Annotated in this window: 52 protein-coding genes and 2 pseudogenes (2 of these 54 running past the window's edge); 34 read left to right on the plus strand and 20 right to left on the minus strand. The window is 51.6% G+C overall.

Annotated elements, in window-relative coordinates; translation table 11 throughout:
• Together glnD and map are read right to left on the minus strand one after the other, a co-directional pair.
• On the minus strand, nucleotides 1-2,209 hold the 5' portion of the coding sequence (glnD, locus tag NC856_RS11010) for a bifunctional uridylyltransferase/uridylyl-removing protein GlnD (protein WP_264090480.1). It extends 476 nt beyond the left edge of the window; 2,209 of the gene's 2,685 nt are visible here — the first part of the coding sequence; it begins with the start codon at nucleotides 2,207-2,209; its stop codon lies off the left edge, out of view.
• Between the two features lie 112 nt (nucleotides 2,210-2,321).
• Complete coding sequence (gene map / locus NC856_RS11015; protein ID WP_264090481.1) at nucleotides 2,322-3,116, minus strand: type I methionyl aminopeptidase; 795 nt, start codon at nucleotides 3,114-3,116, stop codon at nucleotides 2,322-2,324.
• A gap of 349 nt (nucleotides 3,117-3,465) precedes the next feature.
• Between map and rpsB the strand changes: the two genes are divergently transcribed.
• The 19 genes from rpsB (at nucleotide 3,466) to tilS (ending at nucleotide 24,937) form a co-directional block, all read left to right on the plus strand.
• The gene (rpsB, locus tag NC856_RS11020) at nucleotides 3,466-4,191 is read left to right on the plus strand and encodes a 30S ribosomal protein S2 (RefSeq protein ID WP_113865542.1); all 726 of its coding nucleotides are present in this window, start codon (nucleotides 3,466-3,468) and stop codon (nucleotides 4,189-4,191) included.
• Between the two features lie 113 nt (nucleotides 4,192-4,304).
• A complete protein-coding gene (gene tsf / locus NC856_RS11025; RefSeq protein WP_264090482.1) occupies nucleotides 4,305-5,162 on the plus strand; it encodes a translation elongation factor Ts in 858 nt (285 codons plus the stop codon).
• Nucleotides 5,163-5,311: 149 nt separating this feature from the next.
• A complete protein-coding gene (gene pyrH, locus NC856_RS11030) occupies nucleotides 5,312-6,043 on the plus strand; it encodes a UMP kinase (protein WP_113865540.1) in 732 nt (243 codons plus the stop codon).
• A gap of 122 nt (nucleotides 6,044-6,165) precedes the next feature.
• Nucleotides 6,166-6,723, plus strand: coding sequence for a ribosome recycling factor (gene frr / locus NC856_RS11035; protein WP_264090483.1), 558 nt, complete (start codon nucleotides 6,166-6,168; stop codon nucleotides 6,721-6,723).
• Nucleotides 6,724-6,921: 198 nt separating this feature from the next.
• The gene (gene ispC / locus NC856_RS11040; RefSeq protein ID WP_264090484.1) at nucleotides 6,922-8,124 is read left to right on the plus strand and encodes a 1-deoxy-D-xylulose-5-phosphate reductoisomerase; all 1,203 of its coding nucleotides are present in this window, start codon (nucleotides 6,922-6,924) and stop codon (nucleotides 8,122-8,124) included.
• A 193-nt stretch (nucleotides 8,125-8,317) separates the two neighbouring features.
• Nucleotides 8,318-9,079: a (2E,6E)-farnesyl-diphosphate-specific ditrans,polycis-undecaprenyl-diphosphate synthase gene (gene ispU / locus NC856_RS11045; protein ID WP_264090485.1), complete on the plus strand. Its 762-nt coding sequence runs from the start codon at nucleotides 8,318-8,320 to the stop codon at nucleotides 9,077-9,079.
• Nucleotides 9,080-9,088: 9 nt separating this feature from the next.
• Entirely contained in the window at nucleotides 9,089-9,946 is an 858-nt protein-coding gene (gene cdsA / locus NC856_RS11050; protein ID WP_264090486.1) for a phosphatidate cytidylyltransferase, read from the plus strand.
• A 16-nt stretch (nucleotides 9,947-9,962) separates the two neighbouring features.
• A complete protein-coding gene (rseP, locus tag NC856_RS11055; RefSeq protein ID WP_264090487.1) occupies nucleotides 9,963-11,318 on the plus strand; it encodes a sigma E protease regulator RseP in 1,356 nt (451 codons plus the stop codon).
• Nucleotides 11,319-11,353: 35 nt separating this feature from the next.
• Nucleotides 11,354-13,783 carry an outer membrane protein assembly factor BamA gene (bamA, locus tag NC856_RS11060; RefSeq protein WP_264090488.1) on the plus strand — a complete coding sequence of 810 codons (2,430 nt, stop codon included), beginning with the start codon at nucleotides 11,354-11,356 and terminating at the stop codon, nucleotides 13,781-13,783.
• A 128-nt stretch (nucleotides 13,784-13,911) separates the two neighbouring features.
• Complete coding sequence (skp, locus tag NC856_RS11065) at nucleotides 13,912-14,409, plus strand: molecular chaperone Skp (RefSeq protein ID WP_264090489.1); 498 nt, start codon at nucleotides 13,912-13,914, stop codon at nucleotides 14,407-14,409.
• Nucleotides 14,410-14,412: 3 nt separating this feature from the next.
• Nucleotides 14,413-15,435 (plus strand): UDP-3-O-(3-hydroxymyristoyl)glucosamine N-acyltransferase, encoded by a 1,023-nt coding sequence (gene lpxD, locus NC856_RS11070; protein WP_264090490.1) that lies wholly within the window; start codon nucleotides 14,413-14,415, stop codon nucleotides 15,433-15,435.
• 73 nt (nucleotides 15,436-15,508) lie between these two features.
• On the plus strand, nucleotides 15,509-15,997 hold the full coding sequence (gene fabZ / locus NC856_RS11075; RefSeq protein ID WP_264090491.1) for a 3-hydroxyacyl-ACP dehydratase FabZ: 489 nt from the start codon (nucleotides 15,509-15,511) through the stop codon (nucleotides 15,995-15,997).
• 4 nt (nucleotides 15,998-16,001) lie between these two features.
• Entirely contained in the window at nucleotides 16,002-16,790 is a 789-nt protein-coding gene (gene lpxA / locus NC856_RS11080) for an acyl-ACP--UDP-N-acetylglucosamine O-acyltransferase (protein ID WP_264090492.1), read from the plus strand.
• 3 nt (nucleotides 16,791-16,793) lie between these two features.
• A complete protein-coding gene (gene lpxB / locus NC856_RS11085; RefSeq protein WP_264090493.1) occupies nucleotides 16,794-17,942 on the plus strand; it encodes a lipid-A-disaccharide synthase in 1,149 nt (382 codons plus the stop codon).
• Entirely contained in the window at nucleotides 17,939-18,535 is a 597-nt protein-coding gene (gene rnhB, locus NC856_RS11090) for a ribonuclease HII (protein ID WP_264090494.1), read from the plus strand. The genes lpxB and rnhB overlap by 4 nt, the downstream gene beginning before the upstream one ends.
• Before the next feature lie 83 nt (nucleotides 18,536-18,618).
• On the plus strand, nucleotides 18,619-22,101 hold the full coding sequence (gene dnaE / locus NC856_RS11095; RefSeq protein ID WP_264090495.1) for a DNA polymerase III subunit alpha: 3,483 nt from the start codon (nucleotides 18,619-18,621) through the stop codon (nucleotides 22,099-22,101).
• A gap of 12 nt (nucleotides 22,102-22,113) precedes the next feature.
• On the plus strand, nucleotides 22,114-23,073 hold the full coding sequence (gene accA / locus NC856_RS11100; RefSeq protein ID WP_264090496.1) for an acetyl-CoA carboxylase carboxyl transferase subunit alpha: 960 nt from the start codon (nucleotides 22,114-22,116) through the stop codon (nucleotides 23,071-23,073).
• Nucleotides 23,074-23,230: 157 nt separating this feature from the next.
• Nucleotides 23,231-23,620: a VOC family protein gene (locus NC856_RS11105; RefSeq protein ID WP_264090497.1), complete on the plus strand. Its 390-nt coding sequence runs from the start codon at nucleotides 23,231-23,233 to the stop codon at nucleotides 23,618-23,620.
• 3 nt (nucleotides 23,621-23,623) lie between these two features.
• A complete protein-coding gene (gene tilS, locus NC856_RS11110) occupies nucleotides 23,624-24,937 on the plus strand; it encodes a tRNA lysidine(34) synthetase TilS (protein ID WP_264090498.1) in 1,314 nt (437 codons plus the stop codon).
• Nucleotides 24,938-25,023: 86 nt separating this feature from the next.
• Here tilS and rof read toward each other — a convergent pair whose 3' ends face one another.
• Complete coding sequence (gene rof / locus NC856_RS11115; protein ID WP_264090499.1) at nucleotides 25,024-25,284, minus strand: Rho-binding antiterminator; 261 nt, start codon at nucleotides 25,282-25,284, stop codon at nucleotides 25,024-25,026.
• The gene (locus tag NC856_RS11120) at nucleotides 25,271-25,471 is read right to left on the minus strand and encodes a YaeP family protein (RefSeq protein WP_109052818.1); all 201 of its coding nucleotides are present in this window, start codon (nucleotides 25,469-25,471) and stop codon (nucleotides 25,271-25,273) included. The genes rof and NC856_RS11120 overlap by 14 nt, the downstream gene beginning before the upstream one ends.
• Before the next feature lie 239 nt (nucleotides 25,472-25,710).
• Between NC856_RS11120 and NC856_RS11125 the strand changes: the two genes are divergently transcribed.
• A complete protein-coding gene (locus NC856_RS11125) occupies nucleotides 25,711-26,259 on the plus strand; it encodes a YaeQ family protein (RefSeq protein ID WP_264090500.1) in 549 nt (182 codons plus the stop codon).
• Nucleotides 26,260-26,315: 56 nt separating this feature from the next.
• Here the strand turns inward: NC856_RS11125 and mutS are convergent, their stop codons facing one another.
• Nucleotides 26,316-28,880, minus strand: coding sequence for a DNA mismatch repair protein MutS (gene mutS / locus NC856_RS11130; RefSeq protein ID WP_264090501.1), 2,565 nt, complete (start codon nucleotides 28,878-28,880; stop codon nucleotides 26,316-26,318).
• A 329-nt stretch (nucleotides 28,881-29,209) separates the two neighbouring features.
• On the opposite strand from mutS, the gene NC856_RS11135 reads away from it, so the two are divergent.
• From NC856_RS11135 to NC856_RS11145, 3 genes are all read left to right on the plus strand, one after another.
• Nucleotides 29,210-29,341: a hypothetical protein gene (locus tag NC856_RS11135; protein WP_264090502.1), complete on the plus strand. Its 132-nt coding sequence runs from the start codon at nucleotides 29,210-29,212 to the stop codon at nucleotides 29,339-29,341.
• Nucleotides 29,342-29,625: 284 nt separating this feature from the next.
• A complete protein-coding gene (locus NC856_RS11140; protein ID WP_264090503.1) occupies nucleotides 29,626-29,820 on the plus strand; it encodes a toxin-antitoxin system HicB family antitoxin in 195 nt (64 codons plus the stop codon).
• A 751-nt stretch (nucleotides 29,821-30,571) separates the two neighbouring features.
• A complete protein-coding gene (locus NC856_RS11145) occupies nucleotides 30,572-31,366 on the plus strand; it encodes a DUF4225 domain-containing protein (RefSeq protein WP_264090504.1) in 795 nt (264 codons plus the stop codon).
• Nucleotides 31,367-31,380: 14 nt separating this feature from the next.
• On the opposite strand, the gene NC856_RS11150 is transcribed toward NC856_RS11145, so the two are convergent.
• Both NC856_RS11150 and NC856_RS11155 read right to left on the minus strand, forming a co-directional pair.
• Nucleotides 31,381-31,725 (minus strand): hypothetical protein, encoded by a 345-nt coding sequence (locus NC856_RS11150; protein WP_264090505.1) that lies wholly within the window; start codon nucleotides 31,723-31,725, stop codon nucleotides 31,381-31,383.
• Between the two features lie 76 nt (nucleotides 31,726-31,801).
• Nucleotides 31,802-32,281 carry an Hcp family type VI secretion system effector gene (locus NC856_RS11155; protein ID WP_264090506.1) on the minus strand — a complete coding sequence of 160 codons (480 nt, stop codon included), beginning with the start codon at nucleotides 32,279-32,281 and terminating at the stop codon, nucleotides 31,802-31,804.
• Between the two features lie 447 nt (nucleotides 32,282-32,728).
• On the opposite strand from NC856_RS11155, the gene NC856_RS11160 reads away from it, so the two are divergent.
• The 3 genes and pseudogenes from NC856_RS11160 to NC856_RS11170 form a co-directional block, all read left to right on the plus strand.
• A complete protein-coding gene (locus NC856_RS11160) occupies nucleotides 32,729-32,884 on the plus strand; it encodes a hypothetical protein (protein WP_264090507.1) in 156 nt (51 codons plus the stop codon).
• Between the two features lie 144 nt (nucleotides 32,885-33,028).
• Nucleotides 33,029-33,802: a type IV toxin-antitoxin system AbiEi family antitoxin gene (locus NC856_RS11165; protein ID WP_264090508.1), complete on the plus strand. Its 774-nt coding sequence runs from the start codon at nucleotides 33,029-33,031 to the stop codon at nucleotides 33,800-33,802.
• A pseudogene (locus NC856_RS11170) lies at nucleotides 33,795-33,995 on the plus strand (nucleotidyl transferase AbiEii/AbiGii toxin family protein); the annotation flags it as partial. The gene NC856_RS11165 and the pseudogene NC856_RS11170, both read left to right, overlap by 8 nt.
• Here NC856_RS11170 and NC856_RS11175 read toward each other — a convergent pair.
• The 4 genes and pseudogenes from NC856_RS11175 to NC856_RS11190 all read right to left on the minus strand — a co-directional run.
• Nucleotides 33,985-34,539 (minus strand): annotated as a pseudogene (locus tag NC856_RS11175) (ABC transporter ATP-binding protein); the annotation flags it as partial. The pseudogenes NC856_RS11170 and NC856_RS11175 overlap by 11 nt on opposite strands.
• Nucleotides 34,536-35,612 carry a branched-chain amino acid ABC transporter permease gene (locus tag NC856_RS11180; RefSeq protein WP_404802327.1) on the minus strand — a complete coding sequence of 359 codons (1,077 nt, stop codon included), beginning with the start codon at nucleotides 35,610-35,612 and terminating at the stop codon, nucleotides 34,536-34,538. The pseudogene NC856_RS11175 and the gene NC856_RS11180, both read right to left, overlap by 4 nt.
• A gap of 15 nt (nucleotides 35,613-35,627) precedes the next feature.
• Nucleotides 35,628-36,497: an ABC transporter permease subunit gene (locus tag NC856_RS11185; protein WP_264090510.1), complete on the minus strand. Its 870-nt coding sequence runs from the start codon at nucleotides 36,495-36,497 to the stop codon at nucleotides 35,628-35,630.
• 90 nt (nucleotides 36,498-36,587) lie between these two features.
• Nucleotides 36,588-37,832: an urea ABC transporter substrate-binding protein gene (locus tag NC856_RS11190; protein WP_264090511.1), complete on the minus strand. Its 1,245-nt coding sequence runs from the start codon at nucleotides 37,830-37,832 to the stop codon at nucleotides 36,588-36,590.
• Nucleotides 37,833-38,476: 644 nt separating this feature from the next.
• On the opposite strand from NC856_RS11190, the gene NC856_RS11195 reads away from it, so the two are divergent.
• The 3 genes from NC856_RS11195 (at nucleotide 38,477) to mltB (ending at nucleotide 40,716) form a co-directional block, all read left to right on the plus strand.
• The gene (locus NC856_RS11195; RefSeq protein ID WP_264090512.1) at nucleotides 38,477-38,941 is read left to right on the plus strand and encodes an RcnB family protein; all 465 of its coding nucleotides are present in this window, start codon (nucleotides 38,477-38,479) and stop codon (nucleotides 38,939-38,941) included.
• A gap of 229 nt (nucleotides 38,942-39,170) precedes the next feature.
• Nucleotides 39,171-39,512, plus strand: coding sequence for a zinc ribbon domain-containing protein YjdM (locus NC856_RS11200; protein ID WP_113864827.1), 342 nt, complete (start codon nucleotides 39,171-39,173; stop codon nucleotides 39,510-39,512).
• 124 nt (nucleotides 39,513-39,636) lie between these two features.
• Nucleotides 39,637-40,716 carry a lytic murein transglycosylase B gene (gene mltB, locus NC856_RS11205; protein WP_264090513.1) on the plus strand — a complete coding sequence of 360 codons (1,080 nt, stop codon included), beginning with the start codon at nucleotides 39,637-39,639 and terminating at the stop codon, nucleotides 40,714-40,716.
• A 76-nt stretch (nucleotides 40,717-40,792) separates the two neighbouring features.
• On the opposite strand, the gene NC856_RS11210 is transcribed toward mltB, so the two are convergent.
• The 6 genes from NC856_RS11210 to pelI form a co-directional block, all read right to left on the minus strand.
• On the minus strand, nucleotides 40,793-41,500 hold the full coding sequence (locus NC856_RS11210) for a GGDEF domain-containing protein (RefSeq protein ID WP_264090514.1): 708 nt from the start codon (nucleotides 41,498-41,500) through the stop codon (nucleotides 40,793-40,795).
• A 7-nt stretch (nucleotides 41,501-41,507) separates the two neighbouring features.
• Nucleotides 41,508-41,939, minus strand: coding sequence for a DUF1987 domain-containing protein (locus NC856_RS11215; protein ID WP_264090515.1), 432 nt, complete (start codon nucleotides 41,937-41,939; stop codon nucleotides 41,508-41,510).
• Nucleotide 41,940: 1 nt separating this feature from the next.
• Nucleotides 41,941-42,492: a SiaB family protein kinase gene (locus tag NC856_RS11220; RefSeq protein WP_264090516.1), complete on the minus strand. Its 552-nt coding sequence runs from the start codon at nucleotides 42,490-42,492 to the stop codon at nucleotides 41,941-41,943.
• Nucleotides 42,479-43,744 (minus strand): SpoIIE family protein phosphatase, encoded by a 1,266-nt coding sequence (locus tag NC856_RS11225; RefSeq protein ID WP_264090517.1) that lies wholly within the window; start codon nucleotides 43,742-43,744, stop codon nucleotides 42,479-42,481. The genes NC856_RS11220 and NC856_RS11225 overlap by 14 nt, the downstream gene beginning before the upstream one ends.
• 88 nt (nucleotides 43,745-43,832) lie before the next feature.
• Entirely contained in the window at nucleotides 43,833-45,026 is a 1,194-nt protein-coding gene (locus NC856_RS11230; protein ID WP_264090518.1) for an alpha/beta hydrolase, read from the minus strand.
• 272 nt (nucleotides 45,027-45,298) lie between these two features.
• Complete coding sequence (gene pelI / locus NC856_RS11235; protein ID WP_264090519.1) at nucleotides 45,299-46,345, minus strand: pectate lyase PelI; 1,047 nt, start codon at nucleotides 46,343-46,345, stop codon at nucleotides 45,299-45,301.
• A 515-nt stretch (nucleotides 46,346-46,860) separates the two neighbouring features.
• On the opposite strand from pelI, the gene NC856_RS11240 reads away from it, so the two are divergent.
• The 4 genes from NC856_RS11240 to NC856_RS11255 all read left to right on the plus strand — a co-directional run bounded on the left by NC856_RS11240 (nucleotide 46,861) and on the right by NC856_RS11255 (nucleotide 51,279).
• Nucleotides 46,861-47,910 carry a type II asparaginase gene (locus NC856_RS11240; protein ID WP_264090520.1) on the plus strand — a complete coding sequence of 350 codons (1,050 nt, stop codon included), beginning with the start codon at nucleotides 46,861-46,863 and terminating at the stop codon, nucleotides 47,908-47,910.
• A gap of 239 nt (nucleotides 47,911-48,149) precedes the next feature.
• Nucleotides 48,150-48,671 (plus strand): shikimate kinase AroL, encoded by a 522-nt coding sequence (gene aroL, locus NC856_RS11245; protein WP_264090521.1) that lies wholly within the window; start codon nucleotides 48,150-48,152, stop codon nucleotides 48,669-48,671.
• A gap of 129 nt (nucleotides 48,672-48,800) precedes the next feature.
• Nucleotides 48,801-49,085: a pyrimidine/purine nucleoside phosphorylase gene (gene ppnP / locus NC856_RS11250; protein ID WP_264090522.1), complete on the plus strand. Its 285-nt coding sequence runs from the start codon at nucleotides 48,801-48,803 to the stop codon at nucleotides 49,083-49,085.
• A 403-nt stretch (nucleotides 49,086-49,488) separates the two neighbouring features.
• Nucleotides 49,489-51,279: a methyl-accepting chemotaxis protein gene (locus NC856_RS11255; protein WP_264090523.1), complete on the plus strand. Its 1,791-nt coding sequence runs from the start codon at nucleotides 49,489-49,491 to the stop codon at nucleotides 51,277-51,279.
• A gap of 69 nt (nucleotides 51,280-51,348) precedes the next feature.
• Here NC856_RS11255 and rdgC read toward each other — a convergent pair whose 3' ends face one another.
• The 3 genes from rdgC to sbcD form a co-directional block, all read right to left on the minus strand.
• Nucleotides 51,349-52,278, minus strand: coding sequence for a recombination-associated protein RdgC (gene rdgC, locus NC856_RS11260; protein WP_264090524.1), 930 nt, complete (start codon nucleotides 52,276-52,278; stop codon nucleotides 51,349-51,351).
• A gap of 125 nt (nucleotides 52,279-52,403) precedes the next feature.
• Nucleotides 52,404-56,087, minus strand: a complete 3,684-nt coding sequence (locus NC856_RS11265) for an AAA family ATPase (RefSeq protein ID WP_264090525.1) — start codon at nucleotides 56,085-56,087, stop codon at nucleotides 52,404-52,406.
• Nucleotides 56,084-57,310, minus strand: a complete 1,227-nt coding sequence (gene sbcD / locus NC856_RS11270; RefSeq protein WP_264090526.1) for an exonuclease subunit SbcD — start codon at nucleotides 57,308-57,310, stop codon at nucleotides 56,084-56,086. Before sbcD ends, NC856_RS11265 begins: the two co-directional genes overlap by 4 nt.
• Before the next feature lie 313 nt (nucleotides 57,311-57,623).
• Between sbcD and phoB the strand changes: the two genes are divergently transcribed.
• Nucleotides 57,624-57,671 carry the 5' portion of a phosphate response regulator transcription factor PhoB gene (phoB, locus tag NC856_RS11275; protein WP_264090527.1) on the plus strand. The gene runs 642 nt beyond the window's last position, so only the first 48 of its 690 coding nucleotides appear in the window; the start codon lies at nucleotides 57,624-57,626; its stop codon lies off the right edge, out of view.

A 57,671-nucleotide genomic window follows, 5' to 3' on the forward strand; every position in this document is an offset into this window, starting at 1 on the left:
GCACGCTCAAATTGCGGCGATCCAGTTCTCCGGCCACGGCTGCGAACAGGTAAGGTCTGTCCGGGCTCCAGATGAAGATCTCCGTACCGCCGCGACTTGCCTGGTGACTGATAAGCACCAGCGGTTTATTAACATCGTGCTCCAGCAGATGACGGGCATGCCACGCCAGTTGGTTGGGCGTATGACGCAGGAAGTAATCGGCGCGGCAGCGGCTCCAGATATGATGCAGCGCTTCTTCATCAATGTTGTCCATCCGCAGCAACGCCAACGCTTGCAGACGATGGTGACGCACGCGTTCACGCAGGTCCGGCGTATTTTGCATTCCCCGGCGCAACTGTTTTTCCGTGGCGAAATAGAGCTCACGCAACAGGCTTTGCTTCCAACTGTTCCACAGGGTTTCATTGGTCGCACAGATATCCGCGACGGTCAGGCTAACCAGATAACGCAGACGGGTTTCGCTTTGCACTTCGGTGGCGAATTGCTGAATGACGGTGGGGTCTTGGATGTCCCGACGCTGTGCGGTAACCGACATGAGCAGGTGGCAGCGCACCAGCCAGGAAACCAGTTGGGCTTCCCGTGAGTTCAAACCGTGCAACGCAGCGAATTCGAACACATCTTGTGCGCCAAGTTCTGAGTGATCGCCGCCGCGTCCTTTGGCGATATCGTGAAACAATGCGGCAAGCAGCAGCAATTCGGGCTGAGGCAAACGCGGGTAGAGTTCCACGCATAGCGGATGGTGCGGACGCGTTTCCTCATCGGCGAAGCTTTCCAGTTTCAGCAGCACCCGGATGGTGTGTTCGTCAACGGTGTAGGCATGGAATAAATCAAACTGCATCTGCCCGACGATATTTCCCCACAACGGCGTGTAGGCCGACAGAACGCTGTGACGATGCATGGGCAGCAGCGCACGGCTCACGGCATAGGGATGGCGCAGCATGTTCATAAACAGATGCCGGGCCTCAGGAATGGCGCAGAGTGGGCTGGCGAGGTGGCGACGGGCATGACGAAGCTGACGCACCGTGGTCGAGTAAATCCCTGTAATATCGCGGTTGCGCACCATCAGGTAAAACATGCGCATAATAGCTTCCGGCTTGTGGATGAACAGCGTCTCATCACGCAGATCGATCAGATTGCCGCGCAGTTGAAACTCTTCATCGATCATACGCGGCTTTTCATTGGCTTCCAGCGCGAGAATGGCTTCATCAAACAATTGCAGCAGCATCTGATTCAACTCGCTGACACGCAGCGTCATACGGAAGAAGTCTTTCATCATCCGTTCGACCGGGGCATTGCCTTCTCCCTGATACTGAAGTAATTGCGCGACGTTGAGTTGTCGGTCGAACAGCAACCGGTTATCGTAACGCGGCAGTAACAGATGCAGGGCGAATCGAATGCGCCACAGAAAGCTCTGACATTCTTTCAGTTCTTTATGTTCCGCTTCGGTCAAAAAGCCAAAGCCGACCATCTCATCAAGCGAGGTGGCGCCAAAATGACGGCGCGCTACCCACAGCAGGGTATGAATGTCGCGCAATCCCCCTGGGCTGCTTTTGATATCAGGCTCAAGATTGTAACTGGTGCCGTGGTAGCGCTGGTGACGCTCCTGTTGCTCGGCGATTTTGGCCGGAAAGAAGTCTGATGACGGCCAGAATGTATCGCTGAAAATGTGTTTTTGCAGATTAAGGAACAAGGCGACATCGCCGCATATCATGCGGGATTCGATCAGATTGGTTGCCACGGAAATGTCGGCACGACCTTCTTGCAGGCACTCTTCCAACGTTCTGACGCTGTGGCCGACTTCAAGCTTGATATCCCACATCAGGGTAATGAATTGACCAACGCGCTGTGATTCCTGCTCGCTGAGCTTATCCTGACTCAGAAACAGCACATCGATATCGGAAAGCGGATGCAATTCGCCGCGTCCGTAGCCACCAACGGCGATCAAGGCGGTATGGGCGATGGTTTCAAAGTCGTAGTAGAACCACAACCGTTGCAGCAGGCGATCGATGAAAAGCGTTCTGGCATCAATCAGCGTTTCCGCGCTGACGCCGGATTTGAATTCGCTGCCCAACCAGTTTTGAAATTGTTCCAGTTGCTGTTTCAGCGTCTGGCAGTTCAGCATATCGTCGCGGTAAGTCAACGGCGAGGCGGGCGGTTGTGCAACCACGCTGGGTTGCGCAGGCGTATCTGGCGAAGGATTTTTTGGGATCATATGCGCAACCCGTAACAAATCGCTGTGAGCGAGTTAAATGCCGAATTCAATGCCCTGAGGCGCGAAGCGTGGTGGGCTGGGATAGCCCGCCATAAAAGCCGACGGCTCGCTATCAACCTTGATGCACGATGATATTGGGGATGGTGTCATCCTTGTTCAATGTCATGATCTCGCAACCGTTTTCGGTGACCACAATCGTATGCTCGTATTGTGCCGACAAGCTGCGATCTTTGGTTTTGACCGTCCAACCATCTTTCATGGTGCGAATGCGATAATCGCCGGCGTTGACCATCGGTTCAATGGTGAACGCCATGCCAGGCTGTAGCACCACGCCGCCGTCATCCGCATCGTAGTGCAGGACCTGCGGTTCTTCGTGGAATCCTTCGCCGATGCCGTGTCCGCAATATTCACGGACGACGGAAAAGTTATTCGCTTCAACAAACTTCTGGATCTCTTTTCCCAGCGTGCGCAGACGAATGCCCGGTCTCACCATTTTCAATGCCAGATACAGACTTTCCAGGGTAATGCGGCACAGACGTTCGCCCAGAATAGTCGGTTTACCTGCAATGAACATCTTCGATGTGTCGCCATGAAAGCCATTTTTGATAACGGTAACGTCGATATTGACGATATCGCCGTCTTTCAGGATTTTTTCGTCGCTGGGAATACCGTGGCAAACCACTTCGTTAACGGAAATACAGACGGATTTCGGGAAACCGTGATAGCCCAGACACGCTGAAATGGCTTGCTGCTTATTAACGATATGATCGTGGCAGATTCTGTCCAGTTCCCCAGTACTCACGCCCGGAACAATATGAGGTTCGATAATTTCCAGCACTTCGGCGGCCAGACGTCCGGCCACGCGCATTTTCTCGATGTCTTCAGGAGTTTTGATTAATATTGCCATAAAATGATTGTCCGCAGAGCCCTGTGCCAGCCACAGGAAATTAAGGTCGGTGATAAGTAATAACTTATGTTATCAGCCCAGCCATTGGCTTGCCAAATTATCATTCCGGGCGGCGGCGTGGAACACAACAAAAGTTGGTGTCCCAGGGGGAATTATGGTATAAAGCGCGCCGATGATCCGGTTGGTTATTTCTGTATGATATTTGACCGCATCGACTAAACTCACTTTGTGTATATAACACACACATGTCGGCACGTTCGCCGGGGTGCTCCAACGGTTTCCGACCTGCGGAGTCGGCGCAATGGGACATGTGGAGGCATAACCCCATACTTAATTAATAGAGGTAATCATGGCAACTGTTTCCATGCGCGATATGCTCAAGGCTGGCGCACACTTTGGTCACCAGACCCGTTACTGGAACCCGAAAATGAAGCCGTTCATCTTCGGTGCTCGTAATAAAGTGCACATCATCAACCTTGAGAAAACCGTACCGATGTTCAACGATGCTCTGGCTGAACTGAGCAAAATTGCTTCTCGCAAGGGTAAAATTCTGTTCGTTGGTACGAAACGCGCAGCAAGCGAAGCGGTAAAAGACGCTGCCAACAGCTGTGATCAGTTTTTCGTGAATCATCGTTGGTTGGGCGGTATGCTGACTAACTGGAAAACGGTTCGTCAGTCAATCAAGCGTCTGAAAGATCTGGAGACTCAGTCCCAGGATGGTACTTTCGACAAGCTGACCAAGAAAGAAGCGCTGATGCGCACTCGTGAACTGGACAAGCTGGAAAACAGCCTGGGCGGTATCAAAGATATGGGCGGTCTGCCGGACGCGCTGTTCGTTGTTGATGCCGATCATGAACACATTGCAATCAAAGAAGCTAACAACCTGGGGATCCCGGTGTTCGCTATCGTTGATACCAACTCCGATCCAGATGGCGTTGACTTCATTATCCCTGGTAACGATGACGCAATCCGTGCAGTTAACCTGTACCTGAGCGCTGTATCGACTGCCATTCGCGAAGGCCGTTCTCAAGATTTGGCGGTGCAAGCGGAAGAAGGCTTAGTAGAAGCTGAATAATAAGGCTGGCTCATTGAGCCCTTATTAACCAGGTATTGACATATGTTGGTTAGAGGGGCCTGACAAGGCCCCTTTTTTACTTATCTCCCCGTGAGATAAACGAGGAAAAGATAATGGCTGAAATTACCGCTGCTCTGGTAAAAGAACTGCGTGAGCGTACTGGCGCAGGTATGATGGAATGTAAGAAAGCGCTGGTTGAAGCGAATGGCGACATTGAACTGGCTATCGACAACATGCGTAAATCCGGCCAGGCGAAAGCTGCCAAGAAAGCAGGCCGCGTTGCCGCTGAAGGCGTTATCCTGACTAAGATTTCTAATGACGGCAAATACGGCGTCATCGTTGAACTGAACTGCGAAACCGACTTCGTCGCCAAAGACGCCGGCTTCAAGGCATTCGGTGAAGAAGTCGCCGCTGCCGCTCTGAACGATCGCATTTCCGATGTTGAAGTGTTGAAAGCAAAATTTGAAGAACAGCGTACCGCGCTGGTGGCTAAAATTGGTGAAAACATCAATATTCGTCGCATCGCGGTTCAGGAAGGCGACGTGCTGGGTTCTTACCTGCACGGTGCGCGTATCGGCGTGATGGTCGCAGCGCAAGGCGCTGATGAAGAATTGATCAAGCACATCGCCATGCACATCGCCGCCAGCAAACCGGAATACGTTAAAGCTGAAGATGTTCCTGCCGATGTGGTTGCTCGTGAGCACCAGATCCAGTTGGATATCGCGATGCAGTCTGGCAAGCCGCGTGAAATTGCGGAGAAAATGGTTGAAGGTCGTATGCGTAAATTCACCGGTGAGATCTCTCTGACCGGTCAGCATTTCGTGATGGACCCAAGCAAAACCGTTGGCGCTCTGCTGAAAGAGCACAATGCCGACGTAATCAGCTTCATCCGCTTTGAAGTGGGTGAAGGCATTGAGAAAGCTGAAGTTGACTTTGCTGCTGAAGTTGCGGCAATGAGTAAGCCGTCTTAATCGAAAAATAAAGGGGCCGCCAGTTGGCGGTTCCTTTTTATCCAGCCAAAAAAAATTTCAGTACACTTAATCGTTCACCTTGTGGTGAAGGCGTGAAGTGTGACAGTAACGATTCCCAATACGACGACAGCCTGTAGGACAAGAACACCATGGCAACCAATGCAAAACCCGTATATCAACGCATCCTGCTTAAGCTGAGTGGCGAAGCTTTACAGGGAACCGAAGGTTTTGGTATCGATGCGAGCATTTTGGATCGCATGGCTCAGGAAGTAAAAGAACTGGTTGAGTTAGGCATTCAGGTCGGCGTGGTCATCGGCGGCGGCAACCTGTTTCGTGGCGCTGGTCTGGCGAAAGCGGGTATGAATCGTGTTGTAGGCGACCACATGGGAATGCTGGCGACAGTGATGAATGGCCTGGCGATGCGTGACGCGCTGCATCGCGCCTATGTGAACGCTCGCCTGATGTCGGCTATCCCGCTCAATGGCGTGTGTGACAATTATAGCTGGGCTGAGGCCATCAGTTTGTTGCGCAATAACCGTGTAGTGATCTTCTCCGCGGGTACGGGGAATCCTTTTTTTACGACGGATTCGGCTGCCTGTCTGCGCGGCATTGAAATTGAAGCCGATGTCGTATTGAAAGCGACGAAAGTTGATGGCGTCTATTCTGCCGATCCGGTGCAAGATCCTGCCGCGACGTTGTATGAAACATTAAGCTATCAGGAAGTATTGGAGCGTGAGTTAAAAGTCATGGACCTGGCCGCTTTCACGCTGGCGCGTGATCATAATTTGCCTATCCGGGTGTTCAACATGAACAAACCCGGCGCACTGCGCCGAGTCGTCATGGGTGAGAGAGAAGGGACGTTGATCAGTAATAACGGATAACCTTGAAAATAAGGTAATATCCTGTTTTGTTGACAGATATCGCCAGCCTGCGCTGGCGCTAATTATTCACCGGGTCACGCGGCGCGCGACCTGTCAGGCAACCAGTATTGAAGGGTTACAACGTGATTAATGAAATCAGAAAAGATGCTGAAACTCGCATGGAAAAATGTGTAGAGGTTTTCAAAAATCAGATCAGCAAAATTCGTACTGGCCGCGCATCACCCAGTATTCTTGACGGTATTCAGGTCGAGTACTATGGCAGCGCCACACCGCTGCGCCAGTTAGCCAATATCGTGGTGGAAGATTCCCGCACGCTGGCGATAACCGTCTTTGATCGCACCCTCGGTCCGGCTGTTGAGAAAGCGATTATGACGTCCGATTTGGGGTTGAACCCCTCTTCCGCCGGTACGGTCATCCGTGTTCCGTTGCCGCCGTTGACGGAAGAACGTCGTAAGGATCTGATTAAAGTGGTGCGCGGCGAAGCTGAACAAGGTCGTGTTTCCGTGCGCAACGTGCGTCGTGATGCCAACGATAAACTGAAAGCCCAACTGAAAGACAAAGCGATCAGCGAAGATGAAGAACGCCGCGCTCAGGATGAGATTCAGAAATTGACGGATGCTTTCATCAAGAAAGTGGATGTCGCGCTGGCAGAGAAAGAAGCGGAACTGATGGCGTTTTAATCCCATCGGCCTGAGAAGCGTCGCTGGAATAGCGGGAGTCTATTATTCCGCCTTTTCCGCGGCGCTTTTGTTTTTATCGGACGCGACGCCTTTGGGCGGTAAATCATCTTTTATTATTGATAATATGGACGCCTTATGGCAATCGTCTCAGATTGGTGTACCGTCCTGTAATCAAATCCAGTTATTCAGAGCACTTCAATGAAGCAACTGACAATTCTTGGTTCTACTGGTTCTATTGGCGTCAGTACACTGGCGGTCATTCAGGCGCACCCAGACAAATTCGCCGTTAAAGCGCTGTCGGCCGGGCGCAATGTCGAGCGTATGCTGGAACAATGTCTGGCATTCCGTCCAGCCTACGCGTCAATGGCGGATGAAGCGTCCGCCAAAAAATTACGCGTGAGTTTGGCGCGGCATGGATGCGGGACTGAAGTGTTATCCGGCGAGCAGGCCGCTTGTGAATTGGCCGCGCTGGATGATGTCGATCAGGTGATGGCGGCGATTGTCGGCGCAGCTGGACTGTTGCCGACACTGGCGGCGATTCGGGCGGGCAAGCAGGTTTTGCTGGCTAACAAGGAGTCTTTGGTTACCTGCGGACGCCTGTTTATTGAGGCTGTCGCACAGAGCAACGCAAGAATTTTGCCGATAGATAGTGAACATAATGCGATTTTTCAGAGTTTACCTGAGCAAATTCAGCGGCAATTAGGCTACGCTTCATTAGCGCAGTACGGTGTTGAGCGCATTGTTCTGACTGGTTCCGGCGGGCCATTTCGCGAGACGGCGATATCGGCGTTGGCGGAGATGACGCCCGATCAGGCTTGTGCGCACCCGAACTGGTCAATGGGAAGCAAGATTTCCGTCGATTCCGCCACCATGATGAACAAGGGGTTGGAGTATATTGAAGCGCGCTGGTTGTTTAATGCCTCTGCGGAACAAATGGAAGTCATCATTCATCCCCAATCAATTATTCATTCAATGGTGCGCTATCGGGATGGCAGCGTGTTGGCGCAGTTAGGTTCGCCGGATATGAGGATCCCGATTGCCCATGCGATGGCTTACCCTGAGCGTGTCACATCAGGGGCCAGGACATTGGATTTCTGTCAGTTGGGCGCGCTAACGTTTTCCGCGCCGGATTATGCGCGTTATCCGTGTTTAAAACTGGCGATTGACGCCTGTAATCATGGGCAGGCCGCGACGACGGCGCTAAACGCCGCCAACGAAATCGCGGTGGCTGCATTTTTACAGGCGCAGGTTCGTTTTACCGATATTGCTGCGATTAATCAGCATGTGATTGAGCAACTGACATTGCCTGAGCCGGCAAGTGTCGATGAGGTTCTTTCTATCGATCTCTGGGCGCGGGAGGCCGCGAAGCAGGCGCTTATACATTACGGATATGCCCGATAATGTGTGCGGAAGGCGCAATTTGTTCATGTACGGTTGAGGTGGTATAGTCTGCGCCACTCAATGGTCGGCTCTGCGACACGCTTCGCGCCGGCGGTGACGTTAAGCCGTGATCGTTCACGGCTTTTTACGTTAACGGGATCCGATGTTATGGAAGGACTGTTGTATTTCTTACTTGAGGAAATAAGTACGCGTTATGCCGTCCGATAATCAAAAAAATGCCGATAATCTGTCGTTTGCCAGGCCGCGGCATGTTGCCATCATTATGGATGGGAATGGCCGCTGGGCGAAAAACCGAGGAAAACTACGGATATTCGGCCATCAGGCTGGTGTGAAATCTGTACGTCGGGCGGTGAGTTTCGCCGTTAGCCATGAACTTGATGCATTAACGCTTTACGCGTTCAGCAGTGAAAACTGGAACCGTCCCGCCCAGGAAGTGACCGCATTGATGGAACTTTTCGTCCGGGCGCTGGATAGTGAAGTAAAAAGTCTGCATAAACATAATGTTCGCTTGCGTATCATTGGCGATATCAGCCGGTTTGGTCCGCGTTTACAAGAACGTATTCGCCGTTCGCAAGCGCTGACAGAAAATAATCAGGGCCTCACACTGAATATTGCCGCGAATTATGGCGGCCGTTGGGATATCATTCAGGGAGTAAGGCGGCTTGCAGAGCAGGTGCAGGAAGGCGCATTACGTCCTGACAGCATTGATGAAGAGTCTTTATGCCAATATATTTGCCTGAATGAACTGGCCCCGGTCGATTTGGTAATCAGAACCGGTGGAGAACATCGCATAAGTAACTTTTTACTGTGGCAGATCGCTTACGCCGAGCTTTATTTTACTGATGTCCTCTGGCCTGATTTCGATGAACAAGTTTTTGAAGGTGCGCTGAATGCATTTGCACAACGCGAGCGTCGCTTCGGGAGAACAACACCTATCGATGCGGATGCATCCTAGGGGGAACTTTTGCTGAAGTATCGCCTGATTACTGCTTTAATTTTAATTCCGATCGTTATTGCGGCATTGTTTTTGCTGCCCCCGCTTGGATTTACGCTGGTTACGCTGGCCGTCTGTATGCTGGCCGCCTGGGAATGGGGACAACTGTCAGGGTTTGTGTCCTATAGTCAGCGGCTCTGGCTGGCTATTTTGTGTGGTTTCTTACTGGCGCTAATGCTGCTGACCCTTCCCGCCTATCATTATTCGGTTTATGTTCTGCAAATCAGCGCGGCGCTCTGGATAGCGTTGATCTGGTGGAGCGTTGCGTTATTTCTGGTGCTGTTTTATCCCGCTTCCGCATCGTTGTGGCGGCACTCACGCATTTTGCGGCTGGTATTCGGGCTTGTTACGATCGTGCCTTTTTTCTGGGGCATGGTCGCGCTGCGCCAATATAACTATGATGTTAATCCTTTTACCGGCGCATGGTGGTTGTTGTACGTTATGTTGCTGGTGTGGGGGGCGGACAGCGGCGCCTACCTGTTCGGCAAACTGTTTGGCAAACGTAAGCTGGCGCCAAAAGTTTCGCCGGGAAAAACCTGGGAAGGTCTTATCGGCGGGCTGGTCACATCGGCGGTGATTTCCCTGTTGTTCAGCCGTTATGCGCCATTGACGGTATCGTCATCAACGTTGCTGATCTGTTCTATTGTAGCGGCGTTGGCTTCGGTGCTGGGTGATTTGACCGAAAGTATGTTCAAGCGAGAGGCCGGGATTAAAGACAGCAGTCATTTGATTCCCGGACACGGCGGCGTATTGGATCGCATTGATAGCCTGACTGCGGCCGTACCGGTGTTCTCCTGCCTGATGTTGTTGATATTTAAAGCTGTTTAGGATGAAACGGTAAAATATGATGAATTTCCTCTGGAGTCTGGCCGCCTTTATCATCGCACTGGGTGTGTTGATTACCGTGCATGAATTTGGTCACTTCTGGGTAGCTCGTCGGTGTGGCGTCAAGGTTGAGCGTTTTTCTGTCGGCTTTGGCCGGGCCTTGTGGCGTCGTCGGGATAGACTCGGCACAGAATATGTCATCGCCCTGATCCCGCTTGGCGGCTATGTCAAAATGCTTGATGAGCGCGTCGATACCGTAGCGCCAGAGCTTCGCCATCAATCATTTAATAGCAAGACTGTCTGGCAACGTGCCGCTATTGTCAGCGCGGGGCCTGTTGCCAATTTCCTTTTTGCCATCGTTGCGTATTGGCTGGTATTTATTATCGGCGTCCCCGGCGTTAAGCCAGTGGTTGGTGAAATATTGCCCAACTCCATCGCTTCCCAGGCGGAAATGTCGGCAGGAATTGAACTAAAGTCGGTTGACGGCATCGAAACGCCTGACTGGGATACGGCGCGTCTGGCGCTGTTAGGCAAGATTGGCAGCCAGGAAGTGGTGATTGATGCCGCGCCGTTAGGTTCCAGTCAAATCGTGCGGAAAACGCTGGATTTGCGTGACTGGCAGTTCGAGCCGGATAAACAGGATCCGGTGATGTCGCTGGGGATGGTGCCTCGCGGACCGCAGATTGAAGCGGTGCTGACTCAGATCCAACCTGGGTCGGCGGCGGAAAAAGCGGGTTTGCAAGTTGGAGACAGGATAGTTAAAGTCGGCGGGCAGGATTTAACGCGTTGGCGTGATTTTGTCGCCGCCGTGCGTGATAATCCGGGGCAGCCTATTGCGTTGGATGTCGAAAGGGACGGATCAACGTTACCTCTGACGCTGACGCCGGACAGTAAATCTGTCGGCAATGGCAAGGTCGAAGGACTGGCGGGCGTGTTGCCGAGCGTGGCGCCGCTGCCTGAAGAATATAAAACGGTGCGTCAGTACGGGCCGTTTAGCGCCATCTATCAGGCGACGGATAAAACCTGGCAATTGATGAGATTGACCGTCAGTATGTTGGGCAAACTGGTAACGGGTGATGTTAAGCTGAATAACCTGAGCGGTCCGATTTCGATTGCGCAGGGGGCGGGAATGTCAGCGGATTACGGATTAATCTATTACCTGATGTTTTTGGCCTTGATCAGCGTCAATCTGGGGATCATCAATCTGTTCCCTCTGCCGGTGTTGGATGGTGGACACCTGCTCTTTCTTGCCGTTGAAAAAGTGAAGGGCAGGCCGGTTTCTGAGCGTGTGCAGGATTTTAGTTACCGCATCGGCGCTGTATTGCTGATGTTGTTAATGGGGTTCGCACTTTTCAATGATTTCTCTCGCCTCTAGGCGCGGGATTAGGTTAGGAAAAACGCATAACAACGATGGCGATGAAAAAGTTGCTCATAGCGTCGCTGCTGTTTAGCAGCGCCACCGTATACGGTGCAGACGGGTTCGTAGTGAAGGACATTCATTTCGAGGGCCTGCAACGGGTTGCCGTCGGGGCGGCATTACTCAGTATGCCGGTCCGCGTTGGCGATACCATCAGCGATGATGATATCGGTAATACCATCCGTGCCTTGTTCGCTACCGGAAATTTCGAAGATGTCCGCGTCCTGCGTGATGGCGAAACGCTGATCGTGCAGGTGAAGGAGCGGCCGACCATCGCCAGCGTCACTTTCTCCGGCAACAAGTCGGTAAAAGACGACATGCTGAAGGAGAATCTGGAAGCATCCGGCGTGCGGGTTGGCGAAGCGCTGGATCGGACGGCGCTTTCCAGCATCGAGAAAGGTCTGGAGGATTTCTACTACAGCGTGGGCAAATACAGCGCGTCGGTGAAGGCCGTCGTCACGCCGTTGCCCCGTAACCGCGTCGACCTGAAATTGGTGTTCACGGAAGGCGTTTCCGCCAAGATTCAGCAAATCAATATTGTCGGTAATAAAGCCTTCAGTTCCGATGAACTGATTTCCCAGTTCCAACTGCGTGATGAAGTGCCGTGGTGGAACGTGGTGGGTGATCGCAAATACCAGAAACAGAAACTGTCCGGTGATTTGGAAACGCTGCGGAGTTTCTACCTTGATCGCGGTTATGCCCGTTTCAATATTGATTCGACACAGGTCAGCCTGACGCCTGACAAAAAAGGCATCTACATCACCATCAACATGACGGAAGGCGATAAATACACGCTTTCCGGCGTGGTTGTTAACGGCAACCTGGCCGGTCACTCCGCGGAAATTGAAGGATTAACGAAAATCGAGCCGGGCGAGTTGTATAACGGCGCCAAAGTGACCCGAATGGAAGAAGACATCAAAAAGCTTCTGGGCCGCTATGGTTACGCTTATCCGCGCGTTGTCACTCAGCCGGAAATCAATGATGCCGATAAGAGCGTGAAACTGAACATCAACGTTGATGCCGGTAACCGCTTTTATGTTCGTCGCGTCCGTTTCGAAGGCAACGATACTTCCAAAGATTCCGTCTTGCGCCGTGAAATGCGTCAGATGGAAGGCGGCTGGCTAGGTAACGATCTGGTTGAGCAGGGTAAAGAGCGTCTTAACCGTCTGGGGTACTTTGAAAGCGTTGACGTGGAAACGCAGCGCGTGCCGGGGACCGCCGATCAGGTGGATGTGACCTATAAAGTCAAAGAGCGTAACACCGGTACATTTAATTTTGGCGTAGGTTTCGGTACGGAAAGCGGCGTCAGCTTCCAGGCGGGCGTCCAGCAGGATAACTGGCTGGGTACGGGTAACTCCGTGGGCATCAGCGGTACGAAAAACGATTACCAGACCTATGTTGAATTGTCGCTGACCGATCCGTATTTCACGGTCGATGGCGTCAGCCTCGGCGGTCGTATTTTCTACAACAAATTTGAAGCCTATGATGCGGATCTGTCCGACTATACCAACGTCAGCTATGGCATTGGCAGTACGTTGGGCTTCCCGATCAACGAGAATAACTCGCTGCGCTTAGGGCTGGATTATATCCACAATGACCTGTCGGACATGAAACCGCAGGTTGCTATGTGGCGTTATCTGGATTCCGTCGGCGTTAACCCGGATGTGGTTACCGAAAACGACAAATCCAGCGCTGACTTCAAAGCGGATGATTTCTTCCTGAATACCGGTTGGTCGTACAACAATCTGGATCGCGGTTATTTCCCGACCAAGGGGACGCGTGCTTCCGCCAACGCCAAAGTGACGGTTCCGGGATCGGATAACGAATATTACAAGCTGACGTTTGACTCGGCGACCTATTATCCGTTAAGCGAGAGCGGACAATGGGTCATTATGGGACGCACCCGCGCGGGTTACGCCGATGGTTTGGGCGGTAAAGAAGTGCCGTTCTACGATAACTTCTACGCGGGTGGTTCGAGCACGGTGCGCGGCTTCCAGTCAAATACCATCGGTCCTAAAGCGGCGTATTATCAGTGCGCTGCCGGCGCGACTTCTTACGCTAATTGTCCGATTGATAAAGAGAATCTGGATGATGCGGTCGGCGGTAACGCGATGGCGGTCGTCAGTGCCGAACTGATCGTGCCGACGCCGTTTATCAGCGACAAGTATGCCAACTCGGTTCGAACTTCATTCTTTATTGATGGCGGTACCGTTTGGGATACCAACTGGGAAAACACCCAGGCCACGATTGATGCGGGCGTGCCTGATTACAGCAAGCCGGGCAATTTCCGTGTATCCAGCGGGATCGCCTTGCAATGGATGTCTCCGCTTGGGCCATTGGTGTTCTCCTATGCCCAGCCGGTTAAAAAATACGATGGAGACAAGTCGGAACAGTTCCAGTTTAATATTGGCAAAACCTGGTAATGTGACGTCGGCAGGTCGTATGCAAGACAAATCGTATGGCGGAAATAGCCAGGGATCCTGATAATGCTATGACGTTATACACATTGAATGTGTCAAGACACAAATTAGGTTAGGTTGAGGAGTTTATAGTGAAAAAGTGGTTGTGTGCCGCAGGCCTCGGTTTAGCAATGGCTGCCTCTGCAAGCGTTCAGGCTGCTGACAAGATCGCGGTTGTTAACGTATCCAGTATTTTCCAGCAGTTACCGCAGCGTGAAACGGTCGCCAAACAACTTGAGAACGAGTTCAAAGGCCGCGCTTCCGAGTTGCAGACAATGGAAAACAGTTTACAGACCAAAATGCAGAAGTTGCAGCGTGATGGTTCTACCATGAAAGCGAGCGATCGCAGCAAAATGGAAAAAGACATCATGGCGCAACGGGAGCAGTTCTCTACAAAAGCGCAGGCTTTTGATCAGGACAACCGTCGTCGCCAGATGGAAGAGCGTAATAAAATCCTGAGCCGTATTCAGGATGCGGTAAAATCGGTTGCCAGCAAAGAAGGTTATGATGTTGTGATTGACGCCAACGCCGTTGCGTATGCCGCCAATGCAAAAGACATTACTGCCGATGTGCTGAAACAGGTTAAATAATACATGTATTCAATTCGACTGGACGCGTTAGCCCAACAGTTGGATGCACAATTACACGGTGATGGCGATCTCGTCATCACCGGCGTTGCTTCTATGCATTCGGCAAAAGCAGGACAGATTACGTTTCTGTCTGACAGCCGCTATCGTGAGCAATTGACGGGGACTAAGGCTTCCGCCGTGGTGCTGACGGAAGCGGATTTACCTTACTGTCAGGTTGCTGCGCTGGTAGTGAAAAATCCTTATCTGACTTATGCGCGCATGGCGCAGTTGATGGATACCACGCCACTGCCGGCAGCGGATATCGCGCCCAGCGCGGTGATTGCGCCAGACGTCGCATTAGGCAGACAAGTGGCGATCGGCGCAAACGCGGTGATTGAATCCGGCGCACAACTGGGAGATGGCGTGATCATCGGTCCGGGTTGCTTCATTGGTAAAAATGCCCGTATTGGCGCTGGCACCCGGCTTTGGGCGAATGTCACGGTTTATCACAATGTTGAACTGGGTGAACAGTGTCTGATTCAGTCTGGTGCGGTGATCGGCGCTGACGGCTTTGGTTATGCCAACGATCGCGGCAACTGGATCAAAATCCCGCAACTGGGTACGGTCAGAATTGGCGACCGGGTTGAAATCGGCGCCAGCACCACGATCGATCGCGGCGCGCTGGACGATACCATCATCGGTAATGGCGTCATCATTGATAATCAGTGTCAGATTGCGCACAACGTTGTGATTGGCGACAATACGGCGGTCGCGGGCGGCGTCATTATGGCGGGCAGCCTGAAGATTGGTCGTTATTGCATGATTGGCGGCGCCAGTGTGATTAACGGACACATGGAAATCTGCGATAAAGTGACCGTGACGGGGATGGGAATGGTCATGCGACCAATTACCGAACCTGGAGTATACTCTTCAGGTATTCCGCTACAACCCAATAAAGTTTGGCGTAAAACTGCGGCGCTGGTGATGAATATTGATGATATAAGCAAACGGTTGAAAGCCGTTGAACGAAAAGTCGATAACCAGTAATCATTAGCGTTCTCTTATTTGCGGCCTGCCTGAAGAACCCCCCTTTTTAGGGTCTGAGCAGGCCGTGTTGTTGATGGCATCATTTTTTTTGGACAGGAAGAGTATTTTGACTACTGACACTCATACTCTGCATATTGAAGAGATCTTGGAATTATTACCGCACCGTTTCCCATTTTTACTGGTTGATCGTGTATTGGATTTTGAAGAAGGGAAGTTTTTGCGGGCAGTGAAAAACGTCTCTTTCAATGAGCCTTTCTTTCAGGGCCATTTCCCAGGGAAACCGATTTTTCCTGGCGTGCTGATTCTCGAAGCCATGGCGCAGGCGACAGGGATTCTGGCGTTTAAAAGCGTCGGCAGACTGGAGCCAGGTGAGCTTTATTATTTTGCGGCAATTGATGAGGCGCGCTTTAAGCGCCCTGTGCAGCCAGGGGATCAAATGATCCTGGAGGTTGAATTCATTAAAGAGCGTCGCGGTGTTGCACGCTTTAAAGGTGTAGCCAAAGTTGATGGTGAAGTGGCCTGTGAAGCGTCAATGATGTGTGCTCGTCGTCGGGAGGCCTGATATCGTGATTGATCAAACCGCCTTTATTCACCCCAGTTCCATTGTTGAAGACGGCGCCATTATTGGTGCCGATGTTCATATTGGCCCATTCTGCCATATCGGTGCTCAGGTTGAGATCGGTGCGGGGACGGTGCTGAAATCGCATATTGTGGTCAACGGTATTACCCGGATTGGCCGCGATAACCAAATCTACCAATTCGTCTCCATTGGCGAAGTGAATCAGGATTTGAAATACGCAGGAGAACCGACTCGCGTTGAGATCGGCGATCGCAACCGTATTCGCGAAAGCGTCACCATCCACCGTGGCACGGAGCAGGGCGGCGGGTTGACTAAAGTCGGTAGCGATAATCTGCTGATGGTCAATGCCCATATCGCGCACGACTGCGTCGTTGGCGACCGTTGTATTTTTGCTAATAACGCGACATTGGGCGGCCATGTTTCCGTTGATGATTTCGCCATCATCGGCGGTATGACGGCGGTGCATCAGTTCTGTATTATCGGCGCGCATGTGATGGTCGGCGGTTGCTCTGGCGTCGTACAGGATGTTCCTCCTTATGTGATTGCGCAAGGCAACCATGCCACCCCGTTTGGTTTGAACATTGAAGGGCTGAAACGGCGTGGTTTTGACAAAGAAACCCTGCATGCGATCCGTAATGCTTACAAACTGCTTTACCGCAGCGGGAAAACGCTGGATGAGGTGAAACCGGAGATCGAAGCGCTGGCGGTGCAGTATCCCGCGGTTCAGGCGTTTACCAATTTCTTCGCGCGTTCTACCCGCGGCATTATTCGTTAATCTATGTCGAAACGTCCTTTAGTGATCGGATTAGTCGCCGGAGAAACCTCCGGCGATATTCTTGGCGCGGGCTTGATCCGCGCCCTGAAAGCACGGGCGCCGGATGCGCGTTTTGTCGGCGTCGCCGGGCCGCGTATGCAGGATGAAGGTTGCGAAGCCTGGTACGAAATGGAAGAACTGGCTGTCATGGGCATCGTTGAGGTGCTTGAGCGGTTGCCGCGTCTGCTCAAAATACGCCGGGATTTGACCCAACGTTTCACTGAGCTCAAGCCAGATGTTTTTGTCGGGATTGACGCGCCCGATTTTAATATCACGCTGGAAGGTAAGCTGAAACAGCGCGGCATCAGTACGATCCACTATGTCAGCCCGTCGGTCTGGGCCTGGCGTCAAAAGCGCGTTTTCAAAATAGGTAAAGCGACCAATCTGGTTCTGGCCTTTCTTCCTTTTGAAAAAGCGTTTTATGATCGTTTCAATGTTCCCTGCCGTTTTATCGGCCATACCATGGCGGACGCGATGCCGCTGCACCCGGATAAAATGGCGGCGCGAGCCACATTGGGCATTGAGCCGGACGCCTTGTGTCTGGCGTTGTTGCCGGGTAGCCGCGGTGCTGAAGTTGAAATGCTGAGCGCGGATTTTCTTCATACGGCAGCGCTGCTGAGGCAGCGGTTTCCGGCGCTGGAAATTGTGGCGCCGCTGGTTAACAGTAAACGGCGCGAACAGTTTGAACGTATAAAACAGGCGGTTGCCCCTGATTTGCTGGTGCATATGCTGGATGGTCAGGCGCGGGAAGCGATGATCGCCAGCGATGCCGCATTACTGGCGTCAGGCACGGCGGCGCTGGAGTGCATGTTAGCTAAATGTCCGATGGTGGTGGGCTATCGCATGAAGCCCTTCACTTTCTGGTTGGCGCGGAAACTGGTGAAAACGCCGTGGGTGTCCTTGCCGAATCTATTAGCCGGACGCGAACTGGTGAAGGAACTACTACAAACTGATTGCACGCCGGATAAACTGGCTGAAGCGTTACTGCCCTGGTTGACGGATGCCGCCAAGACAGCGGAGCTACAGACAACGTTTTTGGCGCTGCACCAGCAAATTCGTTGTAATGCGGACGAGCAGGCGGCCCAGGCGGTACTGGAATTGGTAAAATCATGAATGAGGCGTTTCTCTACCCGCAGGCGCACTGTATTGCGGGAGTTGATGAAGTCGGGCGCGGGCCGTTGGTTGGCGCGGTGGTGACTGCTGCGGTTATCCTTGACCCGGCCCGACCGATTATCGGTTTGGCTGATTCAAAGCAGCTAAGCGAAAAACGACGGCTGGCGCTTTATGATGAAATCAAAGAGAAGGCGCTATCCTGGAGCCTGGGTCGCGCCGAGCCTGAAGAAATCGATCAACTGAATATTCTGCATGCTACCATGTTGGCGATGCAGCGTGCGGTTGCCGGACTGACAATCACGCCTGATTTTGTGCTGATCGATGGTAATCGCTGTCCGGCTTTGCCAATGCCGGCGCAAGCGGTGGTGAAAGGCGATAGTCGTGTGGCGGAAATCAGCGCGGCTTCCATCATGGCGAAGGTCACGCGCGATCGTGAAATGGTGGCGTTGGATAAACTTTTTCCCGCGTACGGTTTTGCGCAGCACAAAGGTTATCCGACCGCTTTTCATTTAGAGAAACTGGCGTTGTTCGGCGCCACCGCGTTCCACCGTCGGAGTTTCGCGCCGGTTAAACGGGTGTTGGGGCTGGCGTAAAACGCCGTCATCATTAACTCTCAATGCTGTGATGCTATTATTGATTGCAGCGCTGTCTAATCGATAAATTCTGGGATCTGGCGATGGCCGAACCACGTTTTGTTCACCTGCGTGTTCACAGTGACTATTCCATGATCGATGGGCTGGCAAAGATCGGGCCGCTGGTCAAAAAAGCAGCGGCGCTGGATATGCCGGCGCTGGCGATTACCGATTTCACCAACCTGTGCGGACTGGTGAAATTTTATGGCGGCGCGCACGGCGCGGGCATCAAGCCCATTATCGGCGCCGATGTGTTGGTCGCCAGTGAAGAACTGGGTGATGAACTGGCGCAGCTTACGATACTGGCCATGAACAATGAGGGATACCAGAATTTAACCCTGCTGATTTCACGCGCTTATCAGCGTGGTTATGGCGCGGCTGGCCCGACAATCGATCGCGCCTGGCTCATTGAGCATCAGCACGGTCTGATTCTGTTATCCGGCGGGCGTCATGGCGATGTCGGCAAGTTCATGTTACGTGGCAACCAGATGCAGGCCGAGCAGTGTCTGGCCTTTTATCAACACTACTTCCCTGATCGTTATTATCTGGAATTGATCCGCACCGGTCGCCCCGACGAAGAAAGTTATCTGCATTCCGCTGTTGCGCTGGCGACCAAACACGGCATTCCAGTGGTGGCTACCAACGATGTGCGTTTTATCAGTGAAGAAGATTTTGATGCGCACGAAATTCGGGTCGCCATCCACGATGGCTATACACTCGACGATCCCAAACGTCCTCGCAATTACAGTCCGCAGCAATATATGCGCACGGCAGATGAAATGTGCGAGCTCTTTGCCGATGTGCCGGAAGCATTAATCAACAGCGTCGAAATCGCCAAACGCTGTAACGTCACTATCCGATTGGGCGAATACTTTTTGCCGCAGTTCCCCACCGGGGACATGAGCACCGAAGATTATCTGGTCAAACGTGCAAAAGAAGGACTGGAAGCGCGCCTCGAATTTCTGTTTCCTGAACCGGAAGTACGCGCACAAAGACGCCCCGAATATGATGAACGTCTGGATATCGAGCTGGGCGTTATCAACCAGATGGGATTCCCCGGTTACTTCCTGATCGTTATGGAGTTTATCCAGTGGTCCAAGGATAACAATGTCCCGGTGGGGCCGGGACGAGGTTCCGGCGCTGGATCGCTGGTGGCTTATGCGTTGAAAATTACCGATCTGGATCCGCTGGCATTCGACCTGCTGTTTGAACGTTTCCTTAATCCTGAACGTGTCTCAATGCCTGACTTTGACGTCGATTTCTGCATGGAAAAACGCGATCTGGTGATTGAACATGTTGCGGAAATGTATGGTCGGGATGCGGTTTCGCAGATTATTACGTTCGGTACGATGGCGGCGAAAGCGGTTATCCGCGATGTGGGCCGGGTACTGGGCCATCCCTACGGTTTTGTCGATCGTATTTCCAAACTGGTGCCGCCCGATCCGGGAATGACGCTGGAAAAAGCCTTTGCCGCCGAACCTCAGTTGCCTGAAATTTATGAGGCTGACGAGGAAGTCAAAGCCCTGATCGATATGGCGCGTAAGCTGGAAGGCGTGACGCGCAATGCCGGGAAACATGCCGGCGGGGTAGTGATATCGCCCACCAAAATCACCGATTTCGCGCCGTTGTATTGCGATGCGGAAGGTAATCATCCGGTTACTCAGTTTGATAAGAGCGATGTGGAATACGCCGGACTGGTTAAGTTCGATTTTCTTGGCCTGCGAACGCTGACCATCATCGACTGGGCGCTGGAAATGATCAATGCCCGGCGAGCGAAACAAGGACTGGAGCCGATAGATATCGCGGCGATCCCGCTTGACGACAAGAAGAGTTTTGACATGTTGCAGCGTTCGGAAACCACAGCGGTATTCCAGCTTGAATCGCGCGGCATGAAAGATTTGATCAAACGTCTGAAGCCCGACTGCTTCGAAGATATGATCGCATTGGTGGCGTTGTTCCGTCCCGGTCCGTTGCAGTCCGGCATGGTGGATAACTTTATCGACCGTAAGCATGGGCGTGAGGCGATCTCCTACCCTGATATCGAGTGGCAGCACGAATCGCTCAAACCTGTGCTGGAACCAACCTATGGTATTATTCTGTATCAGGAACAGGTAATGCAGATTGCTCAGGTTCTGGCTGGCTATACGCTGGGCGGCGCTGACATGTTGCGGCGAGCGATGGGTAAAAAGAACCCGGTTGAAATGGCCAAACAGCGCGGCGGTTTCGAAGAAGGCGCTAAATCGCGCGGTGTGGATGGTGAACTGGCGGTTAAAATTTTCGACCTGGTGGAGAAATTCGCGGGTTACGGCTTTAATAAATCGCACTCGGCGGCCTATGCTCTGGTTTCCTATCAAACCTTATGGCTGAAAGCGCACTATCCCGCGGAATTTATGGCGGCGGTAATGACCGCCGATATGGATAACACCGATAAGGTAGTCGGATTGGTTGATGAATGCTGGCGGATGGGGTTGAAAATCCTGCCGCCGGATATCAACAGCGGGCTTTACCATTTTCACGTCAATGATGAAGGTGAAATCGTTTACGGTATCGGGGCGATCAAAGGCGTAGGCGAAGGCCCGATCGAAGCCATTATCGAGGCGCGTAACCGGGACGGTTATTTCAAAGAACTGTTTGATCTCTGCGCCCGGACGGACATCAAGAAGCTTAACCGTCGGGTATTGGAAAAGCTGATTATGTCCGGGGCATTTGATCGTCTTGGCCCGCACCGCGCCGCGCTGATGAATTCGCTGGGCGATGCGCTGAAAGCGGCTGATCAGCATGCCAAAGCGGAAGCGATCGGTCAGGTCGATATGTTTGGCGTGCTGGCGGACGCGCCCGAACAGATTGAACAATCCTACAGTACGGTTCCGCCGTGGCCGGAACAGGTGGTGCTGGATGGCGAGCGGGAGACGCTGGGGCTTTATCTGACCGGCCACCCGATCACGCAGTATCTCAAGGAGATCGAACGCTATGCCGCCGGCTTGCGTTTGAAAGATATGCACCCGACGGAGCGGGGCAAAATGACCACTGCCGTCGGGCTGGTTTTGGCAGCCCGCGTCATGGTGACCAAGCGGGGAAACCGCATTGGCGTTTGTACGCTGGACGATCGTTCCGGTCGCCTTGAAATTATGCTGTTTACCGATGCATTGGAAAAATATCAGCATTTATTGGAAAAAGACCGTATTCTGATCGCCAGTGGACAGGTCAGCTTTGATGACTTCAGCGGCGGACTTAAAATGACCGTCCGCGAGTTAATGGATATCAGCGAAGCGCGGGAAAAATATGCGCGCGGGCTTGCTATCTCGCTGACTGACAGGCAAATTGATGACCAGCTATTAAACCGTCTTCGTCAATCGTTGGAACCCCATCGTTCGGGGACGATCCCAGTGCATCTCTACTACCAGCGGGAAGATGCGCGCGCCCGGTTACGTTTCGGCGCCGCATGGCGTATAACGCCAACGGACATGTTACTCAATGAGTTGCGTACATTAGTGGGTAATGAGCAGGTGGAACTGGAATTTGACTAATATAGGAATACTATGAGTCTGAATTTTCTTGATTTTGAGCAGCCGATTGCAGAGTTGGAAGCGAAAATTGACTCGCTGACCGCAGTCAGCCGTCAAGACGAAAAATTAGATATTAATCTGGACGAAGAAGTACAGCGTCTGCGTGAAAAGAGCGTTGAACTGACGCGTAAAATCTTCTCCGATCTGGGCGCCTGGCAAGTCGCGCAATTAGCGCGTCACCCGCAACGTCCGTACACGCTTGATTATATTAAGCATATCTTTACCGACTTTGATGAATTAGCGGGCGATCGCGCTTATGCAGACGATAAAGCGATTGTCGGCGGCATTGCGCGGCTGGATGGGCGTCCGGTAATGATCATTGGTCATCAGAAAGGACGCGAAACCAAAGAAAAAATTCGTCGCAACTTCGGTATGCCAGCGCCGGAAGGTTACCGCAAAGCGTTGCGCCTGATGGAAATGGCCGAACGTTTCAAAATGCCGATTATCACCTTTATTGATACGCCGGGCGCTTATCCTGGCGTTGGCGCGGAAGAGCGTGGTCAGTCCGAGGCGATTGCGCGTAACCTGCGTGAAATGTCGACGCTGCGGGTGCCTATTGTCTGTACCGTGATTGGCGAGGGGGGGTCTGGCGGCGCGCTGGCCATCGGTGTCGGCGATAAGGTGAATATGTTGCAATACAGCACCTATTCCGTGATTTCCCCGGAAGGTTGTGCCTCAATCCTGTGGAAAAGCGCGGACAAAGCGCCATTAGCCGCGGAAGCGATGGGCATTACGGCGCCGCGTCTGAAAGAACTGAAACTGATTGATTCGGTTATCCCTGAACCATTGGGATCGGCGCACCGGAATGTTGCTGCGATGGCGGTGTCCTTGAAAGCACAACTGCTGGCCGACCTGCTCGATCTGGATAGCCTGAGCGAAGAAGAATTGTTGAACCGTCGTTATCAGCGGCTGATGAATTACGGCTACTGCTGATTTTATTCATAATGCCGTCATTCAAAAGTCCGCTGTCAGCAATGAGAGCGGACTTTTTGCTATGCTGACGACGATCTGAGACGGCGCGGGAAGGCGCGTCCGGCAACGAGTCTACGATTATCACTAAATTTGTCATATACCGTACAAACAGGTGCTCATGCTAAAAATACTCGATATCCATCATGTGGCGATTATTTGCGCTGACTATCCGCGCAGTAAGGCATTTTACTGTGATGTGCTGGGTTTTTCGCTGAAAAACGAGGTATATCGCGCCGGGAGAGATTCGTGGAAAGGCGATTTGTCGTTGAACGACCGTTACGTCATCGAACTGTTTTCCTTTCCTTCTCCACCGCCGCGGGTCAGTCAGCCTGAGGCGTGTGGCTTGCGACATCTGGCCTTTGCTGTTGAGAATGTTGAGCAGGCGATGGCTTCGCTGGCTGATGCCGGTGTGAACTGCGAACCCGTGCGTATCGATCCTGAAACGCAGCGGCGGTTTACTTTTTTCTGCGATCCCGATGGATTGCCCTTAGAACTGTATGAGGTTTAACCCGTGAAGATCACGGAAACCTTGCTCAATGCGGTAGCTGAATGTATCGCAGGCCATCGACAGATCCTGGTGGCGTATAGCGGCGGATTAGATTCCAGCGTGTTATTGCATCTTCTGGTTACGTTACGCCAGCGCGATAAGCAGGTGATCCGTGCCGCGTATGTGCATCACGGCCTGAATCCGTTGGCGGATAGTTGGGCGGAACATTGCCGGCAATGCTGTCAGCAGTGGCAGGTGCCGTTTGCTTCATTGCCTGTCGCCGTGGATGCGCAAAACGGGGGCATTGAAGCGGCGGCGAGAACGGCGCGTTATCAGGCGTTGAGCGCACATTTGCACCGCGATGAGATCTTGCTGACGGCGCAGCATCTTGATGATCAGTGCGAGACTTTTATGCTGGCGCTCAAACGCGGCAGCGGGCCAGCCGGTCTTTCCGCCATGGCCGTTAGCGCGCCGCTTGCTACACGCCGGTTATTACGACCATTGTTAGGTTTCTCCCGTCAACAGTTGGAACAATATGCCACGCGGCATCAACTAAGCTGGATTGAAGATGACAGTAATCAGGACGAACGCTTTGACCGGAATTTTTTGCGGCGTCAGATCCTGCCGCTGCTGGCAGCGCGTTGGCCGCATTTTCCCTCCGCCGTGGCGCGTAGTGCGCAACTGTGCGCCGAGCAGGAACAATTGCTGGATGAACTGTTGGCTGAGTCGCTGCATGCATTATGTCGCTCTGACGGGGCGCTGAGTATTGAGGGATTACGTCCGCTGAGCACGGCGCGGCGCGGCGCATTACTGCGTCGCTGGCTATCGGAGCATGACGTGCCGATGCCGACACGCGACCAATTACACCGATTATGGCATGAGGTGGCGGTTAGTCGTCAGGATGCCGAGCCGGTGCTACAGTTTGGTCGATGGCAAATCCGGCGTTTTCGTCAGCATCTTTATGTATTGCCGCTGATGTTATCGCTGAAAGGCTGTGTTTTACCGTGGCAACCGCTATTGGGGCCGTTGACCTTGCCGGATGGATTGGGATCGCTGGCATTGGCGGAACACGGAACCGCGATGCGTCCGCCGCGTGCGGATGAGCCTGTCAGCATCCGCTTTACGGTCACTGGCATGATCCATATGGTTGGCCGATCGCGTGGGCGTCAGATCAAAAAGCTCTGGCAAGAACTGGAAGTGCCGCCGTGGTGCCGCGACAGAACGCCGTTGGTGTTTTATGGCGATCAACTAATCGCCGCACTGGGTCGATTCGTCACCTGGGAAGGTCAGGCGGAAGAACCGGGTACCTGCTGGCATATTGTCTGGCGAAAAAATTGAATCCTTTTTGCTAAGGACTGAAATGAAAACGGACAACCAGGGGCGTATTCACAGGTTGTCCGTTTTGCAGGAAAGCGGGTGGGGCGTCAGGGTTCGCTGACGACGACTTTTCCTATTTCGGGATGGCTGAAGCTGACAATGTGATCGAGTCGCAGTTCGCGTGTCGAGCCCGCCTCTTCGATCACCAGGTATTCCACATGTTTACGCGAGATCATATCACTGGCTTTGCCGGTAACGATCTCGCCATTACGTAGTTCCAGCGTCAGCGTTAAATTCTGCTGACAGGTCGCTTCCAGGTTGTCGTAATCATCACAGTTGATGGGTTGATATTCGTTACTCATTGACATAATCGCTCACCAATAAGTTAGCGGCGGCATAGGCCGCCTGTTCCCTGACAGAGGATGGCAATGCCGTATTCGCGGCGATTTCATCCAGGGTTTTCAATACACAACCCAGCGCGTCGGGTATATAGCCCAGATCGCCACTGGCGATCTCTGCGTATAAGCGGCGTACTAATTCACAGTATTGCTGCATTATATCCTCCCTTCAAAGCTTAACCCGGTAGACATTCATGCATCATCACTTTGACGGCACCTGATGTTGTAAGCCCTCACAGATAAACTCTATTTATCTAAGCGACTATAGCATAGGCTCCGGCAGGATATCAGTATTCCTCAGATACCTTATCCACGCATTATGGGGCGAATATCACCATTACTGTGAGGATAGTCCGAACTCAAGTACACTGTGGGCGAATAAATACGAGGTAACAGATGGCATTAAAAGCAACGGTTTACAAAGCAACCATTAATATCGCGGATATGGATCGCCATTTTTTCCATGATGCCAGCTTGACTATCGCCCAACATCCCTCAGAAACTGAGCAACGCATGATGCTGCGCTTGTTGGCCTGGATCTGTCATGCGGATGAACATTTGCGTTTCACCAAAGGCTTGAGTGCCGACGATGAACCTGAAATCTGGTTGCGTAACGACACGATGGAACTTGAATTATGGATTGAGTTGGGGTTACCGGATGAGCGGCGTTTGAAAAAAGCCTGCAATCAATCCCGTTCGGTGGTGTTGTACGCCTACAGTGAGCGTGCCGGGCAGGTGTGGTGGCAAAATATCGCCGATAACGTTGCCGGATATAAAAACCTGACTATCCGTTTTCTTGATGATCGCCAGTTAGCTCAGCTTGCTACTCTGGCCCAACGCAATATGACATTACAGGCGACCTTGCAGGAAGGTACGATCTGGCTGTCGGATGAAAAGAATAGTCTGGAAATCACATTTGCCGACTGGCAAATCGCCCGCATATAACAAGGATAAAATCAAGGCGCAGATAGGCACGGCGCCTTGATTTCTCTTCGTCCCGCTTACAGCATTTTCTTCAATTGATACAACCAGTCCAGTGCCTGACGTGGCGTGAGCGCATCGGGATCGATTGATTCCAACGCATCCAGCGCCGGTGAAGACGCTTCTTGCTCCAGCAAGGCCAGTTGCGCGCCGTCAATATGGCTGGCGGACGCGTTGTTGGATAGCGTTTCCAACTCTTTGAGCTTTTGGCGCGCTCGCTTGATGACATCTTTCGGGACACCGGCTAAGGCCGCGACCGCCAACCCATAACTTTTGCTGGCGGCGCCGTCCTGAACGCTGTGCATAAATGCGATGGTATCCCCATGCTCGCGCGCATCCAGGTGCACATTGAAAACACCTTCCATTTTTTCAGGCAGATTGGTCAATTCGAAATAGTGGGTTGCGAACAGCGTCATGGCTTTGATGCGGTTAGCCAGATTTTCAGCGCAGGCCCAGGCTAAGGATAAACCGTCATAGGTTGAGGTTCCGCGACCGATCTCGTCCATCAGCACCAGACTGTTTTCCGTGGCGTTATGCAGAATATTGGCAGTTTCCGTCATTTCCACCATGAAGGTTGAACGACCGGAGGCCAGATCGTCCGCGGCGCCAACGCGGGTGAAGATGCGATCCACCGGGCCGATAACGGCCTGATCAGCAGGAACGAAGCAGCCAATATGCGCCATCAGTACGATCAGCGCCGCCTGACGCATGTAAGTGCTTTTCCCGCCCATATTCGGGCCGGTCACGATCAGCATGCGACGCTGTGGGGAGAGCGCCAGCGGATTCGAGATAAAGGGTTCGCTGAGAACCTGTTCCACCACCGGATGACGACCGCCGCTAATCTTGAGGCCGGGTTTATCGCTGAGCGTCGGACATACATAGTTCAACGTATCCGCGCGTTCCGCCAGATTTGCCAGCACATCCAACTTGGCGAGGGCCGCCGCACTTTGCTGAAGTTCAGCCAGATGGGGCAGCAGCAGGTCGAACAGTTCATCATAAAGGGCTTTTTCCAATGCCAGCGCTTTGCCTTTGGATGTCAGCACCTTATCTTCATATTCTTTCAGTTCAGGAATGATATAGCGTTCGGCATTTTTCAGCGTTTGGCGTCGCACATAATGTATTGGCACCTGATGGCTTTGGCCGCGACTGACCTGAATATAATAGCCATGTACGCCATTAAAACCGACCTTGAGCGTATCCAGTCCCAGCTTTTCACGTTCACGGATTTCCAGCTTGTCCAGATAATCGCTGGCGCCGTCAGCCAACGCCCGCCATTCATCCAGTTCGGCATGATAACCCGGCGCGATGACGCCACCGTCACGCACCAGTACCGGCGGCGTTTCGACGACGGCGCGCTCAAGCAGATCCTGTAACGCGTCGAATTGACCAATCTGATCCTCCAACTGTCGGATAGCGTCGCTTTCCAGCGGGGCCAGTTGCGCCCGAATAGCAGGAAATTGCTGAAAAGCATGACGCATACGCGCCAGATCGCGCGGACGGGCAGTGCGCAGCGCCAGACGCGCCAGAATTCGCTCCAGATCGCCGACCTGCCGTAGATAAGGCTGCAAATCAGGCGCGATATCCCGCAACGTGCTGATAGCCTGCTGACGCCGCGTCAACGCGGCGATATCACGGACCGGCATATGGATCCAGCGTTTCAACATCCGGCTGCCCATGGGCGTTACGGTGCGATCGAGCACCGCTGCCAGCGTATTTTCTGTTCCGCCGGACAGATTCTGCGTCAGTTCCAGATTACGCCGGGTGGCGGCGTCCATGATGATACCGTCCTGCTGACGTTCCATGGTGATGCCGCGAATATGCGGCAGAGACGTGCGCTGGGTATCTTTGGCGTATTGCAGCAGGCAACCGGCTGCTCTCAGCGCCAGCTTCGCCTGTTCAACGCCAAATCCGCTGAGATCGCGCGTACCAAATTGCAGATTGAGTTGCTGACGGGCGGTATCCAGTTCAAATTCCCATAATGGGCGGCGGCGCAGACCGTGACGATGTTCAATCAACGGCATGGCTTCAAACGATTCGGGATAAAGCAGTTCGGCTGGATTGGTGCGTTGCAACTCGGCAGCCATGGTTTCCTGATCGCCCGGTTCGGCAACCCGGAAACGACCGGAACTGATATCCAGCGTGGCATAGCCGAATCCACGGCCATCCTGCCAAATAGCGGCCAACAGGTTGTCCTGTTTTTCCTGCAATAGGGCTTCGTCGCTGATGGTGCCGGGGGTCACGATACGCACCACTTTGCGTTCCACCGGTCCTTTGCTGGTGGCCGGATCGCCGATCTGTTCGCAAATAGCGACCGATTCGCCCAGTTGCACCAGCTTGGCAAGATAGTTCTCAACGGCATGGTGCGGGACACCGGCCATAGGAATCGGCTCGCCGGCGGAAGCGCCGCGTTTGGTCAGGGAGATATCCAGAAGCTGAGAAGCGCGTTTGGCGTCGTCATAGAATAGCTCATAGAAGTCGCCCATACGGTAGAACAGCAGAATTTCCGGGTGTTGTGATTTCAGCTTGAAGTACTGCTGCATCATGGGCGTGTGGGCGGTGAAGTCCTTGTCTGTGGCTTCATTCATATTGATTTTACTCGTTTTTCAGTCTTTCAGTAGGAGCAGGCGGCTGCTTGTAAAAGAGCTAAAACCTACCTGAATCCATAAATTCGTATACCAGAATAGAAGTGATAATGATCTTTTCCGGCGGATATATATTGGGCTGCATTGATGTAGATGACACTTAATCAGTCTAAAGCCCGTCTTCGATCCCGAAGGGCCTATCATCCATGTTCCCCATCCGGGGCGAAAACCCTATCTTATCACTGATAATAAGCGCGCTTCACCCGTAGGTTTGGGGTACAGCGTCACGAAAAACCTCTATCATCCAACGACAGGTGGATTACGGCTAACCAATGGCAACCGAAGAGAAAGTACCACAGGAAGTTATCAGAGCTACGATTGGAAATGTATCTGATTTTGCCGATATTGGTCAGGCTCGCGAAGCGGCTCGCAACTTTGCCCAGACGATGAAGCAAACGAAGTGAAGCCCGAATGCGATTAGGAAAGAAATCAACTTGGCTGAACTGACCATCAGTGAAGTGTTCGCTCAATACCGTCATCATCTGTTAGGAAGAACCAAACCTGCTAAACTCAATGTGTTGAACTAGAAGGGAATTGCTAAACTTGCTGATAGACATATCGTTAACGCCATAACGGTGCGGTCAGCCCCTGTCTGGTAGTGCAATAATTTTCAGGGGCGATTGGTGATGAGATGCTTTTGTGATAGGGTACGTACCTAGTGAGTTCGTCATAATTATAAGGTACGTATATGTCAACGATTAAACGCGATACAAAAAAATCTTCATCAGCAGGTAAATCTCCGACCTTCCAGATACGCATCTCGCCTGAGCTACGCGAACAACTTGATGAAGTCGTAGCAAAAGAAGGTGTCAGTCTCGGCAATTGGCTCAAGGAACTGGCCCGTAAAGAGCTTCGCAGTCAGGGGATTGAGCCGAAGGGATAATATTTAGCTGATTAGCAAAACAGATAACCAAGGGAATGGATGATGGATAAAAGAATACGAATCTTAAAATCAGGGTTGACTGTCAGAGAGCTACTTCGCCTGAAAAATAATTACGTCTATGTCAAAAGCGATGATTTTAAATTTAATACCTCTACGAAGAAAGCCGAGTCCTTTGCAGACTATATTTTTATAGTCGCACGTTTATGCTGGGAAGCAATGTATCTTCCTGCCTTCATTAGTCTCTTTTTTTCAATTTACGCTTATTATTATGGTGGCAATATGACTGCCAGTATAAAAGTTTTTTCTATTATTTTTCCTATGGCGATTTTTTTGAAAGTTAAAAGCGATTACTATAATATACGTATGGTTACGGTTCTAAAGTTAATTAGATTTAGACTGGTTGTTCTATAAGATGAGTTGTCCATCTTGATTTTTTTCAATACAATAGGTAGTAAAAGATTTAGTGTCTCAGTTTGCAGAATTAACTAATGAATGTTTTACAATCAATGATGTTTTCGTAACAAAGGTGTGGATGGAGTGAAATCGTTGATAGAGTGCTTAGGGCAGTCTTTCTTTTATCTGGTCCCCATTATCGCCATTCTTCTCGGTGGTGTGTTTTTTGTTAGTTTTTTCCCTGATTATGGTTTCTTTCTTACCGTGGCATGGGTATTTATTATTATGTTTTTATATATAAAATATACTAAATGGTATTGATGATTCTCAGTACTCTTTAACGTCAAGGATGCGAAATATGGACAATTACCTAAATAGAAATAGTATTAATAATCAATATTTTTTGGCTATAGCTCAGGCTGCCGCGTTTGATCTAATAAAAACAGCCAGAATTGTCTCCTCTCGTCATATTAACGATCTCTTTCTTAAAGCAAAATTTGAAGACGAAATTCGGCGGTTTTCTAATGGAAATCTGGACATCGTTAGAAATGCCAGTAGTTCATCGGAATGTCAGATTGCTATTAATAATATCAGGGAAGAATGTGCCAATATTGAAAAACAAGGAACGATGCTTTCTCTTGAAAAAGCCAAGGTATTTATTACCATCAACATGGAAAAAAGAGAGAAGGAGATTGGTTATACAATAAATGCTATCGGCGTTATTGTGGGTGGTGCTCAGATTATTTCTGGTGTGGGCATTGCTTATAGTGCGACTGGTTATTTAGGTCGATTCGTTGGTGCTCATATTGCTTTAAATGGTGCAAGTTCATCCATTGAGAGTTTTTTACAACTTATCGGACGTAATGATGAAACTGGATTTATGAAATCTGGTTATATGTATACTGCTGAATTTTTAGGATTTGATAAAAAATCAGGCCTATTGGCTTATCATTCAGTAGATCTTGTCACCTCGTTTTATGGCATCGTTAAATTAACACTGAAACCGGATGCCTGGCGACTCTTCAGATATATCCCCAGCGATTATTATAGAAAGATAAATACGATGAGCAGAGCATCGCTTATGTTGAAGATGGTTGGGGCTGGAAATAAGATACGGATCATGTCTGACATATATAAAGATGACTCTTTTTAATTTAATGGGCTGAATCAGCCCATCTTATCTTTTCCCTTTAGGTAGGAGTATGATTTATATGCCAAGTTAATTGGTCCTATGTAGTAAACAATAAAAAGAGAAAATATCATAAAAAACAAATACACCAAAGTTTCAATTAAATCAGCGGGTGTGTTAAAAATAAAATTAATGATAAATACAGTGATTATAATAACAAATAAAAAACACCCGTTATGAAACCGAGCTCTTAACGTATGAGTCAGGCTCTGTAGCGTCTCTTCACTATCCCCACCACGAGAAATTATTTTTCTCATATGGGAGATATCATTTTCTGTGAACCCATTTTCCAATAGTTCTTTTTCCACGTCTTGGTCATTCATTGTTTTTTCTCCTGACTTTTATTGTATTCTATAAGGCGTATCGATATCTAAACACTATCGCCCATCAGTAATGTATTTAGTAAGTTGAGTCAGTCCATAAGAGGAAAGAACTGGTACGAGCCATGACATGTTCAAATGTGATTGATGCAAATTTGAACGAAATACTTTCCTGTGGCTGGGTTTCGTTATGTGTCAATGAGTTAGGATAGAAAAACTGAATATCGTTGATAATGGCATCTCTTAACACCATTTTAAAATAGAGTTCGTTGCCACCGGACTGTGACGTCCTGTAAAACAGGAATTCACATTCAAGTTTTTCATTATCACTTAGTGCCTGTGCCAGAAGCGGAGTTGCCTTGTCTATCGGTTTTCTGATTTCTACGGGGTTGAGGGCAACATTATCCTGCCGGGTTATTCTATTCATTAACTCATAAACAAAAATCTCATCTTCATGGGTGGCCTGATATTTGTTGCCGATGGAGTCTGCACTTGAACAGCCCGCAGAGATAAGACCTTGCTTGATGCCAGTGAGTTTCAGGTAGATTAAATTTGCCATTATTTATTCCTGAATGTTGTCCATAATCCTGCCCATAAATCCTTTTTCCTTATGGGAGAGATAATTTCTGCATTTTTTGATGGATGAGTCAATAGCCGTCATCGTGAAATGCGTATGATTTTAAATGATTATTTTGATTATAATGATCTAGGATCAGGCGGCTGCTTGTAAAAGAGCTAAAACCTACCTGAATCCATAAATTCGTATACCAGAATAGAAGTGATAATGATCTTTTCCGGCGGATATATATTGGGCTGCATTGATGTAAATGACACTTAATCAGTCTAAAGCCCGTCTTCGATCCCGAAGGGCGTATCGTCCATGTTCCCCATCCGGGGCGAAAACCCTATCTTATCACTGATAATAAGCGCGCTTCACCCGTAGGTTTGGGGTACAGCGTCACGAAAAACCTCTATCATCCAACGACAGGTGGATTACGGCTAACCAATGGCAACCGAAGAGAAAGTACCACAGGAAGTTATCAGAGCTACGATTGGAAATGTATCTGATTTTGCCGATATTGGTCAGGCTCGCGAAGCGGCTCGCAACTTTGCCTGTAGTGATCAACGAAAACCGGACACTGATTTAGGCACATTGTTGTAATCGGCGTTCATATTCGTCCGGCGATATAGTTCCTAACAGACTGCGGAAAACCTCTCTGTAACGGCATTAGATTGATTTCGGAATTGACATAGCACCAATCAGATGGTTTATTATTTTGGTTATTGTTTCACTAATGGTGATTGTATGTCATCAAAAATAAACTGGCTTTTGCAAAACACATCGCCGGGAACTTTGGTATTGCAGTCTTGGTTGACAAAAAACGCTATCAGCCCCTCTTTAGCCAATAAGTATATGCACAGTAACTGGTTGCAAAAACTACGCGCCGGTGTATATGTGCGGACTGGGCGTGAACCTCAGTGGAGTGATGCAGTTTTGTGTCTGCAAAATCAACTCGGAGTTTCTGTGCATTTAGCAGGGCTGACGAGTTTGGCATATCAAGGGCGTTCTCATTATCTTCAATTTATACGCCAGAGTATTTGGCTCTGTGTAGAAGATAAAACTGCATTGCCAAAGTGGTTCAAAGAATTTCCCGGTATTGAGTGGTTTTTGCTTTCTAACCAGAAGCTCGCTGCGCATGACGAAAAATATCTCACCGAGATAGAAATTAAGGGAGAGTATTTGAGGGCTAGTGTGCCGGAGTTAGCGGCTTACGAGATTGCTAATGCCGTTCCCCGATCGCTTTCATTTGAGCACGCTGCGGAACTGTTTCAGGGATTGGTAAACCTGAGTCCACGTAAAGTAGAAGTGTTGTTACAATCCAGTCGAGCAGTGCAAACTAACCGCCTTTACTTGTTTCTGGCCGATCACTATGCCCATGCATGGGTTAAGCGAATAGATAAAGCCAGCATTGATTTGGGGGCAGGGAAACGGCAGATCGTATCTGGTGGCAAGTTGGACCAAAAATATCAGATCACTGTTCCAGAGAGTTTTGTTAGCAAAGGGAACTCACATGGATAAGCAATCACCTTATTATCGACAAGTTGCGTTGCTGCTCAGTGTATTACCTGTTGTCTCATCTGAGCGATGCTTTGCATTAAAAGGTGGAACGGCCATAAATTTGTTTGTCCGTGATTTTCCGCGTTTATCGGTTGATATCGATTTGGCTTACATCCCGCTGGAAAGTAGAAATGAGGCATTGCCAAACATTCGCCAGTGAGGTAGGTTTCTTCCACCGACAACCCGGCCACCGGTTCGTCGAGCAGCAGCAGCGCCGGGCGCAACGACACGGCCATGGCGATTTCCAGCCACTGTTTTTTGCCGTGCGACAAGTTTCCCGCCAACTGGCGTTTTTCCGCGCTGAGCTTGAAACGTTGTAGCAGTTCATCAATGCCGGCGGCCTCATGCCGAACTTGTGGTCTGAGGTGACTCAACGACAGTCGCAAATGTTGTTCCACACTGAGATCGGGAAAAATCCCCGGAATTTGAAATTTAATGCTCATGCCCATCTGGATGCGTTGGAAAGGCGCCAGAGAGTTGAGCCGATGTTCAAAGAAACGGATCTCGCCGCCGCTTGGCGTATGCTCACCGGTGAGCAATTTGAAAAATGTGCTTTTCCCCGCCCCGTTTGGGCCAATGACGCAGCGCACTTCGCCGCGATGGATTTGCATATCCACCTGATTAATGACCTGAGCGCCGCCGAAGCGTTTACTTAGCCCTTTGGTTTCAAGGATCAGATCCTGACGGTTCTGGTTCATGGTCTGGCCCCTTTATGTTGCACATTAGGTTTGGTTTGATGTCTGGCGGTCAGGCGGCGAATTTTTTCCGCCAGCCACGGCAGTAATCCGTTTGGCGCGGCCAGAACCACAAACAGCAGGATAAAACCCAGCAGGATCATGGCGTATTCGCTGCCGTAAACCGCCAGCCACTGCGACAGCCATACCATCAGCGCGGTGATGACCACGGTGCCGAAGATATTTTTCCGTCCTGCGGTGGCGACCCAGATAACCGGCATCGCGGCGGCGGTTAATCCCATCGATGACGGCGTGATGTAAGATCCCCAGATGGTGTACAGCGCGCCAGATAAACCGGACAGCGCGCCCCCCAGCACGAACACCAGCAACTGATACCGGCGGATATCTATGCCAAGCATTTCCGCCCGCCGGGGATTCTCACGAATGGAGGCCAGCGTTAAGCCAAAATTGGAGCGCAGCAGACGGCGAACGCCCCAATAAACCACCGCCAGCAGCAGGATAATCAGGTAATAAAAGGCGTTTCCTTCCAACGTAAACAGTTCGCCATTCACGCCGGGCAACGAGAGCGGCGGCATGCCGGACATGCCATTGAAACCGTTGAGGCGCGCGCTGCCAATCGTCCACTGCGGCCCCGCCGTTTGCGACATGAACGTTTCGAGCACCAGGGTAAAAGAGAGGGTGACGATGCCGATGAAAATCCCGGTGACGCCGCCGTAGAACATCAGGTAACCCAACGCGGTGGCGACAGCGGCGGCCAGCAATAATGCGAACAACAGCCCGGACCAGGTGGATAGCACGCCATCGCCAAAATTGAGCGTCATCACGCCGTAGGTATAGCCGGCCAGCCCGAAGAAAGCGGTTTGGCCAAAAGAAAGAATACCGCCGTGGCCCCACATGGCGGCCAGTCCGATGGCGCAAAAGGTCCACAACAGAAAATAGGCGAAGTCGCCAATCAACGCGCTATCCAGCACCAGCGGCAACAGCAGGGCGACGGCCAGAATAATCCCGCTTATCACAATGCTGTTGTTCAGACCGCGTTTGGGCGCACTGCCAGTGGAAACATTAACTGAAGTCATCGTCACGTTGCTCTCCTAGCGGTTGCGGGTAAACAGGCTGCCCACGCCGTTGGGCAATAAACGGATCACCAATACCGCCGTCAGCAGCAGACCAATCTGTCCGGCCAACTGCCCGTACCAGGCGTTGAGTCCGGTCTGGATGGCGCCTAAAGCCATGGCTGCGGGAATAGTGCCGACCAGTACATTTGCGCCGCCAACCACCACCGATACAAAGGCCTGCACAATAAAGCTGCTTCCCATGGTGGGAACAGCCGTCAATGTTGGGGCGTAGATTGCGCCGGCTAATCCGGCAAGGCCGGCGCCGAGGGCGAAGGTCAGCGTATAGATGCGATCGGTTTCCAGTCCGAGGCAGGCGGCCATCTTCGCGTTTTGAATGGTGGCGCGGGCGCACACGCCGTAATTGGTGTGGAAGAACAACCAATATAGCGCCGCCAATACCGCAATCGCGATCAACGGCAGGATGGCCCGATAAGTGGCGAAAGAGTAATCGCCGAGGGTAAATGATCCGAACGGGGTGGAAAGCCCTTCCAGCGAGGGACCGGCAATCAGCAGCATACTTTGCTGCACAATCAGGCTGATCGCCCAGGTAGCGACGACGGAGTCATACAATCGGCCATAGAGATGGCGTACCACCAGACGCTCCACCACGCCGCCGGCAAAGGCGACGGCCAGTGTGCCGGTCAGCATGGCGAACGGCAGCGGCAGGCCCGCTTTGTTCATCAGAATGGTGACGTAAGCGCCGCACATAATGAATTCACCGTGTGCGAGGTTGATTACGCCCATCATGCCGAAGATCACGGCCAGACCGAGCGCGGCCAGCACCAGATAGGCGACGTTATCGCCGAACGGGTAAATCACGGAATAAAGAAAGGATAGCGTTAACATCTGCGGGCAATCCTCAGTGTCCTGACTGACACAGCAAATAAACCGATGACGTCAGAGAGGATACGGCTTCTCTCTGACGCAGAACGTACATCAGGCTTTCGGCGGATTAGACGGGGTGTACTGGCTGGTATCCGGTTTAACCGGCAGATTGCAGCCTGCTTCACCCAACCAGTATGGCTTGATGTCGTCCCATACCTTCGGTATTTCGATGGCGTGGTCGTCTTTCACATGGGCCAGATAGATGGTGTGGCTCAGGTGATGACTTTTCGGATCGATACAGACTTTTCCTGACGGGCCGTCCGTACAGATATCCCCGGCTTCCAGAGCGTTGCGCACGGCGACCATATCGGTGCTGCCCGCTTTTTCTACCGCCAACTTGTACAGATAAACCGCGTCATAGGCATTGGCTGCTTCCTGATTGATATACGGCTCGTTAGGGAATTTGGCGCGGAAACGCTGTTTGAAGTCGTTACTGGCTGGCGTATCCACTTCTTCAATGTAGTTGGCGGTGATATACATGTCTTTCAGCGCGGGCGGCTTGAAGCGTTTGTGCTCGTAAGCCTGACCGACGTTAACGGAACTGCCCATTGGCAGGCCGAGTTTAGCGGCGGCGGCTTGCTCGTAGTAGGAGGATTGGTTGGCCCCCACCAATAACGTCATCACAAAGTCAGGTTTGGCTTTCTGAATATTTTGGATGGTTTGACCGAACTGCGACACGCTGAGCGGAATAAACTCTTCCCCCACCATGACGCCGCCATTCTCTGTCACAATCTTACGTACCCATTCGGCGGAGATCTGACCAAAGTTATAATCAGCCGCGATGGTGTACACTTTCTTGCCGTATTTCTCCATCATCCACGGGATCAGCGTGGAAAACTGTTGTTCCGGCACCGCGCCGGTCACAAAGACGTTACTGTCGCACACGCCGCCTTCATACTGGTTGTTGTACCAGTACATCTGCTTTTCGCGATCCATGATGGGACGAATAGCTTCGCGCGAGGCGCTGGAAAATGCGCCGAATATGACGTCGACTTTGTCGTTTTTAATCAAACGCCGCGCCATTTGCTGGAAGCGGGTGTTATCGGATTGCGTATCGTATTTCACCAGTTCAATTGGACGACCGAGGATGCCGCCTTTGGCATTGATCTCTTCAACGGCGAGTTCTGTCGCATGGATCTTGGGTATGACGGGTAAGGCAAAATTACCTGATGCATCTTCCAGCAAACCTATTTTTACCGGTTTTTCCGCCGCGCCAGCCAGACCTGAGTAGGTCACGGCAAATGCGGCTGCCAGTGCGAGCGGTAACGCGGCGTAATGACATTTCATTCTGGACATAAATACCCCTGGCGTTGGTGTGAAGAATGGATGCGAAAAATGGGTCTGAAAAAAAAGCAAAAAAAAAGCCCGGCAAAGTCAGATGACATTGCGAGGGCTCTATTGCCATAACCACAAGCCGACAGCGTTGGCGTTCTTGCGGATAAGTCCCGGTCACTATAAAAAGCGATTCAAAGCGTTGTCAATGATAAATTTTCCAATAAAAATCAAATGGTAAATTATAATGTCGCTGCACTGAATCGGGGCGTTGCGCGCACAAAAAATGAACAGGTTGTTTGCGGCGCTCCGGCGCTCGCTAACTTACGGAACATCATCATAACGAGGGCCGATCCCGGATGGTGTATTCACTATCGATGTCAGCGGCTGCGGAATAATTGTTAATCAATTGCACCATTTGTGGGGCGAAAAAAATAATTGCTGGAAGAGAACGATTAGGCCGAAAGGTCGAATTAAGCCATTAGATCGCACCTGGATGCCGGGTACAAAAGGTAAAAAACTGTTTCCGATGTCAGAAATGCGTCAGGCTTGGGTAAATCATCGTTAATAAAGGATTTTTTAAGATATTTCGTTATTTCAGTCGGCGGCGCGGTCAACGATAGTGCCTTCAATAGCCGGGTATAGCTGACGATAAATGGGAGTCGATGATGAATAAAAAAATATTAGCGCTGGCGGCGGCGATGTTTACCGTAAGCAGTGGTTTTTCGACCGTATCCTGGGCGGAAGGACCGGGTGGGCGGCAGGGAGAGCAGCGGCAACTCAGCCAACCGGGGCAGCAAAAACAGCAGGTTAAGCGTGAGGGTGAAAGAAATCAGCGGCAATCGGTCAGAACCGGCGCAAACGCTAATGATGTAAATGGCAGAGATAACCGTGGCCGTGCCGGGGCGCAACGTGATCATTTTTCCTGGAACGGGCGTGATTTCAGAAAAGGACATGCGGTTCCCAAACGTTTCCGGGGCGATGATTATCGCGTTGCTGACTGGCGCGATCGCGGTTTATATCAACCGCCGTCAGGTCAACATTGGGCGTATATTGACGGAAACTATGTGTTGATTGCGGCGGCGACGGGGATAATCACCACGATCCTGCTAAACAGCATGTTGAATAACTAGTCGGCCTGCAATGTGTCGATACGCAGTCCCGCATCGACACATTCTTCTCAATCCGCATCCTCAATTTTCATTCTCAATCCTCAATCCCGTTGCGGCGCGCTCAGCCATAAAAATGCTATAAATATGGCATCACTATCAAAAAATACCAGAAAAAGGTAAAATCACGTCTATATGGTAATTAATCTATGATTTTACTTATCTTTGTTATTATTTTTTCAGGAGTTTAATGATGCAGCCATTACCTAATTGCCCAAAATGCAGTTCTGAATATACCTGGCAGGACGGTGAATTACTTAACTGCCCTGAATGTGGTCATGAATGGGCCGCTGGCGCTGAGGCGGCGACCCAGGAAGAAGGATTGATCGTCAGAGACGCCAACGGTAATTTGCTGGCCGATGGCGATACCGTTACAGTGATTAAGGATCTAAAAGTAAAAGGCAGTTCTTCCTCGTTGAAGATTGGTACGCGCGTAAAAGGCATTCGTTTGGTGGAAGGCGACCATAACATTGATTGCAAGATTGATGGCTTTGGCGCGATGAAATTGAAATCCGAATTTGTGAAGAAAAACTGATGCGCCGCGCCCTGGACTCAGACGGGGCAGGGCGCAACAATAAGCGCATATTCCGGTGTTCTCCCGTCAAACAATGCTTTAACATAGTCATAACCTTTTCCCTGGCTGGTAATACGGATATCTGATGCGTCATTTGGTGATCCTCCTTCCGCTGTTTGCCGTGCTCTGTGCCTGTAGCAGCAAACCGGCGCCTTCCCTGGCGGCGCCCCAGAGCGCTGCGGTGGTGAAAGGTGGTTTTTTGCTTCAGCCCGCGCATGCGCAGCATTTGCAAGATGGTGATTTTGCTTTTAATCCGGCAACGGCGGCCTTTGTCGACAAAATGGTGAGAGAACATGGTTTCGATCGCCAGCAATTGCATGAAGTGCTGGGTCAGACAAAGCGGCTAGACTGGGTGATTCGCCTGATGGACCGGCAGGCGCCGAGCAGCGGTGTTCCGTCAGGGCCGAACGGTGCGTGGCTCCGTTACCGCAATCAATTTATTACCCCGGATAACGTACAGAATGGCGTGGCGTTCTGGGATCAATATCAGGCTGCATTGCAGCGCGCCTGGCAAATCTATGGCGTGCCGCCGGAGATTATCGTCGGTATTATCGGCGTGGAAACCCGTTGGGGCCGCATCATGGGCAAAACCCGCATCATTGATGCGCTGGCGACCTTGTCTTTCGCTTATCCGCGTCGCGCCACGTACTTTACCGGCGAACTGGAAACTTTTCTGTTGATGTCGCGCGCCGAAGACAATGATCCCCTCAGCCTGCGCGGTTCCTATGCCGGGGCGATGGGTTACGGTCAGTTTATGCCGTCCTCGTTCAAGAATTATGCGGTGGATTTCGATGGCAACGGTCATATCAATCTGTGGGACCCGGTTGATGCCATCGGCAGCGTGGCCAATTACTTCAAGGCGCACGGTTGGGTGAGCGGGGGCGCGATCGCGGTTCCGGCCAGCGGGCAGGCGCCGTCATTGAGTACGGGGTTCAATACGCGCTACTCCATTGCCACGTTACAGGCCGCCGGGTTACGGCCACAGACTACACTGGGCGGTTATCAAGAAGCCAGTTTATTGCGTCTTGATATCGGTAGCGGCTACCAATACTGGTATGGGCTGCCGAACTTCTATGTCATTACCCGTTACAACCATAGCTCTCACTACGCCATGGCTGTGTGGCAACTGGGTGAAGCGGTTGGCCGGGCGCGACAAGGAGATTGATTTCGCGCAACAGGGCCTGACAGGTTGCGTCTCAGTCTGCTCGCCGCGGTGATGATAAATAATGTAAACATGGGCGCTATTGATATTCAACCCGGTTTCTGCCCTGATTTTTGGCCCGGTACAAGGCGATATCGGCGCAGCCATAGAGCGCGTCGAACCTGGTTTTGGGCGGCGCCCAACTGACGCCAAAGCTGGCGGTGATCAACTGCTGCGGCAAGACCTCGATTGGCGTGCTGTTGAGGCTCTGGTGAATATCTTCGGCAATCTTCACGGCTTGTCGCAGCGTAAAGCCATCCAGTAAAATCGTGAACTCTTCGCCGCCGACTCTGCCGATGCTTCCCGTCTCTGACAGCACTCTTTGTACCCGCGCCATTAACGCGCAGATGACGCGGTCGCCGGTGGGGTGACCGTAGGCATCATTGATTCGTTTGAAGTTATCGATATCCAGAACAATCAGCCCGGCCTGATTCTGTTCCAACGTCTGATTGATACGCTCAATAATGGCGCCGCGATTATAGACGTCGGTCAGCGGATCGTGCGTGGCTTTGTATTCCAGTTCGATGGCCAGCTTGTGTAATTGATGGTTCAGGCGATTCAGTTCTTTTTCCGCGCGATCGCTGCGCGAGATCAACCGATGGGATTCTCTGACTAATCGCTGGTAGTGCTCGGCGAGCGTCAGCAACGTATCCCGATACACCTCCGCCGGCATATCCTGCTGGTTGGCGACCCGGCGGGCCGCGAGCAAAATGTCATATTCCGGTGTAAATAATTCAAAAGTACTCATGGCGTATTTACTCCAGAATCTGGCTGTGGAAAGTGAGTGCCGGAAAATCGATATGCAGTTCTTCGCCAAATTCCGCCGCGATATCATCATCCTTGTCATAGTACCAATACAAGATCACTTCCAGCCCCTGTTCAGCCGCCTGGTTCAAGGTATCGAACAGACTGAAAAGCATCTTGGTACTGGAACTGTTGAAATAAACCAGCGACACATGAATCTCGATAGCCATCGGGGAAAGCGACGTATCCCCCTTGTCGGTGGCGAGTAGCTGATGGAGATAATTTTCGATTTGCGTAATCAGAGGACGATAAAACGCGGCCGCATTTTCAGGATAGGATTCACCTGATAAAGCAAGACGGTGAAGCGTAAAGTCGAAATCCACGGTCGGCGTACAAGGCGTTCCTGCGATATTGAGATTGTCCATGTTGGTTATGTTTGTCATTTCAAATAATCGCCTTCAGATAAAACGTAGGCAGGCCTGTTGATGCATCCGCCTGAAAGGTGAACTGAAGCGGTTCACTGGCATCGCGCGCGACGGTCAGTAACCCGATATCGGCGCCTTTGCTCCAGGGCGGCGCCTGGGCGCGCAGAGAGGCTTTGTAAGCAAGCCTGATTTCTTCGATGGTCATATAACGCAGCGGTTCAAGGCGCCCCCGCAGTTTCTCAATGTCTTCCGGGGTGACCTGATTGGCGGAAAGTAAAAAATATTTCCCGTTTTCATAACCGATGCATACGGCGCCGTGGCGAACTTCATGCGCTTGATCGACGATGGCGAGATCGGCGGCGGAATAGCGGATGATGTTCTGCACCATTTCAATAAAAGCCGAAAAGAGTTTGCGGCGGATGCCCGCCGGCACCTGTTTTTTTTCAAGCTGCAACCGTACCGTTTCAGCCAATGAGCTAATGATGTTTTGTGAGAAATACCCTACGTAATACAAGGTGATGTCATGCTGATGTGTGGTGTCGAAGAACTCGGTGTACTTAGTCTCTGACATAGTCGCGCTTCGCCTGATTAAGAAAATATCGAAAGCCCCAAAAGGTTAAATCATCCCTTCTGATCTGATGTCCCTGATAGGTTTTATGTTCTTGTAATAATTGGCTGGCGAGTTCGCGCATTGGCTGTGTCTGGTGACGCAGCAAAAATGCCTGTAACCGGCGCTTGCCGAACATAATCCGTCGTTCGCCGCCAATTTGATCCGTCAGCCCGTCCGTGGCGGTAAAAACGAGATCGCCGTCATTTAGCTTCAATTGGTGGTTCGGCCATTGATAATGGTACGGCGTATCCGTATAGCCGACGCCCATGCGATCAGTGTCAAGCGCGCTTATCTGGGCGGTGTGCCGCGCCACGCTGAACGCGGTCATACGGGCATTGGCCCAGGCGAGGGTATTGGCGGTGACGTCGCAAAACATCACTATCGCATCGCAACCATCGTTGGAAGCGGCGGACTGGTGTGTCTCACCACGCTGGCCAAGCGTATCCTTGATGTGTTGATTAATTGCCTGGAGCAACAGCGACGGTGTCTGCGGACCATGTTGCGTCAGCGCTTGTTCCAGCGCCGAGGAAAAAATCAGGGTCATAAACGCACCGGGTACGCCGTGGCCGGTGCAATCCGCAATGACGGCCAGCCAGCCCTGTTGGTAGGTTTTGAAATAGTAGCTGTCGCCGCCGACGCAATCGCGTGGTTCCCAGGTCAGACACCAGTCTGTCAGTGAACGCGACATGGCTTGCCGTGAGGTGGTCAGCATCGCTTCCTGGATCACCCGCGCATACTCAATGCTTTGCATGATCTGCTGGTGCTGATGGACATGCATGGCGGACACCGCTTTGATTAGGTCAATCCCTAAACCGATGCCGATATAACGGCCATTTTGGGTCACGATAAAGCCATCGGTCAGCGATTTATCGCCATTCGTCACCGTCTGATCCGCGACGTTGTTCAGTGATGCCGAGGAATCAATGATCAGCGGATTTTTATCCATAAAAGCAATGCAACTTTTTTTATCATAAAGTTCGCGGTAAAAAGGCCGCGACATCTGCGACATGAAAATATGGCGATTAATCAGCCCGAACGGGCGGCCATCCTCTACTACCGGCAGGCTGACCAACGCTTTGTTCTTGCCGAAAATCTCTAATACCGTAGCGTTATTGGTATTGGGGGATACATCCGGCGTCGGGATGCAAAGATCCAGTGCTGTGGGGGAGGACCAGATGCTTTTTTGAATGCACGGAGCAGATATGGTGGCCATAAGTCCCTTAGTGGCTGACAGATTTGGTGGTCATGGTAGACGATGTTGATGACCAAATAGTGACAACCACCCATGAGCATATTACGGCTCAACCATCCGCCAGCACCTCATTCATGATCTGGGTTTGCCAGTCGAAATAGGGATTGAAGGTCAGCCGTATGTGGGTTTTTCCCTCTTCCTGATAGCCCCAATCGGAGTACCAAAGTGAACGCCGGTCCTGGCACTGTTGCGGGCTGATACTGGTTTCCCCGTTGGCGCAAATAACCACCACGCCTGCCGGACCATATGTTTCATTCTCTGGCGAGAACAGGATCGACATATGTGAAAACTGGCTGATACGCCATTCTGGTAGACGATCGCTGCGAATGAGTACCCGTGAAGAAGCGGTATCGGCAGGCGGATTGCCATACCAGATGAGTCGGCTACGCGAGTTGGTGAATTTTCTGTCGAACAGATTAAACAGGTAAGCGCTATCCAATACTGAATCATGCTCGGTCAGCACCATGAATACCGGTTTATCGTAGGCGCTCTCCGCCAGACGTGAACGTACTGCCCGACTGGAATAATAGAACTGGGCGAAACCGTTGGTTGGCACCACCATATAGCGTGTCGCCAGTTGATCCGGCTCTCCGGGGCGAGGTTTCAGCAGCCAGTCGGTGAACACCGACAGCAGCGGCGTGAGGAAAGCGTACTTTTCGTCGGATTTAATGGCGGGAGAGAACAATAGCAGCCCCTGGATTTCGGGATGTTGCATGGCGTATTCCAACACCAGGTTGCCGCCGGTGGAAAATCCGCCCAGATAGACTTCATCCACGTCTTTACTGAGGATCGCCGCTTGCTCCGCCACCACTCTGCGCCAATCGTCAACGGAAATGTACAACAGATCCGTCGGACGCGTGCCATGTCCAGGCAGCAGGACGGTTCTGACCAGAAATCCTTGTTCCGCCAGCCGCGGAGTAATATCGGAGAAGGAGCCGGGCGAATCCCCCAACCCATGAACCAACAGAATGCCTTTGGTGGGTTTACCGGCGGGACGCATTTCCTGCGGCGTGTTCCAGATCAACTCCATACGTTTGTCATCGGTCTGGAATACCCTATTTTGCTCCACCCACCGTGTCGTTTCCTGTTGGTAACGGGCAAATGAGGTTTGCCCAAGCGGTGTGATGTCATAGGATTTTGCCTTGCAACCGGCGATAAACAGCAGGGCAACAGCGACAATCAGGTTGGCCAGGATTGTCGGGGCTAAGAAGAAAGCTGGCTTTTCCTTTGATGATAGTTTCATCCGTCGTCTGTTTCCTTCTATCTAAACGTCATGTGACGCATTGGCGGCGAGCAGGGAAGTTATCGATGATAATATAGCGTTGATCCATGATCTGTAACCTGTATGAGCTTAAAAACGCGGGTAAAAAGCGAGCAGGGAAATCGGTACGGTATATTGAATGAAGAGGATAATAGAATGAAACAGACCGTGCGAATAACACAGTCTGTTTAAAAATAATGATGATGGCTCAGAAATCACAGGACTGATTCATCCTTTAATACAGCATGAAGAGATTATAACTTGTGTATATTGGCAGGGCTGACCTTGCATGAGGTGGTGTTCCATTTTTCACCGAATTTCTCCTCCTTACCCTTGCCTTTTTCCACGCCTTTATACTCTTCACAAATTGGCGGTTTGCCGGATTGGTAGTTTTTGATTCTCAGATCACGAATTTCAGCGACATCGCCATAATTGCGGTTTACGCCAGCAATGCTGTCAATGACGCCATTGATGGTTGCGCTGACGATAGTGAGTTTACGCGGGCCGCCATTATTGGTGCAATCGCCGCATGAACGCCACAATTTCCCATGTTCGCCCGTTAGGGTGAAGTTGCCCTGCACGATGGTATGGCTATTTTTGGTATTCTGCTGCAACACTTTATCTGGCTTGCCGCCAGGACCATTTTGGGTGTTATGCGCGACGCCGCCCACGATCGTCATGGTTTTGCCATTATTGGTGGCGGCATCTTCGCAGATATCTTCCCAGATCACATTTTCAATGCGGCAATCGCCGCTTGCGCAGTGAATGCCATCTGAACCGCCTTTGGCGGAGATGCGCAGGTTTTTAATGCTGGCGTTTTCCAGGGTGATCACCGCAGGTTGTTTGTCGCTGTCGCCTCTACAGCTTAGCCCAACGGTTATTCCGTCGCAGTCCACCGTTTTGTTTTGAATAACCGCCCCGGCTTTACACTCGGAACTGGCTGCCAACGCATTTGCTCGCAGTAACGCACTAGCATTGTTAGTGATGGTTGTCGCCGCATTGGATTGCTGGATGTTGTTGCTGCTGTCCACGGTATCGACCCAATACCAATAGTCGGTATCCGCTTTGGCCGTATCATCAGTAAAAGTACGGTCATTGGGATTTAATTCGGCAATTTTTTCACGACTTTCCTGGATATTGCCGGTGCTGCGATAAACCTCCTGCCTGACCAGATTGCCGGTATCGGTAGACCAGCTTAAGTGGGTGGCATTATCTTTCTTGAGCAGCATAAGCATGGTATCTGTGGCCTGAGAAGAAAAAGCCGCCATAAATAAAAATAGTGATGTTAGATACTTAAACATAAGTTTACTCCTTGTATATCACACGAATATTATTCCCTCTACAGCAGAGGAGAATATTGGGTGATTCCTGAAGCACATCAACGCGATAATATAATAAAAAAATTCGATAGCTAATAATAAAATGAAACTAATGGCGGCATTGATATATTTTTTCTGATTGTTGTTTCCGTCTCCTTTTGTTTATTATTTTCTTTTTACATAAGAAAATATTTTATTAGTTTTGGACGAGATATTCAGATTGTTGACCTGAAAAAAAAGAAATGCGGGACTCAGTCGTATTCAGTTTTTTCTGCATATTGCATTCCTCCCCAGCGTCAGCTATGGCGGCGTGCCGATGGGTAATATGCAATCATCAATGATGCGATAACGGACGCTATACAGTCAGCAATGGCTGGGGCATCATACGGGCCGATGTCAGCGTTCCTCTGACAGAAGCATACGTCATCCACTCACGGACAGTCGTTCCGGGCAGCGCGGTTCGGCTTGTCGGTAAGACCTGTAGGTTGGTATAGATTATGGAAAGGATGTTTAAATCATGGTTTGTGATCGTTGTGGTGTGTTTTTCTGCGCTGGTCAGCGCGGCTGAAAGCCGGCCCAACATTGTGATTTTGGCGACGGGCGGCACCATTGCCGGTTCTGCGGCGGCGAATACGCAAACAACAGGTTACCAGGCCGGGACGTTGGGCGTGGATACGCTGATCAATGCCGTACCGGAATTGAAAACGCTGGCCAATATTACAGGCGAGCAGGTGGTCAATATCGGTAGTGAAAACATGACCAGCGATGTGCTGTTGAAGCTCAGTAAAAAGGTTAATGCACTGCTGGCGCGTGAGGATGTTGACGGCGTGGTCATCACCCATGGTACGGATACGTTGGATGAGTCGCCTTACTTTCTCAACCTGACGGTAAAAAGCGACAAACCGGTTGTTTTTGCAGCGGCTATGCGGCCAGCCACCTCGATCAGCGCCGATGGGCCGATGAACCTATACGGCGCGGTGAAGGTTGCGGCGGATAAAAACGCGCGTGGCCGCGGAGTGATGGTGGTGATGAACGATCGTATCGGATCGGCGCGTTTTATCAGTAAAACCAATGCATCGACCCTGGACACGTTCAAGGCGCCGGAAGAGGGCTACCTCGGCGTGATGATCGGCGACAGGATCTATTACCAAAACCGTCTGGACAAGATCCACACCACCCGTTCGGTTTTTGACGTAAGCCAACTGGAAAAACTGCCGCCAGTCGATATTATTTATGGCTATCAGGATGATCCTGAATACATGTATGATGCGGCGATAACACATGGCGTAAAAGGGATCGTCTATGCGGGTATGGGTGCGGGCAGCGTTTCCAAACGCAGTAATGCCGGTATCCGCAAGGCGGAAAGCAAAGGCATTGTCGTGGTTCGTTCCAGCCGTACCGGTAGTGGCATTGTTCCGCCGGATGCAGGTCAACCGGGGCTGGTGTCGGATTCACTCAATCCGGCCAAATCACGTATTCTGCTGATGCTGGCGTTGACAAAAACCACGAATCCGGCTGTGATTCAGGAATATTTCCATACTTATTAACCGACGCTGCAACGTGCGCGCAAGCCGTTGTATCTTGCAAGTTGGCGGCTATTTATAACGAAGTGCGACGGCCCCGTTATTTATCGCGGGGCTGTTTTCTGTGGCAATGGCTGATGATAAAAGCAGCGCATGGCTGTTACATCACAAGATATTGCCGATGGGTTTAACCAACGTTGATGACCTGATCGTATCATGATGCTGTCAAAACGGGTTTGGTAAAAATAAGGATACGTCATTAGATGACACAACCCATTTTTATGGTTGGCGCCAGAGGCTGTGGGAAAACCACGGTCGGGGAGCAACTATCGCGGGCGTTAGGATATGACTTTGTCGATACTGACGTGTTTATGCAACAGAGCAGTAAAATGACGGTGGCCGAGGTGGTGGCGCAGGAAGGGTGGCAGGGTTTTCGGCAACGAGAGAGTCTGGCATTGCAGCATGTTACGTCTAATCGCCGCGTCATCGCCACTGGCGGCGGTATGGTGTTGGCGGAAGCCAACCGGCGCTTTATGCATGAACGCGGTATTGTGATTTATCTGCACGCCAGTGCTGAGCTACTGGCACAACGCATTGAGGTAAATCCACTGGATCAGCAGCGACCCACGCTCACCGGACGACCTATCGCCGAAGAGATGGCGGATGTGCTGGCCGCACGTGAAGTGCTTTACCGTGGCGTCGCGCATCATATTGTGGATGCGGCGCAAGCGCCGGCGATGATTGTGGCGGATGTGATGCAGGTGCTGCGCCTGTCGGCCGCATAACGCGACGGGCAAAATAATCATCAGTTGGTGTTACCGATAGCGCACTTTTATTGAATAGATAGTGACAGTGCCTCGGTTCTCCTTTTAAGATGAATTTTCTTGATTTTTTCCGACGATAGGTGCCGCGTTATGCTGAAGGTAAACGAGTATTTTGCAGGGAAAGTGAAATCCATTGGCTTTGATAGCGGCAGCATTGGCCGCGCCAGTGTTGGTGTGATGGACGCAGGAGAGTATACGTTTGCTACGGGGAGTGCGGAAGAAATGACGGTGATTACCGGCGCGCTGAAAGTCCTGTTGCCGGGAGCACCAGACTGGCAGGTATTTATGCCGGGCGATTCGTTTTTTGTTCCCGCGCACAGTGAATTCAATTTGCAGGTGGTGGAAGCCTCCTCTTATTTATGTAAATACCTGTAATGCTGCTCTTCTGCTAAAGTTGGTTATTCCGCGTCGCTTTTGTGTTTATGAAAAGCGGCGTTTTTATTTATTGTCGTTCCCATAGTGTTTTTTAGCGTATAAACTGCGATCAGCAATATATAATATGGGTTGTCAGTTCTTTTAATTATCAGATAATATATTTTTTTCTTATTGCCTGAGTGTGGTTTTATCTGCTGTTCGTTTCATTGTTTTTAATAATTTAATTCGTCATGTTCTTAATTGTTAATATTAATATCTTGTTTTTATTAAAAAGCTAGTTGAAGCTGTTTGTTTATTTTTGTGGGCGCCTCAGTAAATTAACACCGCTTAATGCGATCTGGCTCAAGTTTTATTTTATGATGCCGTTATGAAAGATATTACAATTCCATGCTAAGAGTCTCCTATGTTGAAAACAACACGTGGCCGCATTTTGGCGGCTTGTACGACAATCGTTGTGCTTTCTCTCGCCATTAATACTTTTCTTAATTACACCATAGCAAATAACTCTAATGAGGAGTCCATCGATAACATGCTGAATGCGGTAGCGACCAGCCACAGCATGGCGATTGGCGAATGGGTGCAATCTAAAACCCTGATGGTTACCGCACTCAACGATAACGTGCTGACCAATGACGATCCTATTCCTCTGTTTAAACAGGTCGCCGCTTCTGGCGGGTTCATTAATGTTTATATGGGATATGAGGATAAAACCGCGAAATTTTCCGATCCTGCGGGTATCCCCGCGGATTATGACCCGACGATCCGTCCCTGGTATCAACAGGCGGTGAAAGCAGGCAAACCGATTGCCACCGCGCCTTATGTCGATGTTTCGACCAAAGAACTGATTGTTTCTTTCGCCGCGCCAGTGTTGGATGGCGGTACGCTCAAAGGGGTGCTGGGCAGCGATGTGACCATGCAGAGCGTGATTGAGAACGTGAAGTCAATCAATCCAACGCCTGCCAGCTTCGGCGTGTTGATCGCGCGTGACGGCACGATTATCGCGCATCCTGATGAAAAGCTCACATTGAAGAATATTGCCGAGATCGCGCCGGGTATTGATCTGAGTGCGTTAATAGCGGCAACACGTCCGCTTGCTATTGATGTCGCGGGCGCGACAAAACTGGTGCTTGCCCAGCCGATCCGCGGTACGGACTGGTATATGCTGGTGGCGCTGGATAGAGCCGAAGCTACCGAAGGCATGCGTTCTTTACTGTTCACCTCCGTCGGTACGCTGCTGGTGATTGCATTAATTGGTTCGCTGGTGGTTGGATTCATCATTACGTCAACGCTGAAGCGTTTGCTGTTGATTCGTGATGCGATGGACGATATCAGTCATGGCAATAACGATCTGACGCAGCGTCTGCCGGATGAAGGACATGATGAGGTCGCGCAGATCGCGCGTTCATTTAATATCTTTATCGATAAGCTCGGCCAGGTGATGTCTCAGATCCGTGATATCAGCGCCTCGTTACAGATGGCGGCGGATGAAATCTCGGCGGGAAATAATGACCTGTCGTCGCGAACCGAGTCTGCGGCGTCAAGCATTCAGCAAACGGCGGCAGCGTTGGAGCAGATTTCCGCGACCGTTACGCAGTCTGCCGGTTCTGCGCAGCAGGTGAATGAAAAAGCCCTGACCCTGGCGAAGGATGCCGGGGTGGGCGGAAAGGTCGTGTCTGATGTGATTGTCACAATGGAAGATATTGTGACCGCATCCGGCAAAATTGGCGATATTATCGGCGTGATTGACGGCATCGCTTTCCAGACGAATATCCTGGCGCTGAATGCGGCGGTGGAAGCGGCGCGGGCTGGCGAGCAGGGGCGCGGTTTCGCGGTGGTCGCGGGTGAAGTGCGTAATCTGGCGCAGCGCAGCGCGCAGGCGGCGAAAGAGATTAAAGAACTGATTGAATCGACCGTTGCCAGCGTCACATCCGGTTCGACGCAGGTGCGCCAGGCCAGCAGTACCATGAATGAAATTGTTGGCGGGGTTTCGACGGTCACGACGGTGATGTCTGAGATCACTCATGCGGCTGATGAACAGATGCGCGGCATCCATGAAATCAATAAAGCGGTCGCGCAGTTGGATTCGATGGTGCAGCAGAATGCGGCGTTGGTTCAGGAGTCTGCGGCGGCATCCGCGGCATTGCAGTCACAGGCCGACGATTTGACGAAGGTAATCGGACACTTCAAAGTGTAGGCATGATGCCCGTCGCAACGATGTTGGTTAACGGCGGGCATCATTCAGGCGCGTACATTCATCGCGAGATTAGCGCTGCGCCTCGCCGCCCAGCGCTTCAATCAGATTACTGATCAGGGCAGCGAGTTCGCTGGTCATCAGAATAAAATCGGCATCGAAACGCTGCGCAAAATCATCCCGGTCAATGTCATCATTCTGCTCACGCAACGTATCTGAAAATTTCAATCGTTTCAGTGAACCGTCGTCTGATAGCACCAGTTGCAGACGTTCCTGCCAGTCCAACGCCAGTTTAGTGACCAACTTACCAGCTTCAATATGGACGGTTATCTCGTCGCTCACCAGATCCTGCTTCTTACAGCGAATAACCCCGCCATCCTCCAGAATGGCTTTCAACTCGGCCTCATCCTGCAAGGTGAAACCCGCCGGCGGCTCGCCGGAACGCACCCATTCGGTCAACGTCAGTGCTATCGGATTTTCCATGGTAAGCGGCACGACAGGCAGCGAACCGAGCGTTTTACGCAACAGCGCCAGCGTATCCTCGGCTTTTTTAGCGCTGGCCGCATCTACCATGATCAGGCCATTTACCGTATCAATCCATAACCAGATCTGACTGAATCGGCTGAAAGCGCGCGGCAGCAGACTGTGCAGCACTTCGTCTTTCAGAGAATCTTTCTCGGTCTTTTTCAGCTTGCGGTGTTGCTCCGCCTCCAGCCGCTCGATTTTGGCTTGCAGCGTTTGTTTAATCACCGGAGAAGGCAGAATTTTCTCTTCTTTGCGGGCGCAGAGAACGATCTGTCCATTCACGCTATGCGTCAATGCATCACTGTGAGAACCCATGGGCGATACCCAACCGGTTTTCATCATGTCCTGACTGCCGCAAGGCGTAAAAGCAAAGCTGACAAGCTGTTTTTCCAGTTCATCCGCTGATAAAACGTTCCCTTTGGATAAAACAGCGTCCCGGCTTAAGCGGTAAATCATTAAGTTTTTAAACCACAGCATGGTGTTATCCCTGACTGGGCGCGCAGGTTTGCACGCGGGTTTATTGATGCAGCGCGCATGATAACCAATTCGGCGGGCTTATGTAGCATAAAATGAGATCATTCAGCGCCGCCGCGCCGTGTGAACTAAACGGCAAACTGTGGCGCCAGACGGCTGAGTCCCAAACCGTTGACTTTTTCCACTTTGATCTGCACCGGAATGCGCTCTTTCATCGCCTCGACATGACTGATGACGCCGATCGTCTTACCGGAGGCGTTAAGATTATCCAGCGCATCCAACGCGGTATCGAGGGTTTCGGCATCCAGCGTACCGAAGCCTTCATCCAGAAACAGCGAATCAATACTGGTTTTATTACTCACCAGATCGGAAAGCGCCAACGCCAGCGCCAAACTGACCAGAAAGCTCTCGCCGCCAGACAAGGTACGAGTATCCCTGATGGCGTCGGCCTGCCAGGTATCCACCACCTGAAGCTCCAGTTCTTCGCTGGTTTTCCGCTGTAGCTGATAGCGGCCATGCAAGCGGGAAAGCTGCCGATTAGCCAGATACACCAGATGATCCAGCGTCAGACCTTGAGCGAAACGGCGGAATTTATCGCCTTTCTGTGAGCCAATCAGATCATTGAGGCAACTCCAGTCGTCATAGTGTTGCTGACTTTGTGCGATTTCGGCCAATAGCGCCTGCTGGTTTTGCCGATGCCGTTGATCGTCATTGAGCCGCTGGCGGATTTCACCCTGCTGTTGATGGTTTGCTTTCAGGTTTTCCTGATGCACGGCCAACGCTTGTTCAATAATGGGCCGCGTGGCGTCCTCGGCGAGCGCGGCGGGTCGCTGTTGCCGGTGGGTCAGTAATTGCTGTTCTGCCTGCTGATATAAGGCCATGGCCTGCTGGCGCGCCTGAGACAGCGTTTCTTTCCACGCCTGTAATTGGTAACGCTCTTGCTCATCAAGCAAGGCGTGGTTGAAGGCTGTTTCATCGGGGAAGCCGCTTTGTCGCAACGCTTGCGCGAAGCGCTGTTCGGCCTGTTGAGTCAACGCGGCAACGCGGGTTTGCTGCTGTATGACGCTGCTTAGCTCACCGTTCAGACGACTGAGGGTTGACTCGGTCTGTTGACGTTGTTGCTGTGCCTGCTGACAGGCTTGTTCATATTGCTGGCTGAGTTGACGCAGCCGGTTGCTGACTTCCGTTGTCTGTTGGCGGCCAAAAAGCTGCCGCCGTTGCTGTCGGCGTGTCTCCAACTCTTTGCATAGCAAGGCCTGTTGCTGGGTCAGCGCCTGCGCCTGTTGCGTCGTTTCCGCCAGCGTATTGGTCAGATGTTGGTATTGCGTCTCTAATGCCGTTAGTTGGTTTGCGCTCTGTTGCAGCGCCTGCTCGCTATTTTTCCAGCATTGCCATTCTTCCGTTCGCAGCGCCAGCCAGTCCGCTTGTTCCGTTATGGCTGGCAGGGGTAGGGCGAATGTCTTTAACGTATTCTCCAATGACTGTTGATGCCGCGTTTGCTGGGTGTGCATTTGTTGCAGCGATTGCTGAACCTCATCCTGGGCCTGTCGCAGCGTCTGCTGCTGTTGATTATTCAAGGCGATCGCTTGTTGGGTATTTTGCAGCGCGGCATTGGTGTTGGTCAGTGAATCCTTACTTTCCTGCCACTGCTTTTGTGCCTGCTCCCGGATGACGATCTGCCGTTGAATCTGTTGCTCCCTGATTTCACTTTGCGTCAGCCAGTCGGTCACTTCAGCGGCTTGCTCGGGGGGAAAGTCCACTTGTAAGCGCTTACTGACCTCTTGCCACTGTTGCAGCAGCGTCTGGTATGTATCAGCCAGCCGGGAAGCCTCCTCGGATTGTTGCTGAACCTGTTGATTTAATGAGATCAGTCGGGCATCGCCATGCGTCAGCGCGTTTTCCAACTGCCCGGTTTCCTGTCGCAATTGAAGCAGGCGTTGCTCGGTTTGTGATGGTTGCAGCGCCTGGTAGCTGACAATCGCCGGGTGATGGGTAGAGCCGCACAGCGGACATGCTTCGCCCGGCTGTAAGCGGTCCCGCTCGGCTTCCAGTTGAACAATGCGCAATTCCAACTGATAACGTTTTTCCAGATCGGCCAGACGATCGCGCCGTTGTTCCCATGTTTGCCGCTGTTGTTTCTGCTCTGCTTCCAACAGTTGGATCGCTTCCCGCAACGGGTTCTGCTGCTTTTCCACCTGTTGCCGACGCAGTGTTAACTGTTGAAACAACGCCAATGTGGTTGCCAGTTGCTGACGCTCAGGGCGCAGGGCGATGGACTGACTTAGCTGCTGATGCAATGCATCGAGAGGCTGTGCGGCCTCCTGAGCGTCCAGTGTCTGCTGATGGTGTGTGAACTGCCGTTGCGCTTCCTCGACGGTAGCCTGCCGCGCACGCTGCTGTGCGGTTAACGTTGCGGCGGTTTGTCTTAACTGTTCCGCTTGTCCGGCAAAGGTGGTCTGCTTTTCCCACAGGCTGGTTGCTTCATCCTGCAATTGTTTCTGTTGCTGAAATTGCGCGCGCCACAGCGAGAGATGTTCTCCCCAATGCTGATGATGGACATGCTGCTGTTGATAGGCGGTAAGCTGTTCAATCTGTTGCCGGATCGCTTGCCGTTGCTGTTCGGTTTGGGCCTGTCGGTGTTGCGTCGCTTGTTGATGCGCCACGGCCTGTTCCCGCTCCTGCCGTTGTTTCTCCGCCTGCTGTTGCAGCGTCTTGATCTGATGATCGAGTGGGATCACTTGCTCATTAATCAGCGTTTCTTGCTGTTGCCGAAAATTTGCATGTTCGCGCAGTGTCTGAACGGCTTGCTCTTCTTGTTCACGTCGCGCGGTGAGCATGGTGGTTTGGGTTTGCTGCTGTTCCGTCAGACGGGCAACCTGCTGCGTCAGGTCGGCGGATTCGCGTTGATAGCGTTCCCGCTCCTGTTGGAGCGGACGGAGTTTTTCCGCCGGCTCGCTTTGCGCCAGCTTTGCCAATTGCGGTTGCGCCTGCAACATGGCGGTTTCAGCCGCATCATGCTGTGTTTTTGCCGTGGCGAGAGATGACTGACGCTGCGCCAGCAGATCAAACCAACGTTGATGAGTCAGCGCTTGCTCACGTTCTGCGTTAACGTTTTGCTCCTGCCTGAGCAGGGCGGCAAGCTCGTTTTCCAGTTGCTGACGCTGTTCGTCATTGAGCAGTTCAATACCGGCGGCTTTTACCTGTAAGGTATCCAGCGCGTTTCTGGCCTGCTTGTGTTTGTCGAACACACGCTCGGAAATCAGGCCGTAAATATCTGTGCCCGTGAGTTCTTCCAGCAGTTCCGCCCGATCATTCGCATTTGCATGAAGAAAAGCGGCGAACTGCCCCTGCGACAGCATCATGGAGCGGGTAAACCGGTCAAAATTCAGACCGGTGATGTCCGCGGTCATCGCCAGTTTGTCCGTCAGTTTCTCACTCAGGATCTTGCCGTTCTCTATCAGGGCCAATTCCGCTTTCGGCGTTTGCAAATTGCCTTCCGCCACGTTTCTGGCCCGTCGCTGACTCCAGAAGGCGCGATAGCCGACGCCTCTGACCTCGAATTCCACCTCGGCCAGACATTCCGCCGTACCGCGCGTCATCAGTTCGTTGTGGCTGGCGGAAATGTTTTTGAGCCGCGGCGTTTCGTGGTAGAGCGCCAGACAAATGGCGTCCAGCAGCGTGGTTTTCCCGGCGCCGGTCGGCCCGGTAATGGCAAACAGGCCGTTACTGGAGAACGGCTCCTGGGTGAAGTCGATTTTCCATTCCCCTTGCAGGGCATTGAGATTTTTTAAGCGCAGGCTGAGGATTTTCATTCGGCGAGTTCACTCTGTTCCAATTCATTAATCACCTGTCCGAACAACGTGCGTACCCGCTGCCGTCGGGGTTCCTCCAGATCAACGGCGGTCGCCAGCCGACGTTCAAACACGTCGTGTACGGTCAGTTCATCCAGCGTCTCTTTTTCCTGTCGGGCGATGGCTGGCTGATGTTGTTCACGGTTGCGGCGCAGCAGCAACACCTCAACGGCTAAGCCATCGGTCAGCGCCTGAATGCGTTTCTGGATATCGCTCAGATAAGCCTGCGTGGTGATTTCAATATCCAGCCAGACCGGTTTTTCCCCTTGATAATCGGCAAAGGCGGTCAGTTGGCGCTCTATGTCCGTCAAGTTGCCTTTGATAAGTTGCATCGGCTGGGTGACCGGCACCGGCAGCGTGTCAATGTTCGGCGGGCTGTTTGGTTCGAATGTCACCAGATAAACGGATTTTTCGCTGCCCAGTTCATCAAAGCTCAACGGAATGGGCGAGCCGCTATAACGTATATGCGCGCTTTGCGTCACGCGTTGCGGGCGATGGATATGGCCGAGCGCGATATAGTCGGCGGGGGGAAACGACTGGGCCGGGAATGCATCCAGGGTGCCGATGTAAATATCCCGCACCGAGTCGGAGGCGGTGACGCCGACGGTGGTCAGATGGCCGGTGGCGATGATGGGCAATGGCAGCCCCAGCGCAACACGCTGCCGGCACGCCAGCTGATAACACTGTTGGTAGTGTGCGGCGATGGCATTCAGCAAGGTCAGTTGCTTTTCCTCACCGGATTGTCCGGCCTGACTGGTCATCAGATCTCGCGGACGTAAAAACGGGATAGCACAGAGGATGGCGCCGGGCTGATGCTGACGGTTTTCCAGCACCATCACCTGCTTGCCGGGATCGCCATCGGTACTGGCGATGACGCGCGTATTCAGGCAAGCCAGCAGATCCCGTGATTCGTTCAGGGTGGCGACGGAATCATGATTACCGCCCAACACCACCAGTTGGCAGCCTGTGCGTTGCAGTTCGACCACGAAACGGTAATACATTTCTCTGGCGTAACTGGGCGGCGAACCATTATCAAAGATGTCGCCCGCCACGATGACGGCATCTACCTGATGCCGCACAACCTGATTGATAAGCCAGTGCAGGAAAGCCTGATGCTCGGCGGCACGGCTTTTGGTATAAAAATACTGTCCCAGATGCCAGTCGGCGGTGTGAATAATACGCATGGAACTCCCTGAATGGCTGTCATTGCAATGCCGGTGATTATAAACAGCCACCGTGACGGCTGTCGCCGCGAAAACCTGTTTTTGGAAAGCGGCTCGAAAATATGTTGTTGAGTAGAGGCCGGGCCGTCACTATGTGACGTTGAAAATCGCTTCCGCGATTTTTTATTCGCCCAGTTCCTGGGGCTCACCCTGCGGGCCGTCACTATGTGACGTTGAAAATCGCTTCCGCGATTTTTTAATAAAAATGTCACAAAACTGACGCATAATGCTCGGCGTATGCTAACAGCGACGATGACTAACGACAGGATTAACCATGGCAAGACGCATATTGGTCGTAGAAGATGAAGCACCGATTCGTGAA

The sequence above is a fragment of the Brenneria izbisi genome, from assembly GCF_025840185.1.
GTDB classification, from domain to species: Bacteria; Pseudomonadota; Gammaproteobacteria; order Enterobacterales; family Enterobacteriaceae; genus Brenneria; species Brenneria izbisi.

Excerpts from the sequence above, each read along its gene's own strand:
- NC856_RS11135 (WP_264090502.1), top strand. The coding sequence starts at position 29,210 with ATGGCAACCGAAGAGAAAGTACCACAGGAAGTTATCAGAGCTACGATT.
- fabZ (WP_264090491.1), top strand. The coding sequence starts at position 15,509 with ATGGCATCATTTTTTTTGGACAGGAAGAGTATTTTGACTACTGACACT.
- NC856_RS11240 (WP_264090520.1), top strand. The coding sequence starts at position 46,861 with ATGGAAAGGATGTTTAAATCATGGTTTGTGATCGTTGTGGTGTGTTTT.
- NC856_RS11140 (WP_264090503.1), top strand. The coding sequence starts at position 29,626 with ATGTCAACGATTAAACGCGATACAAAAAAATCTTCATCAGCAGGTAAA.
- rof (WP_264090499.1), bottom strand. The coding sequence starts at position 25,284 with ATGTCAATGAGTAACGAATATCAACCCATCAACTGTGATGATTACGAC.
- NC856_RS11155 (WP_264090506.1), bottom strand. The coding sequence starts at position 32,281 with ATGGCAAATTTAATCTACCTGAAACTCACTGGCATCAAGCAAGGTCTT.
- NC856_RS11200 (WP_113864827.1), top strand. The coding sequence starts at position 39,171 with ATGCAGCCATTACCTAATTGCCCAAAATGCAGTTCTGAATATACCTGG.
- dnaE (WP_264090495.1), top strand. The coding sequence starts at position 18,619 with ATGGCCGAACCACGTTTTGTTCACCTGCGTGTTCACAGTGACTATTCC.
- rdgC (WP_264090524.1), bottom strand. The coding sequence starts at position 52,278 with ATGCTGTGGTTTAAAAACTTAATGATTTACCGCTTAAGCCGGGACGCT.
- NC856_RS11180 (WP_404802327.1), bottom strand. The coding sequence starts at position 35,612 with ATGACTTCAGTTAATGTTTCCACTGGCAGTGCGCCCAAACGCGGTCTG.
- NC856_RS11185 (WP_264090510.1), bottom strand. The coding sequence starts at position 36,497 with ATGTTAACGCTATCCTTTCTTTATTCCGTGATTTACCCGTTCGGCGAT.
- NC856_RS11230 (WP_264090518.1), bottom strand. The coding sequence starts at position 45,026 with ATGAAACTATCATCAAAGGAAAAGCCAGCTTTCTTCTTAGCCCCGACA.
- NC856_RS11225 (WP_264090517.1), bottom strand. The coding sequence starts at position 43,744 with ATGGCCACCATATCTGCTCCGTGCATTCAAAAAAGCATCTGGTCCTCC.
- accA (WP_264090496.1), top strand. The coding sequence starts at position 22,114 with ATGAGTCTGAATTTTCTTGATTTTGAGCAGCCGATTGCAGAGTTGGAA.
- NC856_RS11210 (WP_264090514.1), bottom strand. The coding sequence starts at position 41,500 with ATGAGTACTTTTGAATTATTTACACCGGAATATGACATTTTGCTCGCG.
- pelI (WP_264090519.1), bottom strand. The coding sequence starts at position 46,345 with ATGTTTAAGTATCTAACATCACTATTTTTATTTATGGCGGCTTTTTCT.
- NC856_RS11120 (WP_109052818.1), bottom strand. The coding sequence starts at position 25,471 with ATGCAGCAATACTGTGAATTAGTACGCCGCTTATACGCAGAGATCGCC.
- aroL (WP_264090521.1), top strand. The coding sequence starts at position 48,150 with ATGACACAACCCATTTTTATGGTTGGCGCCAGAGGCTGTGGGAAAACC.
- lpxB (WP_264090493.1), top strand. The coding sequence starts at position 16,794 with ATGTCGAAACGTCCTTTAGTGATCGGATTAGTCGCCGGAGAAACCTCC.
- sbcD (WP_264090526.1), bottom strand. The coding sequence starts at position 57,310 with ATGCGTATTATTCACACCGCCGACTGGCATCTGGGACAGTATTTTTAT.
- rseP (WP_264090487.1), top strand. The coding sequence starts at position 9,963 with ATGATGAATTTCCTCTGGAGTCTGGCCGCCTTTATCATCGCACTGGGT.
- NC856_RS11145 (WP_264090504.1), top strand. The coding sequence starts at position 30,572 with ATGGACAATTACCTAAATAGAAATAGTATTAATAATCAATATTTTTTG.
- NC856_RS11220 (WP_264090516.1), bottom strand. The coding sequence starts at position 42,492 with ATGTCAGAGACTAAGTACACCGAGTTCTTCGACACCACACATCAGCAT.
- NC856_RS11125 (WP_264090500.1), top strand. The coding sequence starts at position 25,711 with ATGGCATTAAAAGCAACGGTTTACAAAGCAACCATTAATATCGCGGAT.
- mutS (WP_264090501.1), bottom strand. The coding sequence starts at position 28,880 with ATGAATGAAGCCACAGACAAGGACTTCACCGCCCACACGCCCATGATG.
- NC856_RS11105 (WP_264090497.1), top strand. The coding sequence starts at position 23,231 with ATGCTAAAAATACTCGATATCCATCATGTGGCGATTATTTGCGCTGAC.
- NC856_RS11160 (WP_264090507.1), top strand. The coding sequence starts at position 32,729 with ATGGCAACCGAAGAGAAAGTACCACAGGAAGTTATCAGAGCTACGATT.
- ispC (WP_264090484.1), top strand. The coding sequence starts at position 6,922 with ATGAAGCAACTGACAATTCTTGGTTCTACTGGTTCTATTGGCGTCAGT.
- pyrH (WP_113865540.1), top strand. The coding sequence starts at position 5,312 with ATGGCAACCAATGCAAAACCCGTATATCAACGCATCCTGCTTAAGCTG.
- ispU (WP_264090485.1), top strand. The coding sequence starts at position 8,318 with ATGCCGTCCGATAATCAAAAAAATGCCGATAATCTGTCGTTTGCCAGG.
- tsf (WP_264090482.1), top strand. The coding sequence starts at position 4,305 with ATGGCTGAAATTACCGCTGCTCTGGTAAAAGAACTGCGTGAGCGTACT.
- rnhB (WP_264090494.1), top strand. The coding sequence starts at position 17,939 with ATGAATGAGGCGTTTCTCTACCCGCAGGCGCACTGTATTGCGGGAGTT.
- lpxD (WP_264090490.1), top strand. The coding sequence starts at position 14,413 with ATGTATTCAATTCGACTGGACGCGTTAGCCCAACAGTTGGATGCACAA.
- NC856_RS11150 (WP_264090505.1), bottom strand. The coding sequence starts at position 31,725 with ATGAATGACCAAGACGTGGAAAAAGAACTATTGGAAAATGGGTTCACA.
- ppnP (WP_264090522.1), top strand. The coding sequence starts at position 48,801 with ATGCTGAAGGTAAACGAGTATTTTGCAGGGAAAGTGAAATCCATTGGC.
- NC856_RS11190 (WP_264090511.1), bottom strand. The coding sequence starts at position 37,832 with ATGTCCAGAATGAAATGTCATTACGCCGCGTTACCGCTCGCACTGGCA.
- NC856_RS11195 (WP_264090512.1), top strand. The coding sequence starts at position 38,477 with ATGAATAAAAAAATATTAGCGCTGGCGGCGGCGATGTTTACCGTAAGC.
- NC856_RS11265 (WP_264090525.1), bottom strand. The coding sequence starts at position 56,087 with ATGAAAATCCTCAGCCTGCGCTTAAAAAATCTCAATGCCCTGCAAGGG.
- NC856_RS11215 (WP_264090515.1), bottom strand. The coding sequence starts at position 41,939 with ATGACAAACATAACCAACATGGACAATCTCAATATCGCAGGAACGCCT.
- bamA (WP_264090488.1), top strand. The coding sequence starts at position 11,354 with ATGGCGATGAAAAAGTTGCTCATAGCGTCGCTGCTGTTTAGCAGCGCC.
- NC856_RS11165 (WP_264090508.1), top strand. The coding sequence starts at position 33,029 with ATGTCATCAAAAATAAACTGGCTTTTGCAAAACACATCGCCGGGAACT.
- map (WP_264090481.1), bottom strand. The coding sequence starts at position 3,116 with ATGGCAATATTAATCAAAACTCCTGAAGACATCGAGAAAATGCGCGTG.
- mltB (WP_264090513.1), top strand. The coding sequence starts at position 39,637 with ATGCGTCATTTGGTGATCCTCCTTCCGCTGTTTGCCGTGCTCTGTGCC.
- NC856_RS11255 (WP_264090523.1), top strand. The coding sequence starts at position 49,489 with ATGTTGAAAACAACACGTGGCCGCATTTTGGCGGCTTGTACGACAATC.
- rpsB (WP_113865542.1), top strand. The coding sequence starts at position 3,466 with ATGGCAACTGTTTCCATGCGCGATATGCTCAAGGCTGGCGCACACTTT.